Source organism: Prochlorococcus marinus str. MIT 9107 (genome assembly GCF_000759855.1).
Lineage (GTDB): Bacteria > Cyanobacteriota > Cyanobacteriia > PCC-6307 > Cyanobiaceae > Prochlorococcus_A > Prochlorococcus_A marinus_N.
Genome location: NZ_JNAI01000004.1, coordinates 1 through 57,310 on the forward strand (window position 1 = coordinate 1; position 57,310 = coordinate 57,310).

The window sequence follows — 57,310 nt, forward strand, 5'->3', positions numbered from 1 at the left end:
TATCAAACAAACCTGATCAAAATACGAACAAGCCTAAAACAAAAAATTTCAATAATAGATCAAATACCCCTGAGCTCGTAGGAGCTCCGATAAGAAGAGAAGATCCTAGAAAGCAAAGTAATAATAAGCAAAATATTTCTTATAAACAAACTTCCCCCAACAGACCTGGTGCTCCTAATAGACCTGGCATACCTAATAGGCCGGGATTAAGAAATATGCCATCAGATCAAGGCAGACCTGGCTCATTTAATAGGCAAGTTAATCCCAATAGAGCTGGTGCTTCCAGCAGGCCTGGCATCCCCAATAGGCCGGGATTAAGAAATAAGCCATCAGATCAAGGCAGACCTGGCTCATTTAATAGGCAAGTTAATCCTAATAGAGCTGGTGCTTCCAACAGGCCTGGTTCTAAATTCAATGGCCAAAAGTCATCTGGGATCAGGAAACCAGTATCACCTAATGAACTTTTACAACTTCAAAAAACTAATAAATCTGAAAAAGACAAACTAATTTCAAATAACAAAAAAAAACAAAATGTTGAGTCACCTAAGCATAAGGTTAAAGCTCCGAATAGTCGTCCAAATACTGTCCCGAGTTCCAAAAAACCACCTCATAGACCATTTTCAAATAGTTCCAAAAAAACAGGAAGAACAGATTGGGATGATAGCGCAAAATTAGATGCATTAAGAAATAAAAGTCCCCAAAAACAAAGACAGAAGGTTCACATTATTGGTGATAATGAGGATTCATTAACATCTGAAACCAGTGGATACTCAGGAGAGAAAATTTCAATATTATCAGCTAGTTTGGCGCGTCCAAAAAAAGAAAAGTCTGATGAGGCTAAATCTCAAAAATCTATAAAACAATTTAAGAAGAAGAAAAAAGAGACCACAAGACAAAGACAAAAAAGAAGAGCTTTGGAATTAAAGGCTGCTAAAGAAGCCAAGCAAGTAAGACCTGAGATGATAATAGTTCCCGAAGATAATTTAACAGTTCAAGAATTAGCTGATAAATTAAGTCTTGAAAGTTCTGAAATAATCAAATCTCTTTTCTTTAAAGGAATAACGGCGACTGTAACTCAATCACTTGACTTGACAACTATCGAGACAGTAGCAGAAGAATTTGGAGTACCTGTTTTGCAAGATGATATCCAAGAAGCCGCTGAAAAAACTGTAGATATGATTGAATCTGAGGATATTGATAATTTAATAAAAAGGCCCCCTGTCATTACAGTAATGGGTCATGTAGATCATGGTAAAACAAGTCTTTTAGATTCCATTAGAAAATCAAGAGTAGCTTCAGGAGAGGCAGGAGGTATAACTCAACATATAGGAGCTTATCAAGTTGAATTTGAACATGAATCTAAAAAGAAAAAATTAACTTTTCTTGATACCCCCGGTCATGAAGCTTTTACAGCAATGAGAGCAAGGGGTACAAAAGTTACTGATGTAGCTGTTCTTGTTGTGGCGGCAGATGATGGTTGCAGACCCCAAACACTTGAAGCCATTAGTCATGCAAGAGCTGCAAAAGTACCAATTGTGGTTGCAATAAACAAAATTGATAAAGAAGGGGCCTCTCCAGAAAGAGTTAAGCAAGAACTATCAGAAAAAGATTTAATTGCTGAAGATTGGGGCGGAGATACTGTGATGGTTCCAGTTAGTGCAATTAAAAAAGAAAATATTGATAAATTGCTCGAAATGATTGTATTAGTTTCAGAAGTTGAAGATCTACAAGCCAATCCTGACAGAGCTGCCAAAGGAACTGTCATTGAAGCTCACCTTGATAAAGCTAAAGGTCCCGTAGCCACTTTATTAGTACAAAATGGTACCTTGAAATCTGGAGATGTTTTAGCTGCAGGTTCAGTTCTTGGAAAAATTAGAGCAATGGTTGATGAACATGGCAATAGAATCAAAGAAGCAGGACCATCCTTCCCCGTAGAAGCACTAGGATTCAGTGAAGTCCCAACAGCAGGTGATGAATTTGAAGTCTACCCTGATGAAAAAACTGCCAGAGCTATTGTAGGAGATAGAGCTACTGATGCTCGAGCGACAAAATTAGCTCAACAAATGGCCTCTAGGAGAGTTAGCTTATCATCTTTATCAACTCAAGCAAATGATGGAGAACTAAAAGAATTAAATTTAATTCTTAAAGCTGATGTTCAAGGTAGTGTTGAAGCAATATTGGGATCTCTAGAACAATTACCAAAAAATGAAGTGCAAGTCAGAGTGCTGCTTTCTGCTCCAGGAGAAATAACTGAAACAGATATAGATCTCGCAGCTGCATCCGGGTCAGTGATCATTGGGTTCAACACTTCATTAGCGTCTGGAGCAAAGAAAGCGGCTGATGCTAATGATGTTGATATAAGAGAATATGAAGTAATCTATAAGCTCTTAGAAGATATTCAGTTAGCTATGGAAGGTTTACTCGAACCCGATCTTGTCGAAGAATCATTAGGCCAAGCTGAAGTTCGAGCGACTTTCGCAGTCGGTAAAGGAGCTATCGCTGGATGTTATATACAGACTGGTAAATTACAAAGGAATTGTTCTCTTAGAGTTATTAGATCAGACAAAGTAATTTTTGAAGGTAATTTAGACTCTTTAAAAAGGTCTAAAGATGATGTAAAAGAGGTAAATACAGGATTTGAATGTGGAGTTGGATGCGATAAATTCTCTTCCTGGAATGAAGGTGACATAATCGAAGCATTCAAATTTGTTACTAAAAAAAGGACTTTAAAACAATAATTAAATATTTAACTTCTTAATCTTTATTCCTATCAAAAAATAATAAAGTGGGAAATATTACACAGGCTCCCAACTGTATTAGAAGGCTATTTTGCTGTAATTCAGTTCCGCTCGCAATTCTGGAAAGCATTATTATTAGTCCAAAAAATGCAGAACTACTAAAGGCTATCCACAATATTCTCCTTAAGCCCTTGAAAGGAGCTTGGGATTCCTTTAATAACTTCTTTTTTAATTCAGGATCTACTTTTGACATAAATTCTTTCAATTATAAAATTAAGTCTATATGAAAATATCAATATTTTGATATTGCCGATATAGCTCAGCGGTAGAGCAACTGTCTCGTAAACAGTAGGTCATTGGTTCAATTCCAATTATCGGCATTTCAAGAGCAAATTTAAATCAAGAATGATTAATAAAATTTCAAAGTTTAAACATCTTTTAAAACTACTTATTTTTATACCTCTTATATTTTCTTTGGGAAAAAGAAGTTATATTGCTTTTGATGAAGGATTTTATGCACTACAAGCTAGATGGATATTGGATAAAGGTAACTGGACAATTCCTCTTTGGTGGGATGAATATGTTTTAGATAGAACAATAGGAATACAGTTCCTAATTGCAAAGTCACAAGAAATCTTAGGTAAAAATATGTTTTCCGCATACCTACCCACAACAGTTGCTGCAATATTGATGATATTAATAACTTATAAATTACATGAAGAATTTTTTAGTAAAAAATATGCAATTGTATCTCCACTAATACTCTCTACTACATATCTATGGTTTGACTACTCACACTTAGCGACTCAAGATATTATTTTTTCATGTTTAGTAAGTATTGGAATATTTTCTTTAGTCAAAATAAAAAGTAAAGATAACAAACTATATATTCTGCTTTTTGGAATTTGGATTGGTTTAGCTTTTATGATGAAAACTTTTTTAGTATTTGTACCTTTATTTTCACTTTTACCATATTTTTTTATAAAAAAGAAAATTTTATCCAGCAAATTCTTTTGGCTTGGACTATTAGTTGGATTTATTCCTTATATATTATGGTCGTTATCTATTAACCCATATCTAGAGAAAAATATTATTTTTTACTTGGTTGAAAAGTTTAACTCTCTATCTAATAAAAATACTTTTACAAATCCTTTCTATTATTATTTGTGGAATATTCCCGCAACTTTTCTGCCTTGGAGTTTTTTCGCGATTATTGGCACAATATGCAACATATCTCAAAGTAAAGAAAATAAATATATACTTACTTATTTCCCCATAATAGTAATAGCAACTCTGAGTATTTTCTCTACGAAAACGCCCTACTATACTCTTCAAATCTCATCTATTTTTTCATTAAATGCTTATGTAGGAATAAAATTATTGTTTAATTCTAAAAGATATAGTCAAATTATCATATTTATCACTTCAAAAATAATTCCATTATTTATATTCTCTCTAACTTTCACATATTATTTTTTCTTTAAAGATACAATTAACTTTAATTCTACGGAAAATACATTTCTAATTCTTGGATTTGTATTTTTTGGGCTATCTTGGTCATTCATAAAGCAAAAAAACTCATTCAAAGAAATACTAATAATACTCATAATTGGGCCTTACTTATTAACTTCATTTGTTTTGCAATCAGGATTATTCACTGATAGATCAAGAGAACTAAGAGAAAAAATGGAATACGTATCATCTCTTAATATCGTAAAAAATAAACCGATAAACGTCGATAAAAGTGGAATAACAAATTCTAAATCTCAATCAAAAATCATAAGAATTTCGTTATTAACTCCTAAACTAGGTAAAGGGTTAGAAAGTATTGATGAGTTAAACAAATCAGAATTAGCATGGTCGACTGGATTTAAAAAAATAAAAAATAATAATTATGCTTATGAAGTTATATACGAAAATGATATTTTAAAACCATGGAAATTAGTATTAAAAAAGTAGATAATCCATATATAATAAGATGTCTTTTGTAATCTTTATAAATTAATGAAATCTTTTAATAGTTGGAATTTAACTAATAATAACCTTCATCAATTATTCAAAGATAATAATGAATTTATTTCCATTAAAGTCAGAGGTAATACTTGGGAACCAATCACTAGATGGCTAAGATTAGATTCAAGAATTTTTAGAGAAACTACTAGCAAAGCAAGAATAACTTTATGCGATATTGAATCTCTAGCAGAAATTTATAACTATAGATCAATTAGATGGAAAGCAAAAAAATTAACTCCTTTGCCTACTAAGGTGATTCCACAATCTTTAAAAAATATTTTTCGCAAAATACCAATCATAAAACAACTTGCCTACGAACTAGAAATAGTTTTTTATAAATATAGTGAAAATATCTCTGAACATTTAATATCAATTCTTATTCCTGCAAGAAATGAGGCTGGTAATAAAGAACTTTTAATTAACGCATTAAATAAATTCAAAAATATCCCCAATCAATTAGAAATCATATTTGTTGAAGGAAATAGCGATGATAATACATATGATATGTTGAGAGAGTTAAAAGAAAATTTCTCAAATTTCTTCAAGATATCTCTTTTAAAACAAACCTCTAAAGGAAAAAAAAATGCAGTTGTAGAGGGATTTAATATTTCTTCAGGTGAAACCCTCGCCATAATTGATAGCGATTTTACTGTAGATATTGATGACAGTATTGCAGCAATTATGGAATCAACCAAAAATAAAAATATCCTAATTAATTGCGCCCGTACAACTTTCCCAATGGAAAAAGATGCAATGAGATGGGCAAATTATATAGGAAATAGACTATTTGCAATATTTTTATCAATTCTCATAAATAAACCTATATCAGATTCACTTTGCGGAACAAAAGTTTTTTCAAGAAAGTTCTTTAAACTTATGAAACAAAACGGAAGTTGGGATTCCAAGTCTGACCCATTTGGAGACTTTACAATAATATTTGAAGCGGCAAACAATAATATTAAAATACTTAATTATCCTGTTAGATATTATGCTAGAAAGTCTGGTGCGCCAAATATATCTAGATGGATAGATGGATTAAAACTACTCAGAGTATGCTGGATTTATATGATTTCTGATATTTAAATTTAACAAAATTTTCATTATTATTTTTTAAGGATTTTTAATTTCTCCAAATTAGTAATAAAGTAGTTAGATTCTTAAGGAAATAAATTCATTAAAATTTCATGGCATGAATTTTAATTTCGAATTCAAAAAATTAAATAAAAAAATTTACCAAAGAAATCATTATGAGAAAGTTCTTACTGTAAGACTTCCATGTAATCCAATATTTCCAATAGGACCTGTTTACTTAGCAGACCATCTTCATAAATGTTTTCCAAATATAGAACAACAATTTATTGATCTCGCAATAGTTCCATCTAATAAAGTTTCAAAATATTTAGCTAGAAAAATTGATCAATTTAGGCCTCATCTAATTATTTTTTCATGGAGAGATATTCAAATTTATGCACCTGTCGATGGAAGAAGTGGGAATCCCCTACAAAACTCTTTTGAAGTTTTCTATTCAAGAAATATCCTTAAAAAAATTAGAGGTTCATGGGGAGGATTACAATTAATTGCATCTCACTATGGAGAAATATATAGAAATACTTCCTTAGTGAAAATGGGACTAAAAAGAGCACAAAAATACAACAAAGATATAAGAGTAATTTTAGGAGGTGGAGCTGTTAGTGTCTTCTATGAACAATTAGGAAATCTATTACCAAAAGGAACCGTTATTTCTGTTGGAGAAGGGGAAAATCTTATAGAGAAAATTATTAGAGGAGACTCTATTGAGCAAGAAAGATGTTATCTTGCTGGACAAAAACCCCGGGAAAAATTAATACACGAACAACCTTTAGGCACTATCAAAACTGCCTGCAACTATAAATATATTAAATCCATATGGCCAGAATTCGATTGGTATATAGAAGGTGGGGATTACTATGTAGGGGTACAAACAAAAAGAGGTTGTCCTCATAATTGCTGTTTTTGTGTTTATACAGTTGTAGAAGGCAAACAGGTTCGTGTTAATCCTATAAACGAAGTAATTAAAGAAATGAAGCAATTATATGATCTTGGAGTCAGGGGATTTTGGTTTACAGATGCTCAGTTTATTCCAGCCAAAAAAAATATTGAAGATGCCAAAACACTTTTGCGAGCTATTAAAGACCAAGGTTGGAATGATATTAATTGGGCTGCATATATCAGAGCGGATAATATTGACGATGAGTTAGCTCAGCTTATGGTTGATACAGGTATGAGCTATTTTGAAATAGGCATTACTTCAGGATCTCAAGAACTTGTTAGAAAAATGAGATTAGCATATGACCTTGAAACAGTATTAAATAATTGCAGAATGCTAGTTAAATCAGGTTTCAAGAAGCATGTTTCAGTAAATTATTCATTTAATGTTTTTGATGAAACTCCAAGCACCATAAGACAAACAATTGCTTACCATAGAGAATTAGAAAATATTTTTGGTAAAGGCTTAGTTGACCCAGCTATATTCTTTATAGGTTTACAACCTCATACTCTTCTTGAGAAATACGCCTTAGATCATAAAATCTTAAAGCCGAATTATAATCCAATGAGCATGATGCCTTGGACTGCGAGAAAACTCCTATGGAATCCAGGCTCCTTAGGTAAAAAACTTGGTCAAGTTTGCTTAGAAGCTTTTGATAATCCAGAAGATGAATTTGGTAAAACAGTTATAAACATTCTTGAGAGAGAATATGGAAAGTCTTCCTTAGGAGAATCTTTAAGAGTCCGTCCCTTATTAGAGAGAAAAATAGCTCATTCGAAATAATAAATTCAAGCTTTATTAATCCTCTTTCTCAATTGAACTAGAAATTCCTTTGGATTTTAATGATTCTGAATAGAATTCTGCGGGCTCTAGATCACATACAATGACCAAACCAATACCTGTATTGTGGGCCTCTAACATTATGGAAATAGCATCTTGCTCACTTAATTGAGGAACAACTTCCCTTAGTGTAATAGTTACATACTCCATAGAATTGACTGGATCATTATGAAGTAAAACCTTATATTTTGGAGATTTATTTTTTAACTCAGCAGGTTTTTTTTCAATCACTGCTGAATTATTACTTACGCTTTGTTCTAACTTTATAGATAGCATTAAATTTTTAGGAATCTAAATAGTAATTATAATTATATATTAATTATTCTTTCCATTGCATCAATGACATTTAAGCGTGAATTAAATGCTGACAAACGAAAATAACCCTCTCCTGATAATCCAAATCCACTCCCAGGAGTTCCTACGACGCTAACTTTTTGAAGAAGAAAATCAAAAAAATCCCAAGATGTCATTTGATCAGGAACTTTGATCCAAATGTAGGGTGCATCATCACCACCGTAAACTTTATATCCTGCAGTCTTAAGTTTATTTTTCATAATTTTTGCATTTTCCATATAAAAATCAATTAAATTTCTCACCTGTTGCTTCCCCTCAAGAGAATAAACTGCCTCTGCTCCTCTCTGAACAATGTAACTTACTCCATTGAACTTTGTGGATTGTCGCCTATTCCAAAGAGCCCATAAATCTATTTCGTCATTTGTTGAACTGAAACCTGAAAGGTTCTTTGGTATTACTGTATAAGCACATCTTACTCCGGTAAAGCCTGCATTCTTTGAAAAAGATCTAAATTCAATAGCACAATCCTTTGCTCCTTCAATCTCATATATTGAATGAGGTATATCCTTATCTTGAATAAATGCTTCATAAGCTGCATCAAAAAGTATTAAAGATTTGTTTTGCAGAGCATAGTCAACCCACTTTTTCAATTCTTCTTTAGTAATTGTCGCCCCTGTAGGATTATTTGGAAAACAAAGATATAAAATATCAACTTTATTTTTAGGAAGTTCTGGCAGAAAATTATTATCCTCATTTATTGCAAGATAGGTCAACCCTTGATAAGTGCCATTTTCAAGAGCATTTCCAGTTCTTCCAGTCATCACATTACTATCTACATAAACAGGGTAAACAGGATCAGTTACAGCAATGGAATTATCTTTGCCAAGAATATCTAAAATATTGCTACTGTCGCATTTCGAACCATCTGAAACAAATATTTCTTCTGGTGAAATTTTACATCCTCTTGCAATAAAATCATTTTCAGATATTTTTTCTCTTAGCCAAGAATAACCTTGTTCTGGTCCGTAACCCTTAAAACCTTCAATTGTTCCCATATCATTTAAAGCTTTACCCATAGCATCTCTGCATGCTTTAGGTAATGGCTCTGTCACATCTCCTATACCAAGCTTAATGATCTCAGAACTATTATTTGATTGAGAATATATTTTTACCCTTTTAGCAATTTCAGGAAATAAATAGCCCGCTTTGAGTTTTAAATAATTTTCGTTTACTTGAACCACTTTAAAAAAAATTTACCCATATATAAGGATAATGGATCAACGTGCTTAAGTGATGATTAGATGTTAATATTAATTTAGTTATGATTAAATTAAGAGATGATCATAGCTATGAATTCAATTTCGAATTATTTGAACGTCGTCTAAATTTTTATAGATAGCACTATCAAACTGCTATTAATTTTAATTGAAAAAGTAACTAATACTAACTATAAAAATTGCTTTCTTAAAAGATAAAAATTTAAATCTTTACTTTAGATGATTTTTAAAATACAAACCATCCAGAATCAATTATATGTCTCAGCAAATTATCATCGCTGAGCAGGCTCGAATTGCAGCACTACTCACAGATGATCGAGTTGATGAATTAATCGTCGCACAAGGCCAATACCAAATTGGTGATATTTTTTTAGGAACAGTCGAAAATGTTCTTCCAGGGATTGACGCTGCTTTTATAGATATTGGCGAAAGTGATAAAAATGGATTCATCCATGTATCAGATCTCGGTCCATTAAGACTCCAAAAAGGAATATTGGGCATCACAGAATTACTAGAACCAAAACAAAAAGTTCTAGTACAGGTAATGAAGGAACCCACAGGATCTAAAGGACCTAGACTTACAGGGAATCTTTCAATACCTGGAAAATATTTGATATTACAGCCATATGGTCAAGGAGTAAATATTTCCAGAAAAATAAATACAGAAACAGAAAGAAACCGTTTAAAAGCACTTGGAGTTTTAATAAAACCACCTAGCACAAGTTTACTTTTTAGAACAGAGGCAGAAAAGATAAAAGAAGAACTACTTATTGAAGATTTAGAAAATTTAATTCAACAATGGGAAAATATTTTGAAAGTCTCCGAGACTTCCAATCCACCAAATTTAATAAAGAGAGATGATGATTTTTCTCTTAAAATTTTGAGAGATCATATTAAATCATCAACTAAAAGCATAATTATAGACAGTCAGTTTTCAGTTGAAAGGGCAAAAGATTTTTTAATAAATTATGAATCTAAAATAGATATTGAATTTCATGATAACGATTTAAAACAACACATTTTAGAGAAGTACGAAATCAAGAAAACAATTCAAAAAGCTCTTCAACCGAGAGTAGACCTCCCTTCAGGAGGTTATATAATTATTGAACCAACTGAAGCTCTAACAGTAGTTGATGTAAACTCTGGATCATTTACAAGATCAGCCAACTCAAGACAAACTGTTTTGTGGACGAATTGCGAGGCTGCAGTTGAGATCTCCAGACAAATGAAATTAAGAAATATTGGTGGAGTTATCGTAGTAGATTTTATTGATATGGAATCCAGAAGAGATCAATTTCAGTTACTTGAGCATTTTACTTCAGCAATAAAAGATGATGCTGCTAGGCCTCAGATAGCTCAGCTTACTGAATTAGGTTTAGTTGAATTAACAAGAAAAAGACAAGGTCAAAATATATATGAATTATTTGGTAAACAATGTTCTTCATGCAATGGTACAGGTCATATAGAAAATCAATTTAATTATGAAATTTCTAATCTACAAATTAAAAATATTGGATTCCAATCTAATAAATCAAACGTTATAAACTCTATAGATATAGATACCCCCCAATCAACTGCTAAGCAGGGAAAAATAATAGAAAAGGAATTACTTAACATCAAGAGCATTAATAAGGAGGATCCTACTAGTAAGAAGGAGAAAGATAATGATGATTTGAATAAATTAAATACAAAAGAAAAAAATATAATAACTGTTGATCTTACTAATGATGAAAAATTTATCTTCAGTCAATTAGGTATTAATCCACTAATAAAACTTGGTAAAGAATATCTCACAAGCAATAATTTTGTGCGTTTAAAAGACAATAGTAAGAATAAGGAAACAACTCTAGATAATAAGAAAATGGCATCAAAACAAGCAAAAAATAACTCAAAATCTAAAGAATCAAAAGAGATTGTCATTAATATTGAGAAAGATGCCAATTCTAAAGATTTGTCTACAAAAAAAACTAATGAGAATGAAAAAGTTGAACTTTTAGATAAGGATAATGAAATTGAACTCAAAGATGAGATAAACAATGCAAGAAAAAAAAGAAGAAGATCTTCAGCAAGTATTGAATAAAATATCCGAGGTTGGAATTGATGAAGTTGGAAGAGGAGCAGTTTTTGGTCCAGTTTTCTCAGCAGTTGTTGTATTAACTGAAAAAAATAAAATTATCCTAAAACAATTTGGCGTAAAAGATAGTAAAAAATTGACTCCAAAAAAAAGAAAATTACTTTTTCCGAAAATTTTATTACTTTCTTCAGATTATGGAATTGGACAATCCTCAGTTAGAGAGATAGAAAATCTTGGCATCAGAACAGCGACTGAACTTTCAATGATAAGAGCTTTAAAAAAATTAAAAAAAAAACCTTCTGAACTAATAATTGATGGACCTTTATTATTAAGGCCATGGAATGGGATTCAAAAAAACGTAGTTTCAGGGGACTCAAGATTTATTTCAATAGCTGCAGCAAGCATAATTGCAAAAGTATCCCGAGATAATCTAATGGAAAGGTTAGAAAAAAAATGCTCAGGATACTTAATATTTAAAAATAAAGGTTATGGCACTAAAGAGCACCTTTCAATTATTAAAAAAAATGGGATAACGCATCTTCATAGAAAAAGTTTTTTAAAAAAATCAAATCTTATTTAATTCACACCAATCTAAAAAATCTTTAACTAATTGCTGTTGAACTCTGGACTTTATACCCAACAAAATTCCATTTAATACAGAATGGCCAGTAGATTCCAAAATTTTCTTTGGTACCAGCTTCAATAAAGGAGGTTGGCTTACAGAGACCCCTAAAAGTGCCTCGCCTTCTAACCCACTAGAAGTTGCTTCTAAATTTGCTTTCAAAATAAGATTAAAGTCATCTATCATTCCCAATCCGTACAATTTACTTTCAAGGGCACTCATCATTAAAGTTCCATCTTTATTCTCTACCGCAATTGATACAACAGGGTTAATATCTAATTGAAAAACCTTAAAACTTGTTACTGTATACTTGTATCTACCTTTTCCTTCAGATAATAATTTTTTGGAGTCCAGCATTGCTCCAACAACTCTTTCTTCTTCCAAAAGATATTTAGAAAGATATTCTTTATTTCGTGTTATGGAAAGCTTTAGTTTCTGTTTAGCATCAAAAGATAACAGCATTTTCTATATCCCTCCAATGCTTATTTGATCTCTTTTTTTAAAATTAATCATGCGCAAACAAGTTGCATATTTAGGTCCTAAAGGAACATATGCAGAAAAAGCAGCTCATATACTATCAAAGCTTGCCAATTTTCAGACACCTATATTTGTACCATGTAATGGGTTACATGCGGTCATTAAATCAATAGCCTACAACAATTGTGATGCTGCGGTAGTACCTATTGAAAATTCTGTAGAGGGGGGAGTTACAGCCACTCTAGATGCCCTTTGGAAGTTTCCTGATATCTTTATCAACAAAGCAATAGTATTACCTATAAAACATGCATTAATCAGTGATGGAGAACTTTCAATCATTTCAGAAGTATTATCACATCCTCAGGCATTAGCTCAATGTTCAGAATGGTTATCCGAAAATCTTCCAAACGCAATCCCTCTCCCAACAAATTCAACATCAGAAGCTGTTAATATGGTCAAAGGGAGCAAATTTAGAGCAGCTATCGGTTCAAAATCATTAATTCAAATTGAAGGACTTAAAGAATTAGCCTATCCTATTAATGATGTACCTGGGAACTGTACTAGATTTGTCTTATTAAGCAAAGAATTAAATTCTAATTCAGCTAATATTGCAAGTTTCGCTTTCTCATTAATCTCTAATAAACCTGGCGCTTTACTTAAAGCTATAAACTATATTGCAGAATTTGGATATAATATGAGCAAAATAGAGTCTAGACCATCTAAAAGAGAGTTAGGCGAATATATAATTTATATAGATCTAGAAATAAATAATCAAAATAATATTGGAAATCTTTTTGAATTAAAAAATAATTTAAAGCCGCTATGCAAAACCTTTGTGGATTTTGGAAATTATTTTTCTGAAAATATTGAATTAGACTAATTTTTTATCCTCTACATTTATAAACTCCAAACTCCATTAGTCCTTTTCTAAATGCCCAATTCATGAGAAGTATTGTAGGTATTTCTCTAATAGACTTTACTATCCCCAAAGGTCCAAGAGATAAAATTGTAAAGGGTCTTCTAATCCCTTCAATAATAGAGTCATACCACGAAGGATTTGTATAAAAATTCCAATTTTCAGAGAGGACACTTCCCGCACTATTTTTATTAATTCTGAGAATAGTACAGAATTCGTTAATGCTAATAAAATTTGGATGTACCCATTGTTCAAGTAATTGTTTAAGAACCAAATTCTCAAAAAATGATGGGGGATATTTCCTGAGATCTCTTGAGTTCCAATCAGCTAATGCCAAATAACCCCCAGGCCTTAAAGTTCTCAGAATTTCATCTGCGAACTTAGTTTTATCATTCATATGTGCTCCAGCCTCAACACTCCAAACTCCATCAAATGATCCATCTTCAAATTCTAAATCCATAGCATCCATAACTTGGAAGTTGCAATTGATTCCAAAAGGAGTAAGTTCTCTTGCTCTCTTTACTTGTGCAGGGCTAATTGTAATTCCAGTAACATTGAACCCATAATATTTTGCAAGAATCCTAGAACTTCCTCCTATTCCGCAACCCACATCAAGTATTCTTGAACCTTTTGGGAGTTTATCTAAACCACTCCACTTGACTAACTCATGAACGAACTGGACTTTAGCTTTCCTAAAATCTAGATTTTTTTTGCCTGAAGGATAAAAGCCCAAATGTATATGTTCACCCCACAATCTCTCGAGTAGTTTATCCTCAGTCCAGGCATCATAAGCGGATGCAACCGTACCGGAAGAAATATATTTTCTAGCATTAATTCTCCAGATGATAGATAAAGCTAAAAGGAATAAAACCAGTAAAAAAAAAGGTAATAATAAATCAAACATTTAGTTTTCTTTTATATCAGGAAGACTTTCTTTCAAGGCTGTTCTTGCTGCAAGTTGTTTTCTTGTATGATCAAGCATTTCATATTCCCTTTGTAAACGAGTATAAGTATTTCTTTCTTCTAGAAGTCTTTGCTGTTCATGTGCAACTTGACCACCTAAATGGGAACCTATCCAAAATGATAAATCCATTGGATTGTTAGGCAATTTATCGGGTATATTTTTCTTGGTATTTGTAAGTTTACTTGTTAGATTAATGACATCACTTAGTGCTTCTTTAACTAAGTCTTTTAAAGAATCTAATTTCTGAAGGTTGTCAGTATTATCATCACTAATCCAACTTACCATCGCTGAACAATATGGCGTTGAACGAACAATTTCTAAGACTTGAAATCTTTGCTGTCCTAAAGTAATAATTGTACTTCTACCATCCTCTGCAGTTTGATGTTTAATTATTTGGGCACAACATCCAACATTAGCCAAACTTTTAGTATTTGGATCTAACTTTATAACTCCAAACATAGAATCTGTTTCCAGAACAGACTGAAGCATAATTCTGTATCTTGATTCAAAAATATGTAAAGGCAAAACCTCTTGAGGGAAAAGGACTACCTCTGGCAAAGGAAATAAAGGTAATTCCCTTACTGAGAGTTCTCCCATTTGTACCTCATTTATGCTTTTTTATATTAATCAATTTAAGTCGTTTTCGGGATTACTTAAAGTTTAACTTCTATATCTACACCACTAGGAAGATCTAACTTCATTAGAGCATCAATAGTCTTTGCAGAAGGACTATAAATATCAATTATTCTTCTATGAGTTCTTGTTTCAAAATGTTCTCTAGAGTCTTTATCAACATGAGGTGACCTTAGGACACAATAAATTTTCCTTTTTGTTGGTAAAGGGATTGGACCTATTGCTGAAGCGGAAGTAGTATCGGCAGTTTGGATTATTTTATCGCAAGACAAATCCAACATTCTTCTATCAAATGCTTTTAGTCTTATTCTTATTTTTTGTTGTGCGATTGATGCAGTCATAATTTCAAATAAACTTCTGGTTGGGGGCCATTGTTTAAAATGACCCTAATCCATTGACCTATATTAAGTGATTGAGGTTAAATTCTTAAAATTCAAAATATATTATTTGATAATTTTAGAAACAACTCCAGCACCAATAGTTCGTCCACCTTCACGGATTGCAAATCGCATACCTTGTTCGATAGCTACTGGACAAATTAATTCTCCAGTCATCTTAATTCTGTCCCCTGGCATAACCATTTCAACATTCGAACCATCATCAGAAGTAAATGCTGTGATTTGACCAGTAACATCAGTTGTTCTGATATAAAACTGCGGTCTATATCCTGCAAAGAAAGGAGTATGTCTGCCGCCTTCTTCTTTTTTTAGAACGTAGACTTCACCTTCAAATTGAGTATGAGGAGTGATAGATCCTTTCTTAACGAGTACCATTCCTCTCTCAATATCTTCTTTCTGCAGACCACGTAAGAGTAAACCAACATTATCGCCAGCCATACCTTCATCAAGTAGTTTACGGAACATTTCAACTCCAGTAACAGTTGTTAATCTGGTGTCTCTAATTCCAACAATTTCCACTTCTTCTCCAACCGTAACTTTACCTCTTTCAATTCTTCCAGTAGCTACAGTTCCTCTACCAGTAATTGAGAAAACATCTTCAACTGCCATCAAGAATGGTTTATCAACTTCTCTCTCTGGTTCAGGAATACTAGCATCAACTGCTTTCATTAATTCTTCAATTTTTGATTCCCAAGTAGAATCACCTTCGAGAGCTTTTAAACCAGAAACTTGTACTATAGGAATATCATCTCCAGGGAAGTCATAACTATCTAATAGTTCTCTGATTTCCATTTCGACGAGCTCAATAATTTCTTCATCATCGACCATATCGCATTTGTTTAGAGCTACTACAAGAGCAGGGACTCCAACCTGTTTAGCTAATAGAATATGCTCTTTTGTTTGCGCCATAGGTCCATCTGTAGCAGCGCAAACTAGTATAGCTCCATCCATTTGAGCAGCACCTGTAATCATGTTTTTCACATAATCAGCATGTCCAGGGCAATCTACATGAGCATAATGTCTGCCTTCAGTTTCATATTCGACATGAGCTGTATTAATGGTAATGCCACGCTCTCTTTCTTCAGGAGCACCATCAATGTCTCCATAGTCTTGAGCTTGAGCTTGACCTTTTTTTGCTAATACATTTGTAATAGCAGCAGTTAGTGTTGTTTTTCCATGATCAACATGGCCAATAGTACCTATGTTGACATGTGGTTTGTTTCTTTCGAACTTCTCGCGAGCCATTTTGAATTAAAGAATCGAGGGTTTAAGAGTGTTTTAGTTTAGAGATCAGGAGTTGCCCTGATTCTTGGAAATGATAGCTTCAGCAACGTTACGAGGAACTTCCTCATAATTTGCGAACTCCATTGAAAATATACCCCGACCTTGAGTCATTGATCGGAGTTGAGTAGCATAACCGAACATTTCGGCTAAGGGTACTTTGGCCTGTACCTTAGACAATCCATCATCAACAGATTGTCCTTCTACTTGACCTCTTCTAGAAGAGAGATCACCAATTACGGATCCAAGAAAGTCGTCAGGACTTTCGACCTCAACTTTCATCATAGGCTCTAACAGGACAGGATTGCATTTTTTAACCCCATCTTTGAAAGCCATGGAACCCGCAATTTTGAAAGCCATTTCAGATGAGTCTACATCGTGGAATGAACCATCGACTAGTGTTACTTTTACATCAATGAGTGGGTAACCCGCAAGAACACCAGATTCGCAGGTTTCTTTCATTCCATTAGATGCAGGACCAATGTACTCTTTGGGTACTGCTCCACCTACAATTTTGTTGACAAATTCAAAACCTTTACCAACTTCAGCAGGCTCCATTTCAATTATTACATGCCCATATTGACCTTTTCCTCCAGTTTGCCTTGCATATTTACCTTCACCAGTAGAGCTAGATCTGATAGTTTCTCTGTATGAGACCTGAGGAGCTCCAATATTTGCTTCAACTTTAAATTCCCTTAACATTCTGTCAACAAGAATCTCTAGGTGCAATTCACCCATTCCAGCAATTACAGTTTGATTTGTCTCCGGATCTGTACTGACCCTAAAGGTTGGATCCTCTTCAGACAGAGCTGTTAAAGCTTTCGATAATTTTTCCATATCCCCTTTAGTTTTTGGCTCAACCGCCACTGAAATAACTGGTTCGGGAATAAATAATGTCTCCAGGACTATAGGATCATCTGTATTGCATAAAGTATCACCAGTTGTTGTGTTCTTAAGACCTAGTACAGCCCCTAAATCCCCAGCTCGCAATTCATCAACCTCCTCTCTTTCATCAGCTTTTAGAATTACTAATCTAGAAATTCTCTCTTTAGCATCTTTAGTGGAATTCATGACATAACTACCCTTCGAAAGAACACCAGAATACATTCTGACAAAAGTTAACTTCCCATAGGGATCAGACATGACTTTGAAAGCTAATGCGCTGAAAGGAGCATTATCATCTGAGGGCCTAACATCTTCTTTACCGCTTGGTAAAACTCCTTGAATTGGTTTTACATCAACTGGCGCTGGCAAGTAATCAACAACAGCATCTAAAACAAGTTGGACTCCTTTATTTTTAAAAGCTGAACCACATAATACTGGAACCAATCCATGTTTTAAAACTCCCTCCCTAATTCCTTTTTTAAGTTGCTGTTCAGATAGTTCTCCTGTTTCAAGGAATACTTCTATTAACTCTTCATCATTTTCTGCAACACTCTCCATCAACTTATTTCTCCACTCAGCAGCTTCCTCCTCCATTTCAGGTGGAATTGGTGCTTCTTCGATATCAGTTCCTAAGTCATTTTTGTATAGATATGCTTTGTTAGATACTAAATCAATAATGCCTGTGAGATCACCTTCAGCTCCAATAGGTAGCTGGATTGGAAATGCATTTGCCTTTAGTCGATCTTTAATTTGCTTATTAACCTTTAAAAAATCTGCACCAGTTCTGTCCATTTTATTAACAAAAACCATTCTTGGGACAGAGTACCTATCTGCTTGACGCCAAACTGTTTCTGATTGAGGCTGAACTCCACCAACTGCACAAAATACAGCTATAACTCCATCCAAGACGCGCATTGATCTTTCCACCTCAATAGTAAAGTCAACGTGTCCAGGTGTATCAATAATATTAATTCTATGATCTTGCCAACTAGTAGATATAGCAGCAGCAGTAATAGTTATTCCTCTTTCTCTTTCTTGAGCCATCCAGTCTGTTACAGCAGCACCATCATGAACCTCTCCAATCTTGTGGACAACACCTGAATAAAACAAAATTCTTTCAGTTGTTGTTGTTTTCCCTGCATCAATATGAGCGGCTATACCTATGTTCCTTACTCGTTCTAGGGGAAAGTCGCGTGCCAATTTTAAAGCTCCAAATAAAATAGTTTTTGATAAGTATAGTTCACCCTAAAAGCAAACTTTTATAATAATAAACTACTTAAGTACCTTTTTGATGAAATTAATATCTGTAATGTGCAAAAGCTTTATTAGCCTCAGCCATTTTATGAGTGTCTTCTCTTTTTTTAACTGCACTACCAGTTTCATTTGCTGCATCCATCAACTCACCAGCAAGTTTTTGGGACATACTTTTGCCATTTCTTGCACGTGAAAATGTAACAAGCCATCTTAATGCCATAGCTGTACCCCTCTCTTGGCGAACTTCCATGGGTACTTGATATGTTGCACCACCAACTCTTCTAGCTCTTACCTCGACAAGAGGAGTAGCATTTTTTACAGCTGTTTCAAATAATTCGACTGCATCCCCACCAGTTCTCTCACTTATTAAAGAAAAAGCATCAGATAAAATTTTTTGAGCTGTGGACTTTTTACCATGTTTCATTAATCTTGAGATCATCATTGAAGCAAGACGACTATTAAATTGAGGATCTGGGAGAACTGGTCTTTTTACTGCTGCATTACGACGTGACATTTTTTTAGAAAGAGATGTTTAAAATTAATCTTTTGGAGCTTTTGCTCCATACTTAGATCTGGATTGACGTCTATCTTTGACTCCAGCCGTATCTAAAGTTCCTCTTATTATATGATATCTAACTCCTGGTAAATCCTTAACTCTTCCACCCCTAAGTAGAACTACAGAGTGTTCTTGAAGGTTATGTCCAATACCGGGTATATAAGCCGTTACTTCAAAACCAGAAGTTAATCTCACTCTTGCGACTTTTCTTAAAGCAGAATTAGGTTTTTTTGGTGTTGATGTATAAACTCTCGTACATACCCCTCTTCTTTCAGGGCAAGCTTTTAATGCAGGAGATTTTGTTTTCTTAGTCAGACGTTTTCTTTCTGAACCTATTAATTGTGAGATGGTGGGCATCTATTATATTTTGATAAAAATAAAGATTTAACTATCATAACCTTTTACGAGCACCAACTTAAAGTTTTTAATCATATTTTTTTAAAAATTTGTGAAATTAAAATTCTTTGGTAAATATTCATTATTTTTAGATTTATTTTCCCATTTATTTTTATAATAGAAATACATAAATAACTAAATAAGATTAAATAATCTATGGGTGATAGTATCAAAAGAATCGTTGAGCCATATCAAGATAGTTATTCCCCAAATGGAATAATTGGTGAAAAAGATGCGTGTGGAGTTGGTTTCATAGCAAATATTAAAGGGGTAGAAAGCAACTGGATACTTAAACAATCTCTGAAGGGGCTTAACTGCATGGAGCATAGAGGAGGTTGTGGGGGAGATAGCGATTCAGGAGATGGGGCAGGCATTCTATGTTCAATTCCATGGGGTTATTTAGATAAAGAAATGAATCTAATAAATAATCAAAAATTGGACAGAGGTCTAGGTATGGTTTTTATGCCTAATAAAAAAGAGAAAATTGAAGAATGCAAATCAATATGTGAGGAGGAAGCAGGAAAATTAAGATTCAAAGAAACATCTTGGAGAACAGTTCCTGTAAATAATGAAATATTAGGAACTTTAGCTAAAGCAAATGCCCCATTCATATGTCAGTGGATTTTATACATAGATACAAAAGATAATCAGAATATTGAAAGGCTTTTGTTCCAGTTAAGGAAAAGAATTGAAAAAAAAATAAGAGAAAACTTTAAAAACGATGTTGGGGATTGTGAATTTTATTTTGCCTCACTTAGTTCTAAAACAGTTGTATACAAAGGTATGGTTAGGTCTGAAATATTATCTGAGTTTTATCAAGATCTAAAAAAAGAGAATTTTAAGGTCTCATTTTCCGTTTACCACAGGAGATTTAGTACAAATACTCTCCCAAAATGGCCACTTGCTCAGCCTATGAGATTTTTAGGGCATAACGGGGAAATCAATACTCTTTTAGGAAATATTAATTGGGCTAAAGCGTCAGAAGCACACATAGATGAATATTGGGGAGAATCAGCTTCTGACCTTAAACCTATTGTAGATGTGAATAAAAGTGATTCATCCAATCTTGATGCAACTCTTGAGATAAATATTCGATCAGGCCAGCCAATAACTGATTCATTATTAAAACTTGTTCCTGAAGCTTTTAGAGATCAACCAGAACTGGATAATAGAGAAGAGATCAAAGCATTTTATGAATACTCCGCTAGTCTCCAGGAAGCATGGGATGGTCCCGCTCTACTAGTATTTGCAGATGGTAATTTTGTTGGAGCAACACTTGATAGAAATGGTCTAAGACCCTCAAGATATTCAATTACAAATGATGGATTTGTAGTAATGGGCTCCGAAACAGGCGTGGTAGATCTTGAAGAAGAAAGAGTTATTGAAAAAGGTAGATTAGGTCCTGGACAAATGTTAGCAGTTGATTTTCATCAAAATAGAATCCTAAGAAATTGGGAAGTAAAATCTGAAGCAGCCCAAAGACATAATTATAAAAATTTGCTCGAAAATAGAACTGTAAAAATCGAAAATAATAACTGGTTTAAAGAATGCCAATTAAAAGACCTTGATTTATTACAACAACAAACTGCATATGGTTTTTCTGCTGAAGATAATGACATGATCTTAGACTCAATGGCTTCACTAGCCAAAGAGCCAACCTACTGTATGGGAGATGATATCCCTCTCGCCGTTCTCTCATCAAAACCACATATCTTATATGACTATTTCAAGCAAAGATTTGCCCAGGTAACTAATCCTCCCATAGATCCTCTTCGTGAAAAACTTGTGATGAGTCTAGAAATGCATCTTGGAGAAAGATGTTCACCATTTATGTTAAAAGATGCTAAGCCCTTTATTCATCTCCATAGTCCAATCCTCAACGAAGAAGAATTAATTTCTATAAAAGAATCAAAAATTAAATCTCAAACAATTTCAACCTTATTTGAAATCAAAGAAGGAACCAAAGGATTTGAAGGCAAGTTAAATGATATTTGCAAGCAAAGCGAAAAAGCAGTTAATGATGGATGTGCTCTAATTATTATTTCCGATAAAGGAGTTAGCTCAAGAAAAAGTTTTATCCCCCCTCTATTAGCTGTTGGTGCAATTCATCATTACCTTCTTAAAAAAGAAATAAGATTAAAAGCCTCGCTAATTATTGAGACTGGTCAATGTTGGAGTACTCATCATTTAGCATGCCTGATTGGATATGGAGTGAGTGCTATTTGTCCTTGGCTAATTTTTGAATCAGGAAGACATTGGTTAAAACACCCTAAGACTCAAAAACTGATAGAGAGTAAAAAAATAGATTCATTATCAACAGATCAGGTTCAGAGCAATACTAAAAAAGCTTTAGAAGATGGCCTGAGGAAAATACTTTCTAAGATAGGCATCTCACTGCTTTCTAGTTATCACGGGGCTCAGATTTTTGAAGCTGTAGGATTAGGCTCTGATTTAATTAAACTTGGTTTCAATGGAACAACAAGTCGAATTGCTGGAATCACGCTAAAAGAGTTAGCTAATGAATCAATATCAATTCACACAAAAGCTTATCCAGAAATAGATCTGAAAAAACTCGAATTTCTAGGATTTGTTCAATTTAGAAATTATGGAGAATATCACTCAAATAATCCTGAAATGTCAAAGGCACTTCATTCAGCTGTAAAACAAGGACCAGATTATGACCACTTCAAGTTATATCAAGAACTTATTAGTAAAAGACCAATAACTGCTCTAAGAGACTTACTGACAATAGACTCAAAGAGGAAAAGAATACCAATAAATGAAGTTGAGAGTGTTGAATCAATCTGTAAAAGATTTTGTACTGGAGGGATGAGTTTAGGGGCTTTATCAAGAGAAGCTCATGAGGTATTGGCTGTCGCGATGAATAGAATAGGTGGGAAAAGTAATAGTGGGGAGGGTGGTGAAGATCCAGCACGTTTTAATGCATTAAACGATATTGATGAAAATACTCAATCAGAAACTTTACCTTTCATCAAAGGTCTTAAAAATGGAGATACGGCTTGCTCTGCTATAAAGCAAATAGCCTCTGGAAGATTCGGAGTGACACCTGAATATCTTAGAAGTGGAAAACAACTTGAAATTAAAATGGCCCAAGGTGCAAAGCCTGGAGAAGGAGGTCAACTTCCTGGACCGAAAGTCGATTCCTACATAGCAAAACTAAGAAATAGTAAACCTGGCGTAGCTTTAATTTCACCACCGCCGCATCATGATATTTACTCTATTGAAGATTTAGCACAACTGATTCATGACCTTCATCAGGTTCACCCTAAAGCAAAAGTAAGTGTGAAACTTGTTTCTGAAATTGGTATTGGAACTATAGCAGCTGGTGTAAGTAAAGCGAACGCAGATGTAATACAAATCTCTGGGCATGATGGAGGGACTGGTGCTTCTCCATTAAGCTCCATTAAGCACGCTGGATTACCTTGGGAACTTGGTTTGGCAGAGGTACATAAATCACTTCTTGAAAATAATTTACGCGACAGAGTACTTCTGAGAACTGACGGTGGCCTTAAAACAGGTTGGGATGTGGTTATTGCTGCTCTTTTAGGAGCAGAAGAATATGGATTTGGATCAGTAGCAATGATTGCTGAGGGATGCGTTATGGCACGTGTTTGTCATAAAAATACTTGTCCTGTTGGCGTAGCCACTCAAAAAGAAGAATTAAGAAAGAGGTTTAAAGGTTTACCAGATAATGTTGTTAACTTTTTTATCTATATCGCTGAAGAAATAAGACAAATATTGAGTAACATTGGTGTGAAAACAATTGAAGAAATAATTGGTAACAAAGAATTTTTGACTACAAGAAATATTAGTCTACCTAAAACGGAAAATATAGATCTAACTTCTCTTGTAAATAATGAAATCATCTATAAAGATAGATCATGGATAAAGCATTCGAAAAATGCACATACTAATGGAACTGTATTGGAAGACAATATTTTAACTAATGCTCAATTCATAAATGCGCTCACTCATCATGGAGAATTCACTAAAAAGATTGAAATCAAAAATACTGATAGAAGTGTTTGTGCAAAAATTTCAGGAGAGCTTGCTCAGCATTATGGTAATAAAGGCTTTGGAGGCGCAATTAATCTAATTTTTCATGGTCATGCAGGTCAAAGCTTTGGAGCTTTCTTATTAAAAGGAATGATTATTAAATTAATTGGAGAGGCCAATGATTATGTATGCAAAGGGATGAATGGAGGAATACTTACCATTATCCCCCCTAGGATAGATAATAACTCTTCGGAGCAAGTAATTTTGGGAAATACTTGTCTTTATGGTGCTACAGGAGGAAAGTTATATGCATTGGGTAAATCCGGTGAAAGATTTGCAGTAAGAAATAGTGGTGCAGTTGCTGTAACTGAAGGTGCAGGAGATCATTGCTGCGAATATATGACTGGTGGCAAAATTGTAATTCTTGGTTCTACAGGAAGAAATATTGGAGCAGGCATGACTGGGGGAGTAGCATTTATACTTGATGAAAAAGATGATGTAGAAAAAAAGGTAAATAAAGAAATAGTAAGTATCTACGAGATAAAGACGCCACAACAAGAAAAGATTTTATTAGAAATAATTAATGATTATCATCACAAAACCCTGAGTCCTAAAGCAGCTAATATTCTTAAAGAATGGACTAATTTTAAATCTTTGTTCAAAGTCATCGTTCCGCCCAGCGAAGAAACAATGCTTGGATTAAAAACTCAATAAATGCCAATTTTTGTCAAAACAGAAATCATTAAAAAGGAATTTATAACTGATAACAAACTTAAAAAGAAATTTGTAGATAAGCACATATTGTGGATAAAAGAATTAAAAAAAGCTGGAGTTAATGTAAAAAGTGGATTCCTAGTAAATGAAATTAAGGAACCTGGAGCCGGTGGTCTTTTGACACTAGAGGTGAAAAATTATCAAGAAGCACTAAAAATAGTTAAAGAGGATCCGATGATAAAAAATAAAATTGTTGATTGGAAATTAAGTGAATGGATCGATATTTCAAAATAATAATGCGCTTATCTTGGATATTTTTTCATTAATTTTTGAATCTCTTCAGCATGATAACTACTTCGTGTTAAAGGAGAACTTACTACTTGCATAAAACCAAGATTATCTTCTCCAAACAATTTGAAGAAATTAAATTTTGAAGGACTTACAAATCTTTGAACAGGCAAGTGTTTTAGGCCAGGAGATAAATATTGACCAATAGTAACTATATCTACGAAATGATTTTTTAAATCAGAAAGAAGATTTAAAACATCATCATCACTTTCTCCTAATCCCAACATAAATCCGGATTTTGTATAAACACTCGGAAAATATTCTCTTGTGCGTTTCAGCAAATCTAAAGTTCTTTGATAATTACCTTGAGGCCTTACTTTCCTATATAAACCTTTTACAGTTTCAATATTATGATTCAAGACATTTGGTTTTGAATCTAAAACCAATTCAAGCGCTTGCCAATTGCCACAAAAATCAGGGATTAAAAGTTCAATTGTTGTCTCTGGAGATTTTTTTCTCACTTCCAAAACGCATTGATAAAACTGTGATGCACCACCATCATCAAGATCATCTCTATTAACTGATGTAATAACTACGTGTTTAAGATTCAGCCTAGAAACTGCCTCTGCTAAACGATGAGGTTCAGTTGGATCTAAATCTCTTTTAGATCTATCAAAATTAATATCACAATATGGGCAAGCTCTAGTGCAACCGGGTCCCATGATTAAAAAAGTCGCAGTACCACTTGCAAAACATTCACCAATATTTGGACAGCTTGCCTCCTGACAAACTGTATTTAATTTTAAATCACTTAATAAATTTGCTGTGTTGCCTATCCTCTCAAATTGAGGAGCCTTTACTCTTAACCACTCTGGTTTTATTGCTGCATTTTTGGAAATAATAGTCAAATTACTTTGATCAGCTTTATCTGATTTGATTTTAATCAAAATTGTGAAATTTTACTATTTAAATTCATCTGTAGTGAAAAGAAATATTGCCAATTCACCTAAGACTACAAAGTAAACTTAAAAAAATATATGTTCTATAGAAATATATAGAACAGTTTTTAGAACGTAATTTTTAATACAGTAAAAAAACTTATTAATTAAAGTAGAGAATTTTCTTTTACAACTATTAACTTACTTATTTTGTTCTATTTAGTGTTTTTTTTTATAGAATTTGATACAGTAAAAAATATATCTTTAAAAAATTTGACTTTTCAATTCAAAAGGAAAAGATCTCTTCTATCTGAGAAGAATAAAAAGAAAAAATCTATAGGATATGCTAGAGCAATAGATAGTGAAATTTCTTACTTAGATGAACAAATAAAATATTTAAAAGATGAAGGTTGCAATATAATATTTACTGAACTCTTAAGTCTTGATGCAGAAATAAAGCCAGAATTCAACAAAGCTTTAAAAGCGTTGTCCAAAGGAGATGAATTAGTCATAACTAAACTTGACCGGGCTTTTTCTAGTAGAAATGAATGTATAAGAATAATAAATAAACTTTTAAATCAAGATGTTCAGTTACGAACTTTGTCTGGATTTTTTACCTCTAAAAATTCACCAAATCCATCATCTTTAATTTTTAATATTCTATGTGAATTAGATAATTTAGATAATGAGTGCCTAAGAGAAAGGAAAAAAGAAAACGTTTTAAAAAGAAGATTAACTGGAAATAATTTAGGAGGGAGGCCTAAGATTAGTCCCTTAAAGGAATCTCTTGTAATCAGATTGCGTGATGAGGGTCATTCATATCGATCAATTAGAACACAAACAGGAATAGCATTATCAACTATCAGAAGAGTAATTTTAGAAGGAGAGGGTAAATAATATGAATAAAAACGAACTTGAAAATCTTATCAAAGAAAATTTTAAAGATACAGCATTACGTATTTATGAATTAGATAATGAAGATAGAAAAAGTTTATTAGCAGAATATAGAGAATGGATTATTCATGATTTAGATTTTGAAGAAGTGATGATGTTACCTTATGAAGCCTACACTGACAAATTAGATTCTAATTTTTTAGACGATTTAATTTAGTCTCTAATAATATGTCTCTTGTTAAATTCATATATTTCTTTTGCGATTAGGGGTAGTAAAGAAGTATCTATGGAATATTTTTCTCCATTACAAAAAACAACTAATAAAGTTTGTAGTGATTGGCTATTAATCCACCAAGCAGAATCATGTCTTACTTCAGACATTAAGCCTGCTTTACTCCAGAGATTAATGTTTTCTGGTAACCCTTCACCTAAAAAACCATCTATTTGATTAAGAGAATCGTTTTTAAGAACAACTTTATTTAAACTTCTTTTTAAAAAAGTTCTTAAATTTAAGTCATTTGTTTGGTAATCAATATGAATCATAATTTCCTCGAAAACCCTTGCAGCTGAATCAGTAGTCATTACATTTCTATTGTTATTTTCATAGCCATAAAATTCTTTTTCGCGGCCAAATGGACCATCATCCCATGTCTTCTGACAGCAATTGATATCAATCAATTCCTTCCAATCTAAATCATGTAGCCAATCATTTATTATACTTCTTTGATATTTCCAATTTTCCCATAATTCTCCCTCAATACAGGGTCCACTGGTGGTTCCAGTAAGTAAATCAATTAAAAAACTTGTCGCATTATTACTTGAGAAAGACAACATTTTTCTTACAGCATCAATGATTTCATCTGATAATAATAAACTTCCTTTTTTAATCCAATAATATGCCGCGAGGCCATAAACCAACTTAACTACGCTAGCAGGATAAACCTTTTTTTTATTATTAAAACCAAATCCAAAACCTTTAAATACTCTTTTATTTTCACATTTGTAGTTAATCCAAGTTATGGCAATATCTTCTCTTGAAAAATCTTTATTATAAGAGCATACTCTCCCTAAAATATCATTTAAGGCTAGACCCATCTCTTTACTTAAATAGTAGAAGGACATTTTATGGATAATTATAAAGACACTATTTCACTATTTAAACAAACTAATTTTTCAAAAACTATTTGGTGGAAATTAAAAGTTAATATTTCTGGATATCAAAATGAATCAGAAAATAAATTAGTGACCGAAATTTTTAAAAATAGAATTTTTAAATTGCTTTATCCAAATATTCATCAATATAACCAAGAATTTTCGAGGATTCTAGTTCAACTATATGAAGATGGTTACGTCTGTTGGATAAATTTAGATGGATTGATTATTGAGAAATTCGAATTAAGCAAAACAAAGAGTTTTAAAAGTGAACAATCCTTTATCAAGGATAAAATTCCCTCAATTTTGAAATGGATTAAAGATCAATCTGAGTTAAATAATATATACCTTTGGGGAGGCACTTTAGGACCAAATTTTGATTGTTCAGGGTTAATTCAGACTGCTTTTTTCAAGCACAATATTTATTTACCTCGAGACTCTTATCAAATAAAAAGTTTTTGTAAACATCTTTTTTATTTCAAAGAATCTTATGGAGTGCTTGATCCAGGGGATCTTTTATTTTTTGGAAATAAAGAAAAATGCGATCATATTGGAATCTACAAAGGGAATGGCTTATATTACCATTGCTCTGGTAGGGAGTTTGGAAGAAATGGAATAGGATTAGATAGCTTGAATGAATCTAATAATAAAATCTCATTGCATTATAAATCCAAACTAATTTCAGCAGGAAGAGTAGTAAGAAGTTATAGATGGGATAGAACTATAAGATAGCAATAAAATTAAATTTTTAAATATTGCTTATTCTTTTTTTTAGGAATTAACCCACAGTCCAAATATTTTTAATGATTGGCATAAGGGTATCTAAATGTAGAGTACCAACAAGTAGCCAAGCAAAAACAGCTCCGCCACAGCCTCCTAGCCAAAATCCACTTGTAAAATCAGCCCAACCAGCTCTTGTAAATAAATCTTTTGGGGGGTTATTAACCGTAGCATCTGAAGGTTGAACATTAGGTGCTTTGCCAGGTGCATTATATAGAACTAAAAGTGCTGTCATAATATGCACCGCTCCTATAGCTGCTAGTAGCCCTACAGTTAGTGCAAATTCAGAATTTCTTAGTGGGCCAGTCATAGTAAAAGGACCATATAAGAGATAACCAAAAGCAGCTCCAGTTTCTAAACCTCTGAAATTTGGAGAAATACCTTCTCTATAAAAAGGCAAATTATTAATAAAAGCTTTTGTAAAATAGCCGCTATTAACTGGTGTAGCTAAATTTCCAACACATGGGTCATCAACCGTTTTTACTGCCCATTGATCTGCAACACCAATGTCGTGTGGCTGTACAGAATTATCTATGTATTTTTCATCAAACTTGATAGAACTTGTTGATTCTGAGAATGATTTTTGAAAGTCGCTCATTTTTTTTTAATAGTTTAGTGTTTAATAATTTATTCAGTAGCTGTGATAAATCTTCCAATCAATACAATAAAAACAGCCGGCATTGCAATACCAATTAATGGAACAAAAATTGAAGGTAAAAGACTTGTTAAATCAGATGGCATAGTTATTTTAAACATCTTTAAATACTCTAGTATTTTTATAAGAAATAGTGTTACTTTTATTACTAGATGATATAAATATTATTAACTGTTTACATGTTAAAATTTTTCTCAATACTTCTTATTATTTTTATTGGACTATTAATCTTAATTTTTAAAAAACAAAAGCTTAAAAATGCGATAAATATAAAAAAATTTTATCCTAAGAAAGTTAAAAGAGATAGAAAAAATAATAATAAATTTTTATCTAATAAAAAAAGTTTTTCTTACGAGCATGAAGAAAAATATTATTCATTATTTTATAAAAAGTCTCAAAGAAATAAAATGTTCACTCTTTTTCAAGGAAATGCAGAAGATAAATTAAAAGCATTAAAAATTGCCGAAGAATTAGCTGATAAATCAACACTACCAATTTTGCGAAAAGGCTTAAGAGATATTTCTCCTGAGGTTATTGAGATTTCAGCTTTTCTAATAAGAAAATTCAAGTAAAAATTCAATTATTAGTTGGTATTACTTATAGATCTAATTCTGTAAATTGGTCGATTTTGACTTTCATGATATGTCCTAATTAAAAGTTCGCTTAATAAACCAAAGCTGAATAATTGAACACCAGCAATTCCTAATATTAATGAAAACATTAACATCGGACGATTTCCGATATCCTCACCCATAATTTTTAGAACTATCAAATAAGAACTCATGGCAAAGCTTACAAGTATACTTATGATTCCAACAAAACCAAATCCATACATAGGTCTTGTTAAAAATTTTGTCATAAACCAAACAGTTAGTAAATCCATTAAAACTCTAAATGTTCTATCAATTCCATATTTACTAGACCCATATTTCCGGCTTCTATGATTGACTTTAATTTCTTTAATTCTTGCACCTTCAATATTTGCTAAAACTGGCAGAAACCTGTGAAGCTCACCATATAGCTTAATATCATCTATTATCTCTTTTTTAAAAGCTTTTAAAGAGCATCCATAATCATGCAACTTCAAACCTGTTACTTGAGCTATTAATTTATTTGCTATTTTTGATGGGATCTTCCTATTAATTAATTTATCTTTTCTATCAAACCTCCATCCACAGATCAAATCATAGCCATTATTAATTTCTGATATTAATTTAGGAATATCGTTTGGGTCATTCTGTAAATCGCCGTCTAAAGTAATTACAATATCGCCTTTAGAATTATCAAAGCCAGCTGCCATTGCTGCGGTTTGTCCATAATTTTTACGAAGACAAATTACTGAAAGTTCTTGAATTTTAAGAGTTAGTTGTTTTAATACTCGATGAGTATCATCTTTAGAACCATCATTTACGACAATCAATTCGAAATTAAATTTATTAGCTGCCATTACACTTATAACTTCATCTATTAAAAAAACAATACTCTCACTTTCGTTGAAAACAGGAATAATAATAGAGATTAATTGGTTTATATCTGACATTTTTATTTGATAAAAACAATATAATTTTAACTTAACTTAGAACAATAAAATTAAACAAAAAAAATCACCACCAATGTGGTGATTTTTATTATTAAAAGAGATTTTAACCAAACTTACCTGATGTTGATGCAATTACAAAAGCACCAAATGTAAGTATGTTTCCAATTGTGAAATGTGATAACCCAACTAATCTAGCTTGAACAATTGAAAGTGCAACTGGCTTATCTCTCCAGCCTACAAGATTAGCTATTGGTGTCCTCTGATGAGCCCAAACTAATGTTTCAATTAATTCTTGCCAATAACCGCGCCATGATATTAGGAACATGAAACCAGTAGCCCAAACTAGGTGACCGAATAGGAACATCCAAGCCCAAGGAGATAAGGAGTTTACTCCGAAAGGATTGTACCCGTTAATAAGTTGAGCAGAGTTTAACCAAAGGTAATCTCTAAACCAACCCATTAGATAAGTTGCTGATTCATTAAATTGTGCTACGTTACCCTGCCATATTGCTAGATGTTTCCAATGCCAATAGAAGGTTACCCATGCTATTAAATTTAATGCCCAGAACATTGATAAGTAAATGGCATCCCAAGATGAACTATCACAAGTACCTCCTCGACCTGGCCCATCACAAGGGAAAGCATAACCTAAATCTTTTTTATCAGGAATCAATTTTGTTCCTCTAGCATCAAGCGCACCTTTAATAAGAATCAAGGCTGTTGTATGAAGACCTAGAGCAATAGCATGATGTACTAGGAAATCAGCAGGACCAATAGGTAAAAAAGCACTTAATGCATCTTGCCTATTGATTAAATCCATCCAGTAATGATTGCCTGGTAAAGAATTTGCTGCAACGCTAGCAGCACTTGTAGGATCAGATAGTAAAGCATTAAAGCCATACATCATTTTTCCTTGAGCAGCTTGAACAAACTGAGCAAATACAGGCTCAATTAAAATTTGTTTTTCAGGATTTCCAAAAGCTACAACTACATCGTTGTGAACATAGATGCCTAAGGTATGAAAACCTAAAAGCATTGTTACCCAACTAAGGTGACTGATTAAAGCTTCTTTAGTACCTAATACCCTTGCTAGAACGTTATCTCGATTTAGTTCAGGGTCGTAATCCCTTACAAAAAATATTGCTCCATGAGCAAATGCTCCAACCATCAAAAACATAGCTATATATTGATGATGAGTATATAAAGCAGATTGTGTAGTATAGTCTCTTGCAATAAATGCATATGATGGAAGAGCACCCATATGCTGGGCAACTAATGAAGTAGCTACTCCAAGAGCTGCCAATGCTAAACCAAGTTGAAAGTGAAGTGAATTAGTAACTGTTTCATAAAGTCCATCGTGGTTTATACCAAAGCTTCCTTTGTGAGGATCTAAGGGATGTCTAGTATTGTGAGCTTCTGTAATTTCTTTAAGACTATGACCAATACCAAAAGTATTTCTATACATATGTCCAGCGATTATAAAAACTGTACCTATAGCTATATGATGATGCGCTATGTCTGTTAACCATAAAGCTTCACTTTGTGGATGAAGACCTCCTAGAAATGTAAAGATGGCTGTTCCAGCTCCTTCTGCTGTTCCAAAAACTTGTTCTAAGGAGTCAGGATTTTGTGCATATGCACCCCAGTTAAGTGAGAAGAAAGGAGCTAGACCGGCAGGATGAGGAAGAACTGTTAACCAATTATCCCAACCTACATGAATACCTCTAGACTCAGGAATTGCAACGTGAACTAAATGACCTGTCCAAGCAATACTGCTAAATCCAAATAATACTGAAAGATGATGATTTAATCTAGATTCGTTATTCTTGAACCAAGCTAGTGATGGTCTAAACTTTGGTTGTAAATGTAACCAGCCTGCAAACAAAGTCCAACAAGCCAAAATACTCATAAATATAGAAGCTTGAAATAGTTGTTCATTAGTCCTCATACCAATTGTGTACCACCAGTGGTATAGACCTGAATAAGCTATATTGACTGGTCCGTCAGCTCCTGCTTGAGTCATTGCTTCAGTAATTCCGGATCCGAAGTGAGGATCCCAAATAGCATGAGCAATTGGACGAACATGAGTTGGATCTAGAACAAATTGCTCAAAGTTACCCTGCCAAGCAATATGAAATAAGTTACCAGCTACCCAGAGTGCAATTATTGCTAGATGACCAAAATGTGTAGAGAAAAGCTTCTGATAAAGCTTTTCTTCTGTCATACCATCATGACTTTCAAAGTCATGAGCAGTAGCTATTCCGTACCATATTCGTCGAGTTGTTGGGTCCTGAGCTAGACCCTGGTTAAATGATGGAAATTTTGTTGCCATTGAATTAAAAAGGTAAAGTTCAGGTAATTAGCCCAGCCCGAAAAGGCGAGCATGAAAGAAGGCCCAAGTGGTAGCAATACCGCCAACAAGGAAGTGTGTAACGCCTACTGCGCGTCCCTGAGTAATAGATAGGGCTCTTGGTTGAATGGTGGGAGCCACTTTTAGTTTGTTATGAGCCCAAACAATTGATTCGAACAATTCTTGCCAATATCCTCTTCCACTGAAGAGGAACATTAAACTGAATGCCCAAATGAAGTGTGCACCTAAGAACATCAAACCGTACATGCTGATTGATTGTCCATAGCTAGTTAAAACCTGCGAAGCTTGAGCCCACAAGAAATCCCTTAACCAACCATTTATGGTGATGGAACTTTGTGCAAAATTTCCACCTGTGAGTCCCCAAACATCACTCTGCATTTTCCAAGAGAAATGGAATATAACTATTGAAATACAGTTATACATCCAAAATAAACCAAGGAATACATGGTCCCAAGCAGAAACTTGGCAAGTACCTCCTCTTCCTGGACCATCGCAAGGAAATCTAAAGCCTAGAGAAGCTTTATCAGGAATTAGACGAGAATTTCTAGAATATAAAACGCCTTTTAGAAGAATTAGTACACAAACATGGATTTGAAATGCATGTATGTGATGGATCATTAAGTCAGCTGTACCAAGGGGGATTGCCTTCATAGCAATTTTTCCACCAATAGTAATAGTTTCTCCATTAAATACTTGACTTACTCCATTACCTTCAAGGAGAGTTGTACCAATTCCAGAAGATTGTATATTTTGTATCCACTGAGCAAAAACAGGTTGTAATTGAATTGCTTTATCACTAAACATATCTTGAGGTCTTCCTAAAGCTCTCATAGTATCGTTGTGGATATATAGACCAAAACTATGAAAACCTAACCACATACAAACCCAGTTTAGATGACTTATTAGAGCATCTCTGGCTTTGAGGATTCTATCTAAAACGTTACCAATATTTTTAGCAGGGTCATAATCTCTAACCATAGCAATAGCAGCATGTGCTCCTGCCCCAACTATGAACAAGGCGCCTATCCACATATGGTGAGTAAAAGTTCCTAAAACAGTCATATAATCAATTGCCATGTATGGATAAGGAGGCATCGCATACATATGATGAGAGATTATTATTGATAAAGAACCAAGCATTGCTAGGTTGACAGCCAATTGAGCATGTCTACTCTCTGCCATAAATTCGAATAGACCTTGATGACCTTGAGGAGCAGGAAATAAAATTGGATCTCCCTGATGAGCATCTAATATTTCCTTCATGCTATGACCAATACCATAATTAGTTCTATACATATGACCAGCAATAATAAATAGAACTGCTATTGCAACATGATGATGAGCGATATCTGTCATCCATAAACTTCCAGTTACGGGGTTTAATCCACCTTTAAATGTAAGAAAATCAGAGAATGCCCACCAGTTACCTGTAAAGAAGTTTTCAGCTGACCTGGCGGCTAAACCAGGAAATATTTGACTTACTACCGCTGGATTACATAATTCATGAGGCATAGGTAAATCAGCAACAGATGCGATTTCCTTCCCATTTAAAATTAGAGGTGACCCCGCATCAATCGCATCTAAGAGAGCAGCTGTTGGTGCGCCTATGTGAATTATGTGCCCAGCCCAAGCTAAAGAACCTAATCCTAAAAGACCAGCTAAGTGATGGTTCATCATAGACTCAACGTCTTGAAACCACTCCATTTTCGGGGCTGCTTTATGATAGTGGAAGATGCCCGCATGAAGCATCAATGCAGCCATAACTACAGCTCCAATAGCCAAAGCCATTAGTTCTGATTCATTTGTTATGCCCCAAGCTCTCCACATTTGAAATATTCCTGAGCTTATTTGAATTCCGTTATAGTTTGCTCCAAGATCGCCATTTAGCATTTCTTGACCAACAATTGCCCATACTTGCTGAGCACCAGGTTTAACATGTATGGGATCAGCTAACCAACCTGTGTAATTTGAAAATCTAGCTCCATGGAAAAATGCAGCACTCATCCATATAAAAATTACGGCAAGATGTCCAAAGTGAGCTGAAAATATTTTACGTGTAGCTTCTTCAGCATCGCCAGTATGTACATCAAAATCATGTGCATCTGCATGCAAATTCCAGATCCATGTTGTAGTTTTTGGACCTTTAGATAATTTACTTGACCAGAAACCTGGTTTATCTAATTTGGCAAAATCAATTGGTTTTGGATCAGCCTTTACTGGTGATTCCAAAATTTTCTTGTTTTTTTCTCCACTTTCTGGTGGGCTGATGGTCATCTAGCACCTCTAAGTAATAAGTCTTTAAGCAGATTTTCTGAACATAAAGCCTACATTTATTAATAGTAAACTTTTTAGGTTCAAACCAATCAATATAAAGAATTTGGTTACCAAAAATAATAAGCGAAAGATTCTTTGATCATGTGACAAAGTAACAAATGTTTCACTGTTTGTTACTTTTCTCTTTTTTTTGTAAGATCTATTAATATGACTGGGCTTTGAGTATATATACTCATTTTAATAGTAGAATATCTTAAATATTTTTTTATATTTGACGAAAAAATTTTTTCTTTACACTTACAAGATATAATTTCAACATAACAAAAAAAAGAAGTTTTAATTTGAAAGGCATCGCGATAGGTTTATCTAATACGTCGAAAGTAATTTTAAAAAGGCTAAAGAAAACCGAATTTATTGATGAAATTTATATTGCTTGCTCAATTAATGAGAGAAAAATGAAAGATAATGGAATACCTCTCATTAAGCCTAAAGAAGTTTTCAAAAAAAAATGGGAAAATTTAGATTTAATTATCTTTATTGGCTCAATTGGAGCCTCTATTAGATTAATTAATTCTTTTTTAACCACTAAGGATAAGGATCCTGGTGTAATAGTAATTGATAAAAAAGGCTCTAAAATCATACCTATAATTGGTTCACATCAATCAAATACACAAAATATTGCATTTCAGATTTCTAATTTATTTGGTGGCAAAATAATAGAAACTAATAATTCAAATGATCAAAACAATCTGAATATTGATTCTTTTGGAAAACAGTGGGGGTGGAAAAGATCTGGCGAATCAAAAGATTGGTCAAAGCTTGTAATACAACAAGCTAATAACGAAGAAATATTTTGCAAACAATTATCGGGTAATATTTTATGGAGAAATTCTGAATCATCTAGGCATATTAAATATTTAGTTGAGACAGATCCTTATTTAGAAAGCTCGACTTTTGATATCAGCGTATATACTCATCACAAGAAAACATGGCATCCTTCTACATTATGGGTTGGCATAGGTTGCGAGAGAAATACCAGCAAAGAATTAATAGCAAATTCTTTAAATAAATTTTTCAAGTCAAGTTACTTATCACAGCATTCAATTGCGGGCTTTGCAACTATTGATATTAAAAAAGACGAGAAGGGGATTTTAGAACTTGCTGAAGAAAATAACGTGCCTGTAAAGTTTTTCAGTAAAGAAGATCTTTCAAAAGTGATTGTTCCAAATCCATCAAATGTAGTGCAAAAGGAAATTGGCACATCTTCAGTAGCAGAAGCTTCTTGCTTACTCGCAGCAGGAGAAGAATCAAAATTATTACAAGAAAAGAGAATTTTTAAAAATGAAGATTTGTCGACAATTAAATCTGGTGCAGTAACTATCGCCATAGCAGAATCAAAAAATCAATATTATCCGGCCAATGGCGAAATACATATTATTGGAAGTGGGCCTGGAGATATCTCTTTCCTAACCAATAACGCAAGAAAAGCACTTTCAAAATGTACTGTTTGGATCGGATACAAAATGTATTTAGATTTAATTGAGCCATTAAAAAGGAGTGACCAGGTTTTAATTGAAAGTAAACTTACTGAGGAAAAAAAAAGATGCAACAAAGCAATAAAACTAGCCGAACAAGGAATAAAAGTGGCTTTAATTTCGTCAGGTGAATCTGGATTTTATGGTATGGCTGGTTTACTTTTAGAACTACTTCAAAAAATCAAAAAAGAATATAGGCCTTACTTTGAAGTGCATCCTGGGATAAGTAGCGTACAATTGGCTGCTGCTCTCAGTGGGGCACCATTAATTAATGACTTTTGTTCAATAAGCTTAAGTAATAAGTTAACACCTTGGTCTTTAATAGAAAAAAGAATTGAAGGAGCTCTATTAGGTGACTTTGTAATAGTTTTTTTTAATCCTCAATCAACTGAAAGAAATTGGCAGTTAAAAAGTGCAACTGATCTATGTTTAAAATTTAGACAAGGAGATACTCCTGTTTTAATAGCTAGGCAAGTCGGGAGAGAAAATCAATCCAAAAAATTCTTTACTTTAAAAACCATTCCTTTTAAAGAAATTGATATGTTATCAATAATCATTATTGGTAATTCTCAAACCACTTTAATGGATGAAATATTTCTTACGTCCAGAGGCTATTTACAAAAATAAATTAAGATAATTAATTATTAATCAAGAATATTCCTTTGCTTTTTTCTAATAATAATATTAATCTCTTATAGAAAGTATTAAATAATTCATTGAACAATATTGGTTTAATTTTATTTGACATAGATGGTGTAATACGTAGCGTAGAGAATAGTTACAGGCTTTCATTAATAAAAACAGTTTACAAATTTTCAGGCTGGGAGCCAACCTATATAGATATTGATAGTGCAAAAAATGAAGGAATCTGGAATAATGATTGGGATTTAAGTTTAGAACTCATAAAAAGATGGATAAAAAAAAAGAACTTAAATATTGAAATACCTTCAAGAAAAGAAATCGTTAAATCTTTTGGAGAATTTTATTTTGGAGGAAATCCCAATAAAAATAGTAAGAATTGGTCTGGATTCATAAAAAACGAAAAATTATTAGTTGATAAAAAGTTTTTTGAATCATTACAAAGCAATGGAATAATTTGGGGTTTTGTGAGCGGTGCAGAGTCTGTTTCTGCAAAATTTATTTTAGAAAATAGGCTTGGCCTAAAATCACCTCCATTAGTATCAATGGAAGATGCCCCAGACAAGCCTGATCCAAAAGGGTTTATTAACTTATCAAAAAAGCTTCTTGGAGATAAATTTGGCCCATCAAATTTGCCCATTGCATATGTAGGAGATACTATTGCAGATATAAAAACAGTTATCAATGCTAGAAAGGAAATACCATCTCAGAAATTTATAAGTATTGGTATAGCTCCCCCTCATTTACATTTAAAGTCTAGATTAAAAGAACGTCATGAATATGAAATAAATTTAAAAAAAGTAGGTGCTGACTTGATTCTAAATTCTATTAATGACCTAACAGATATTAATCTTAACTTATTTTAAAAATAACAATTAAAAAATTTTTAAACAGAATCTCTATAAAAGCAATCAGGGAAGTAAATTTAAAGATTAAGGAAAATTTTATTAGCTACAAAATTACAAAAAACTTTTCTCACATAGAAAAGATTAATCTTTATATCTGATTAAATGCTAGTTAAAAACAAAATTTATCACTAATGTAAAAAAATTCAGAACTAATAAAAACGGTGGAGGAGCTCCGTTGACGATCAAAAAATAGTACTTAAGCCAACTTATAGGAATTTATACGAACTAACTTAATTTCTAAAAAGGGTCTTGGCCAAACATTCGCCACAACTTTTTTAATTTTCAGCAATACTTATACTGAAGAACAAAGCCTTAAAATGATCTATATCAAAGCTATATCCTAAATTCTCGGATTCATAACTACTTACACTTACCTGAAAACCACGGAGAGAGAGGGATTCGAACCCTCGACAAAAGTTACCTCCTGTAACTCCTTAGCAGGGAGCCGCTTTCAACCACTCAGCCACCTCTCCAGTTCTTATACATTATCAATATTTTTGCAAACATTCAAAATTTTTTATTTAATCGAAATGTCTAATCAACTTGAACTCTAGGTAATCTATTTTTAAAAGAGCAAAGAATTTCCCACGGAATAGTATTAGATTCTCTGGCCCAATCAATAGGAGAAATTGTTTTGTCTCCATCAGATCCTAGTAAAACCATAGTACTTCCAATTTTAATTTCATTTGATCCTGTTATGTCCACCATCATTTGATCCATAGTTATTGATCCAACTTGTGGGTAAAATTTATTATTATGAATAACGTTCATCTTTCCTGAAAGATTTCTTGGTACTCCATCTGCATAACCAATACTTAATACAGCCAACTTAGTTTTTCTACTACTTACAAATTTGCCTCCATAACTTACGCCTACACCTTTATCAATAATTCTTATAAAAGCTACTTTGACCTTCAAAAATAAAGCTGGTTTAAGCGATAAATTTTTATCTATTTTTAGAAGAGGACTATATCCATACATAGATAGCCCAACACGTACCATTTGATGATGAAAATCTTTATTGAGAAGCATGCCCGCGGAATTAGCCAAATGAATCTTGATATTTTGATTTTTCTCAACGTTAATTTGCTTTAATAATTCCTGAAACTTCTTTTTTTGCAATTGCGCACTGCTTGAAGGATCTAATGCGTTCTGTTTATCTGCAGATGATAAATGACTATAAATTCCTTTTATAGAAATATTTTCAAAAGATTTTATTTTTTCAAATTGCTGAACAAATTTATTACATTCAAATCCTAATCTTGACATTCCAGTATCAACTTTAAGATGTAAAGAAAATTTCGACCCAAATTGCTTTCCAATATTATTGCAAATTAAACAATCTCTTATACTGCTGATAGTTGGCATAAGATCATTTTTAAAAGAGATTATTAAATCCCTTTTGGTATGCAAATTGCCTAGTATAAGAATTGGTATTTTAACTCCATAAGAACGAAGCTTAATCCCTTCTTTTAAAGTGGCAACTCCTAATTGCGAAGCTCCACCTTTGATAGCATATTTAGATACTACTTTTGCATCATGTCCATATCCATCAGCTTTAACAACTGCCATAAATTGACAGCTTTTACTTAATTTCGATCTTAACTCCCTTACATTTGTTTCTAGTGCCTTTCCTCTAACTTCAATCCATGCTCTTTGTTTTGGATCTATATCTTTTTCAGAAGTTGGATAGGTGTCAAAATTTAATTCCTGGTTTGTTTGCCGAATTTGCATTAACTTTGCACAATTAGATGCGCTAATCGAAATATACAGTTAGCATGACATGTAAATTGTATTTTGGCATGAGCCAGACTCTAGTATTAAATGCATCTTATGAACCTTTAAACATTACTTCTTGGCGAAGAGCTGTAATCTTGATGATCAAAGGTAAAGCAGAAAGCTTAGAGGAAGATAAATCTTGCTCAATACATTGCGACAAAAAATTACCTACAGTTATAAGACTTCGTTACTACGTAAAGATACCTTTCAGGGAAGTTTCTTTAACAAGGAAAAATATTCTTCTAAGAGATAATAATGCTTGCCAATACTGTAACTATAGAGGGAGTGATTTATCAATAGATCATGTTTTACCAAGAAGCCGAGGTGGAACAGATAATTGGGAAAATGTTACTACGGCATGTCTAAGATGTAATGTACAAAAAGGTAACCGTACGCCAGAAGAGGCAAACATGCCTTTAAAACGAAAGCCATACCGTCCACTAAGTAATCTTAATTTTGAGGCTACAAGACAAATTGACTCTGGCAGGCATAAAGAATGGAGTAAATACGTAATAGGGGGGAAATAATAAAATAAATTCTTAATTTACTGGGTTATTAAAATCTTCCATCATTCTCTTTTGTTCTTGAGCGATACACTCATCAATTACTTCATCCAATTGACCAGCAAGAATTGGTTCAAGAGAAAAATTAGAACACAATCTATGATCAGTTGTTCTGTTATCTTTAAAATTATAAGTTCTAATTTTTTCACTCCTATCGCCAGTTCCTACCTGTGAAAGCCTTTGTGATCTTTCTTTAGCATTTGCTTCTTTTAATTGAATTTCATATAGTTTGGCTCTTAAAATTTCCATTGCTCGTTCACGATTTTGCAATTGCGATCTTTCTTGAGTACAAAAGACTCTTATACCTGTTGGCTTATGAAGAAGATCAATAGCAGTCTCTACCTTATTAACATTTTGTCCCCCTGCCCCTCCTGATCTTGCTGTACCAACCTCTAAATCGGTTGGATCAATCTTAACCTCAACAGGATCAGCTTCAGGCATTACAGCGACTGTAGCCGTAGAAGTGTGAACTCTACCTTGAGATTCAGTGGCTGGAACTCTTTGTACTCTATGTACACCAGCCTCGAACTTAAGTTGACTATATACTGAATCTCCCTTAACAGAGATCACTAACTCTTTGAATCCTCCCATATCAGACTCAGACGCACTAACAGGTTTTACTGACCATCCAACTTTTTGCCCATATCTTTCATACATTCTTGCTAAATCTCCTGCCCATATACATGCTTCATTACCTCCAGCACCTGCTCTGATTTCCAACATTACACTTCTCTCATCTCTTGGATCTTTTGGTAATAAAGCGATTGTGGTTTTTTGAATAAGTTCATTCTTACATTCCTCTAAGTTAGTTAACTCCTCATTTATTAAGGATTCCATCTCTTTATCATTTCTATTCTCTTTAAGTAGGTTTTTCGAATCTTCAATTTCCTTGTCAGTATCAAGCAACTTCTTAAAATCAACCACCAAAGGTTCCAATTTTGACCTTTCTCTTGCTATTGATTCTAATTTTTTAGGATCATTAGCTATATCAGGATCTGCAAGCTGTATCTCCAAACTTTCAAAACTTTCTGAAGCAGCTTTCAACCTTGCAATTAGTGTTGAGTATTCCAATTAAAATAGAGATTAATTTTTGAAAATTCTATTTATTAGAATCGTTTTCTTCTTTTTGATCTTTTGATGTAGCTGAATTTGCTGAACCCATTCCATATTTTTTCATAAACCTATCAACTCTTCCTTCTGTATCAAGAATTTTTTGAGTTCCAGTGAAGAAAGGATGATTACCACTCCATACATCAACATGTAGTTCAGGCTGAGTTGAGCCTGTCGTCATTACAACTTCACCATTACAAATAACTTTTGCATCTGGATACCATTTTGGGTGGATTTCTGATTTTGGCATAATTAAATTTCCTTTAGCGTTTAGAGAATTGTGGAGCTTTTCTTGCTTTTTTAAGACCATATTTTCTTCTTTCCTTAGCTCTAGGATCTCTACTTAGATGACCTTCAGTTTTTAGGGGTTTCCGGTTGTCGGGAGACAATTCGCAAAGTGCCCTGGCGGCACCTTGCTTAATAGCATCTGCCTGGCCTGTCAATCCACCACCAAAAACATTAACAAAAATATCATAAGAATTTTCTAGACCTAACGTTTGCAAAGGAGCTTTTACAGAATTCAAGTGAAGCGGATTAAAGTTTAAATAATCATCTCCTGCACGACCATTAATTTTAATTTGTCCAGTTCCTGGGATCAAACGAACTCTAGCAACTGAAGTTTTTCTTCTTCCAGTTCCCCAATAAACAGCTTTGTTTTTTATTTGACTATTCATATTAATGAGTTAACTATTTAATAATACAGGATTCTGGGCAGCATGAGGATGATCAGCACCTTTATAAACCTTTAGTTTTTTAAATTGCTGTCTTCCTAAAGAATTATGTGGAAGCATGCCCTTAACAGCTTGCTCTATAATTCTTTCAGGAATTCTTGCTTGAAGAGACTCAAATTTTTCAATTTTCATTCCTCCTGGTCTACCAGAATGTCTCCTATATAACTTTTGTGATGATTTTTTACCTGTAACTTCAATCTTTTCGGCATTGACAACAATGACAAAGTCACCTGTATCTAAATGAGGAGTAAATGTTGGTTTATTTTTTCCTCTTAAAACAGTTGCGATTTCTGTGGCAAGTCTTCCAAGTGTCTTATCCTTTGCGTCAACTAAAAACCAATCTCTTTCAATGGTTTCTATAGACGGAGTAATTGTTTTATTCATTTACCAAGTTTATGCAAATAAATTTAAATTAAGTCTTAAATTCTACCTTATTGAAGGAGTTTTAAACAATAATTTTGGATAATTTACACAAATAAATTGCTAAAACCAAATTCAGTTAAGAAAAACCCTTAATCAAGAATACTGGAAAAAAATCTTTTTTATTGATCTTTTTAAAAACATTTTCGGCATAAACGGCATTTACAAAACATAATCCCTTAGCTGGTGCAGATTCTTTAACATCATTTTTCTTTTTATTTACCCATCTATCTGTAAAAATTTCTGGCGATATTTTTTTTTCTCCAACTAACACTAGTTGACCAACAATTAAACGGACCATTCCATAGAGAAATCCAGTAGCTTTAATATCAACCAATATCAAATCCTCTACTCTTTTAATATCTATATTTTTTATCTTTGTAATAGAAGTTGTCCTGTTGCTACCACTTTTCTGAAAAGCAAAAAAATCGTGTTCTCCTTCCATACTCTTTGATGCATTTAACATTAAAACTTCATCTAGTACTTTTTGATACCGATGCCATGACCAATTGTTTATGAACAAATTAGGAAATTTACTGTTATTAATGACATATCGATAATGTCTATACATTGCTGAATAGCATGCATGCCAACTATCTTCAATCTCAACCGATTCCAAGATTCTAATTGTAGAGGGTAAAAGACTATTTAGTAAGCTTGAATAACGATTACCTGGGATAATGCAATCAATATCAAAGTGTACTACTTGACCTGATGCATGAACCCCTGCATCGGTTCTACCTGCAGCAAAAGTCTTCACTACCTGACATGTAACTTTAAAAAGAGCTTTTTCTATAATTTGCTGAACTGTAGTTGCATTTTTTTGCCTTTGCCAGCCTGAATAGTTAGATCCATCATATTGAACTAGTAAAGCTACCCTTTTCAAAAATTAAATTTATAAAAAACTTTAATTAACTAACTTAAACAAGCTCGATTATAGCCATTTGAGCGTTATCACCTTTTCTAGATACGGTTCTAACTATTCGAGTATAACCACCTTTTCTATCTCCATATCTTTCTTTTGCTTTTTCAAATAATGAATGAACTAATTTCTTATCATAAATATATCCAATAGCCCTTCTCCTAGAAGCCAAGCTACCATCTTTAGCAAGAGAAATCATTCTTTCTGCTTGATTTCTTAAAGCTTTTGCTCTAGCTTTTGTTGTTGTTACTCTACCTTCCCTAATTAATTGTGTAGTCAAACCTCTTAAAAGTGCTTTCCTCTGGTCAGCAGGTTTACTTAATAATGGAATTCTAAGTTGGTGTCTCATGATCTTTAAAAATTGTTAAACGGAGGTTCTACTTTGAGGGATAGAAATTCCTATGCGCTCAAGAGCTTCAATAACCTCATCTGCAGATTTAGAGCCAAAGTTCTTAATTTCTAGAAGATCTTCATAGCTAAAACCCATTAAATCTGAAACTGAGTTAACTTGAGCTCTTTTTAAACAATTATATGCTCTAACGGACAAGTTTAGTTCCTCAAGAGGAATTTGAGCTTCAGGAGATGGTTCAGGTTCTTCAGGGATCTCCTCCACCATTGTAACAGTGGCAAGAGGTTGAAAGAGTTCTATTAACTGGTTTGCAGCTTCGGCAATAGCATCATCAGGACTAGTTGAACCATCTGTTACTACTTCCATTTTTAGTCTTTCTCTGCCGGTTCCGCCTTCTGCTACAGCAGTTTCATCAATCGTAAAATTAACTCTTTTCACTGGCATAAATACAGCATCTATTTGAAGTAAATCAATAGCAGTTGTCTCTTCATCTCTACGATCGACGGGTCTATATCCCACGCCTCTTTCAACATGAATTTCTAACTCTAAATTATGACCTTCCTGAATAGTTGCAATCGGTTTTTCGCCATCAACTATTTCAACTTGAGATGAGAATTGAATATCATTCGCCTTCACCTCCATTGGACCACTTGCTACTAACCTACCTATTTCAAGTTCTGGGTTAGAACTATTAATTGATAACTGCTTACAATTGAGAAGAATATCTAAAACGTCTTCCCTAACTCCAGGAATTGTTGCATATTCATGGTTAATTCCTGCTATTCTTACTGCAGTAACTGCACTTCCTTCAAGCCCTCCCATAAGGACTCTTCTAAGCGAATTACCTAAAGTTGTAGCTTGTCCCCTCTCTAAAGGGCCAATTAAAAAAGTTCCTGTTTGGGAGCGATCATCTGATACTTGATGGTCGATTCTGTCAATCTGGTATTGCAACACGGAAGAAAATAAGGTTAAAGTTTTTTTTGGGGGGGGGTTGGTGAATGGTTTTAGACCTAAACGCGTCTTCGTTTAGGTCTTCTACATCCATTATGAGGTAATGGAGTTACATCTCTTATTAGAGTTATTTCTAAACCGGCCACTTGTAAAGCTCTTATGGCCGTTTCCCTACCTGAGCCAGGTCCTCTAACTAATACTTCTATTTGTCTCATGCCTTGGTCAAGTGCTCTTCTAGCTGCAGCTTCAGCTGCTGTTTGAGCCGCAAATGGAGTACCTTTCCGAGCGCCTTTAAATCCACTAGCTCCTGCAGAAGACCAAGAAATTACGTGTCCAGAAGTATCACTAATTGAGACGATAGTGTTATTAAATGTGCTTTGAATATGCACAACGCCATTAGGTACATTGCGCTTGGATTTCTTTGAACCGGTTTTTTTTACTGTTGCTGCCATAATGTTTTAGTTTAATACTAGAATTTGTGAATAGATTTAGTTAATTATTTTTTTCTTCCAGCAACTGTTTTTCTTGAACCCCGTCTTGTTCTTGCATTGGTTCTAGTTCTTTGGCCTCTTACTGGAAGACTCATTCTATGCCTTCTTCCTCTAACGCATCCTATATCTTGTAAACGTTTTAAGGCCATTCCTTCTTTTCTTCTCAAATCACCTTCTAAAGTAAATTCCTCCGTAGCGCCTCTAAGTTTTTGCACATCAGAATCTGAAAGATCTTTGACACGAATATCTGGGTTTACGCCTGTATTAGCAAGAATTAGCTGTGATCTTGTTAAACCAATTCCATAGACGTATGTAAGTGCAATTTCAACTCGCTTTTCGCGAGGTATGTCAATTCCTGCAATCCTGGCCACGTGTTTTTAGTAAATAAAAGTTTGAATAAAGGGTTTAAATTTAACCCTGACGCTGTTTATTGCGAGGTCTTTTCTTGTTTATAACATAGATTTTACCTCTTCTCCTCACGATCTGATCGTCAGGACTAATTTTTTTGACTGAAGATCTGACCTTCATGGGGTTTTACAAATAAAACGTTAATACTATATTCTACATCATCGTCAAGCCATTTTTTGTTTGATATCAGAGGAAATAGTTTTTAAATCTCTATCAGCATCAATATATTCTAATAATGAAAGATCTTTGAAATATTTAATCAATGGTTCTGTAGTTTTCTTGTAAATGTCAACTCTTGTTCTAATCGTCTCTTCAGTATCATCTTTTCTCCCTCTTAAAAGTAAACGCTTAATTAAAACTTCTTCTGGAATATCTAAGTAAAAAACTAATTCTAAGGGTTGATTTATTTCAATCAATACCTCGTTCAATGAATTTGCTTGAGATAAATTTCTTGGATAGCCATCTAGAATCCAACCTTTATTATCCTTATCTAAATTTTGCTTTACTATTTTTAAGACAAGTTCGTCACTTACAAGTTCCCCACGGTTAATAATATCCTTTACCTGTCTACCTAGAGTAGAATTCATTTCAATTTCTTTTCTTAATAATTCCCCTGTAGAAAGATGCAAATAAGAATTGGTTTGACTTAATAATGCAGCCTGAGTCCCTTTCCCTGCTCCAGGTGGTCCTAAAAATAGTAAATGTTTTTTCATTAATTGTTTATTAGTCCCTCATACCTCTGAGAAATAACATAAGTTTGAATTTGCTTAGCCGTATCAATAGCCACTCCCACAAGAATAAGCAATGAAGTTGCTCCTAAACCTTGGAAAGTCTGGACATTCGTAGCTCTTTCAACTGCAGCTGGAATTATAGCTACTGATCCCAGAAATAATCCTCCTAATAATGTCAACCTATTTTGTATCCCTGATAAGTAGTTTGCTGTATTAGTTCCAGGTCTAACTCCTGGGATAGCTACTCCTCCTTTCTTTAAATTTGAAGCCACATCAACTGGATTAATTGTTAGAGATGCGTAAAAATAAGAAAATCCTAAAATCAAGGAGAAAAATGTAAGAGCATATGGCCATGGATTTGACGATCCGGGATTTAAACTACTCGCTAATTTGATTAAGACTGGATTCCCTGTGACATTTGCAATAGTTATAGGTAGAAAAATTAAAGCAGATGCAAAAATGATGGGCATTACTCCTCCAGCATTTAATTTTAAAGGCAAATAACTTTGCCTTGTAGGGAGTAAAGTGGTATTTCCTATTTGCCTTTTTGCACTAACGATAGGAATACGTCTAGCTCCCTCCTGAACAAAAATTATCCCAACAATTGTCAGTAAAAATACACCCAGTAAAACAACTATCCCTAAAACATCTCCTCGATCACCAGTTTGAGCTTTTTCGATGGTTGAACTTAGAGCCTTTGGTAAAGTTGAGACAATATTCAAAAAAATTACCAATGAAGCTCCTTGCCCTATTCCTTTCTCTGTAATAATTTCACTAAACCACATAACTAACATTGAGCCAGTAACAAGAGCTAAAGAGGTTTGCAAAACAAATGTAGTTTCACTTATCCCTTGAATTGCGTATTGTCTTAGAATTAAAGAAAAAATAATACTCTGTAAAAAACCCCATCCCAAGGCAACATATCTGGTTATTTGAGCAATTTTTCTTCTACCCGCTTCTCCTTCATTTTTTTGTAAATCTTCAAGGACAGGCAATGAAGCTGTTAGCAGCTGAATAATAATTGATGCGTTGATAAAAGGAAGTATGCCTAATGCAAATATTCCTAGTGTTGAAATTCCTCCACCAGTAAAAATATCTAAAAAACCTATTAATTGGCCTCCTTGATCTATAAAACTTTTAAAAGCAACCCTATCAATACCGGGCATGGGAATATAGATACCAAGTCTTACTAAAAGAAGCAAACCTAAAGTTGTTAAAACCCTACTCCTTAACTCTTTATTTAAAAATAATTGGGAGAGTATTTCAGAAGCGCTAGGATTTCTACTTTTGTTGACAAACATTTTGAAGCTTACCTAAATCTTAGTAAATTTATTTATTATTTATAAGCTCACAGGATCCACCAGCGTCCTCAATTTTTTGTTTTGCAACTTTTGTGAATGCATGAGCTTGGACTATTAATTTGACTTTGACTTCTCCATGGCCAAGAATTTTTAAAGGAAATTTTGGCTTAAAGATCAATCCTCTCTTGACTAGTGAATCTAAGTTAACAGTATCGTTATCTTTGAAATCATTTAATTTATCTAGATTTATTATAGAAAAGTTTTTTTGATTAATTATTTCAAAGTGCTTTAATTTTGGAACTCTTCTGTACAAAGGCATTTGTCCACCTTCAAAACCTGGACGTGTGGGTCTTCCAGAACGTGACTTTTGTCCTCTCATTCCAAAACCACATGAAGCACCCTGACCGGCAGCAATACCTCTACCCTTTCTTAACTTTTTCTTTCTAGAGCCAGAGTTTGATTTAAGTGTATTTAATTTTGAAGTCATAATTTTCAAGAATAAAGCTGTTCGAGTGAGATCCCTCTTTCCCTTGAGGCGGATTTATGTGTTCTTAATTGAGAAAGAGCCACCATAGCAGCTCTTGCATTATTTAAGGGTGTTTTACTACCCAATCTTTTTGCTAAGACATTTTTTATGCCCGCCAATTCTAGAACTGTTCTAATTGAACCACCAGCAATTACACCTGTTCCTGGAGCAGCTGGCCTAATTAGTACATTAGCAGCACCATCTCTACCTTTAGATAAAGTTGGTATTGAATTGTTTGGAGTTAAAGGAACCCTAACAAGATTCTTTTTGCCATCTGAGACTCCCTTTCTTACCGCACCAATAACATCTCCAGCTTTTCCAACTCCAACGCCAACCTGACCTTTCTCATTACCAACTACAACTATTGCTCTAAAACTCATTTTTTTTCCGCCTTTAACAGTTTTAGAAACGCGTCTTATTTGAACAACCCGTTCTTGCCAATCAGAATCTCTCTCTAGATTTTTTGAATCACCCCTTCTATGTCTTTTGCGATCGTTATTACGATTATTCTTTTTTTGTTCGCCAGGGATGGCTCCAGGAATGTTATCAGTCTTGGTTTGAGTTTCTTGTTTTGTTGGAGTGTCAGTCATAGTAAAAATTAAAAGTTAGAATTCAAGGCCAGCTTCTCGAGCAGCATCCGCAAGAGCCTTTACTCTTCCGTGATATAAATTTCCTCCACGATCAAAAATTACTTGCTTAATGCCTTTTTTCATCGCTCTATTTGCTAATAATTTTCCAACAATGGAAGAGGAATTACAATCAGCAGGTAATTTCTCGGATTTTTCTCTGAGTTCTTTATCAACAGTTGAAGCCGAACAAATAGTTTTTTGAGCGCTATCATCTATAACCTGAGCATAAATATGGTTATTAGAGCGAAAAACAGACAATCTTGGACGCGTTGCATCTCCAATTAAGAATCTTCTTAATCTTCTATGTCTTTTTTGGGTTTGTAATTTTCTGGAAAGTTTGGTCATTTTTTTAAATGGAATTATTTTTTGCCAGATTTACCAGCTTTTCTGAGAATTCTCTCATCATGGTATTTAATTCCTTTACCTTTATATGGCTCTGGAGGTCTAATTGATCTGATTTTTGCTGCTTCATTGCCAACAATTTCCTTATCAATTCCAGATACGGTAACGTTTGTATTACTCTCAACTTTGTATGTTATACCATCAGGGGGGATCATTTCTACTGGATGACTATATCCTGCACTTACAACAAGATTTTTTCCTTTTACTTGAGCTCTGGATCCAACGCCTACAATTTCAAGTTTCTTTGAAAAACCTTGACTAACCCCTTCAACCATATTTGCAATTAATGCCCTACATAAACCATGTCTTTGCCTTGAATATATTTTGGTTGTAGTAGGACTTACGACAACAGTATTATCTTTTTTATCAAAACTAACTCCCTCAGGCATTAATCGTTTCAATTCACCCTTGGGGCCTTTAACTGTAACTGTTAATCCATCAAAATCAACTGTAACTTTTTCTGGAATCAGTACTGGTGTTTTTCCTATTCTTGACATGATTAATTCTCCTTAATAAACATAGCAAAGGACTTCGCCACCTATACCTTGCTTCCTAGCATCACGATCACTCATGACTCCTTTAGAAGTTGAGATGATGGCTACTCCAAGACCTCCAAGAACTTTTGGCAAGCCTCTAGTATTCTTATAAATTCTCAAACCAGGTTTACTAACTCTTTGCATAGATCGAATAGTAGGGAATTTATTTTTACCACTATATTTGAGGCCGAGTATGATTTGTGATTTATAACCTTCACCTTCCTCATTAATATCAGAAATGAAACCCTCTTTTTGAAGCACTTTAGCAATACTTAAGGACATTTTTGAACCTGGGATTGTTGTAGTTGTATGCTTTTTTTGACTCGCATTTCTAATTCGAGTAAGCATATCTGAAATAGGATCGTGATTTGACATAGTTTTAATTTAATTCTTACTGAAAGGCATTCCTAACTCTTGCAAAAGAGCTTTACCTTCTTGATCTGATCTTGCACTAGTTACAATTGTTATATCCATACCTCTTATTGAATCTATTTTATCAAAAGAGATTTCGGGAAAAATCAATTGTTCTTTCACTCCAACGGTGTAATTCCCTCTCCCATCAAAACTTTTTGGATTAACTCCTCTAAAGTCTCTAATTCTTGGTAAAGCTAGATTTATAAATCTTTCTAAAAAGGAATACATCCTGTCCCCTCTTAAAGTTACAGTACAACCAATAGGCATACCTTCACGAATTTTAAAACCCGCGATAGCTTTTTTGGCCCTAGTCACTAAGGCCTTTTGTCCGGTAATTGTTGCCATTTCGTTTAAGGAGGCTTCTAGAGCTTTTGAATTTGAAGCTGCTTCACCAAGTCCTCTGTTAACGTTGACTTTGACAACTTTAGGAACTTGATGAATATTTTTAAGACCAAGATCCTTTAATAGTTTTGGTCTAATTGATTCTTTGTAGCGATTTTTTAGAGTCATAATTTTTTGTTAATTCTGGTCTTTGTCAGAATTGAGAAATTAGAAAAAGTTGAAATCTGGTTTCTGATGAAAAATTAATCAATTACTTCACCAGTTTTCTTTAATCTTCTTTTCTTAACTCCCTCCTTATCAATAAAGTATTCGATCTTACTTGTAAGATTTTTATCCTTTGAGAAGAACATTACATTTGATGCATGCAAAGAGGCTTCTTCTGTAAGTATTCTTCCAGTTTCTCCTTCCTGAGTTGGCTTAACATGTTTTGTCCTAAGGTTAATTCCCTTAACTACTACTCTATTTTCAATAGGGATAGTTTTTAAAACCTCACCAGTTTTTCCTTTGTCTTTACCATTAATTACTTTTACTAAATCTCCAGTTTTGATTCTCATTTTTATTCTTTGGAAATTTTTCTTTTGTTTTAATGAATCCAACATTTAAATAACCTCCGGAGCGAGAGAAACAATCTTAGTATAATTTTTGTCCCGCAGTTCTCTTGCTACAGGACCAAAAACTCTAGTACCTTTTGGATTCTTATCTTCATTAAGCAACACTGCAGCATTATCATCAAATCTAATTGAATTACCAGTATTTCTTCTTAATGTTGCTTTAGTTCTAACGATGACGGCTTTAACAATTTCAGATTTCTTAACTCCCATATTCGGAAGAGCATCTTTTACAGTTGCTACAATTACATCTCCAACATGTGCGTATCTTCTATTAGAGCCTAAAACTCTAATACATTGAAGTCTTTTGGCACCACTATTATCAGCGACTGTTAAATAAGTTTCTTGTTGTATCATTTTTTAACCTCCTTATTCTGACTTGTTTTATTGAGTATCTCTTCTATTGCCCACCTTTTATGAGCGCTAAGCGGTCTAGTTTCTCTAATTTTAACTCGATCACCTAAAACACATGTATTTTCAGGATCATGTGCCTTATATCGCGTAGTTCTACTTACAATTTTTTTATAAGTGGGATGTGGATATCTGTTAATAACGGCAACAACAACTGTTTTGTCCATTTTGTCGCTGACCACAGTACCAATTCTTTCTTTAAGTGCCATAACTAATAATTAATCAGAAGTTGTTTGAGAAACAGATTGACTCTTACTGAGTGTTAGTAATTGAGCAACTTGTTTCTTAATGACTTTAAATTTATGAGTTTCATTAAGCTGTCTAGTAGCTTGCTTGAATCTCAAATCAAAAAGATCTTTTCGTAATTGATCAATCTTTTCAGTAATTTGCGCAGAATTTAATTTTTTAAATTCTTTAAGAGACTCTGAGTTTTTCATTGTTTAACCTCCTTTTGCGATTTTTTACTATTTTTTGTCTCTTCTTTGGAGGATGCTTCTAGATCTTTATCAATCGAGATAAATTTTGTTTTTACAGGAAGTTTGTATTGAGCCAGACGCATAGCTTCCTTTGCTGTTTCTTCAGTAATATCCTCACCACCCATTTCAAAAAGTATCCTTCCAGGTTTTACAACTGCAACCCAAAACTCTGGATTACCTTTACCAGAGCCCATTCTAGTTTCAGCAGGTCTCATGGTTACAGGTTTATCAGGAAATATTCTTATCCAGATTTGACCTCCACGTTTGATATATCGTGTCATAGCTCTTCTGCTGGCTTCAATCTGACGTGCAGTTACCCATCCACAGTCTTGAGCTTGGAGAGCAAATTGACCGAAAGCAATAGTATTACCTTTTGAGGCCACCCCCCTCATTCTGCCTCTATGTTGTTTACGGAATTTAGTGCGTTTTGGACTAAGCATTTTTATACCTCCTATGAATTCTCATTTGAACGATCCTCAAATTGTTGAGGTCTTCGGTTAGCTTTCCTCTTGGGGCTAGAACCCACTGGTATTGTTTGCTCTTCTTTAGGAAGAACTTCCCCTTTGAAAACCCAAACTTTAATTCCTAGAACACCGTATGTAGTATTAGCTTCGCGTGTTGCATAGTCAATTTCAGCTCTCAAAGTATGTAAAGGAACTCTACCTTCTCTAGTCCATTCTGTTCTCGCAATTTCAGCGCCATTTAACCTTCCACCAACTTGTATTTTTAAACCTAAAACTCCAGCCCTTTGAGCCCTTTGTAAAGCCATCCTTATAGTTCTTCTGAAGGCAACTCTTTTTTCCAATTGTTGAGCAATATATTCAGCCAGTAAAAAAGCATCAGCGTCAACTCGCTCAACTTCAACAACATTTATCCTAACTTGCCTTGTCCTATCACCAATAGTTTTTTGAATTCCAGCTCTTAATTCTTCAATGCCACTTCCTTGTCTTCCAACTATAACTCCTGGTCTTGCTGTTTTTAATTCAAGTTCCAGTTGATCAGCTTTTCTAGCTATTAGTACATCACTTATTCCAGCTGCCCCATATTTTTTCTGTATGAAAGTACGAATTTTAAAATCTTCTTGGAGAAGAATTGGATATGTCTTTGATGTGGCAAACCATTTGGAGCGATGCTCTTGTGTAATACCTAATCTGAGTCCAGAAGGATGTATTTTATGTCCCATTAGTTTTGTACCTCCGCATTGGTTTGAGTAGGAGCAGATTCAACAGAAATACTTATATGGCAAGTCTGTTTTTTAATAGAAAAAGCTCTACCTTGAGCTCTAGGTCTATACCTCTTCATTACAGGGCCATTATTAGCCCAAGCAGAGGAAATGACTAGAGTGGAGGGATCCATTCCAAGATTATGCTCAGCATTTGCAACTGCAGATCTTAGAACTTTAGTAATAGGGTCAGTAGATCTGTAAGGCATAAATTCCAACATAATCAATGCATCTCTATATGAACGACCCCTTATTTGATCCAAAACTCTTCTAACTTTAGAGGCTGATCCGCGAACATAGTTTCCATGAGCAATAGCTTTTTTTGTTGTTTCAGGTGTTTTTGTCATGATTTAGCTCCTTTCTTATCTCTTAAGTGACCACGGTAAGTACGTGTAGGAGCAAATTCACCGAGTTTATGACCGATCATTTGTTCGGTTATAAATACAGGAATGTGAGTCTTACCATTATGTACTGCGATTGTGTGGCCAATCATGACAGGTAAAATCGTAGATGCTCTAGACCAAGTTTTAATAACAGACTTGTCATTATCAGTATTTTGTTTTTCTACCTTTTTGAGCAAACTATCTGCTATAAAAGGTCCTTTTTTTAGTGAACGTCCCATGTTTATAAAATAGAAATTAAAGAAATAAATAAAGTAATCAAGAGTCTCTTCCTCCTCTACTCCTCTTAGAAATGCGACGACGTCTTCGAACTACTAATTTATTACTTGGTTTGTTCTTTTTACGTGTCTTTAAACCAAGAGCTGGTTTACCCCATGGAGTAACAGGGCCTGCTCTACCAATTGGTGCTTTCCCCTCTCCTCCTCCATGTGGATGATCACATGGGTTCATTACACTTCCTCTCACTTGAGGCCTTCTTCCAAGCCATCTTCTCCTTCCTGCTTTACCTAAGCTAGTATTTCTTATTTCTGAGTTACCAACTTCTCCAAGAGTTGCATAGCATTCTTTTCTGACAAGTCTTACCTCAGTAGATGGGAGTTTTAAAGCAACATAATCCCCCTCTTTTGCCATAACTTGGGCACTAGCTCCAGCGGATCTAACCATCTGAGCACCTCTACCTGCATATAACTCAACACAATGAACGCTAGATCCTAATGGCATGACAGAAAGTGGCATTGCATTCCCATCTTCTATTGGAACATTTTCTCCGGATATGACATTTTGGCCAACTTTCACTCCAGCTGGAGCTATAATATATCTTTTCTCTCCATCTTCATAGAATAAAAGTGCAAGCCTTGCATTTCTATGAGGATCATAGTGAATAGCAGCAACTTTAGCGTTAATGTTTCTTTTGTCTCTTCTAAAGTCGACTAATCTGTATTGCCTTTTGTGACCACCTCCACGATGTCGACAAGTAATAACTCCACGATTATTCCTACCTTTGACTCTATGTTTTGAAACTATTAGTGATCTTTCAGGTTTTGCACTTGTTATTTCACTAAAATCAGTAACTACTCTCTGTCTAGTTCCAGGTGTATAAGGTTTAAATTTACGAATTGCCATGATTAAAACTCCTTAAGATTCTGGAAATAGTTGGATTTTGTCTCCTTCAGCAAGGCGAACAATTGCCTTTTTGACCTGAGAACGTTTACCGGAAAATTTACCGACTCTTCTAGTTCTCCTGGGAGGATTCATAGTGTTAACTCCTATGACTTTGACACTGAACAAAGTTTCTACAGCGGCCTTTATTTGTGGTTTTGCCGCTCTATGATCAACTTCAAAAGTATATTGGTTAAGATCTAGTGCGTTTGTGGCTTTCTCAGTAATAACTGGCTTTCGTATTACGTCGGCCAAACGAGAGTCGAATAATTTACTCATGATGCATACACCTCCTGAATTTTACTTATTGCTGATTGACCTATGACCAACTTATTAGCGTTGAGAATATCAAATACATTCAATTGATCAGCGGCTATTAATTTTACTTTTTCAATATTATTAATGGATTTTTTTATTACATCTGAGGGATTATGAAGAATAACCAAGACTTTTTCAGTTTTTTGTATTCCTAATCGAGCAAGGCCATTGATGATATCACTTGTTTTAGGCTGCTTTAAGGTAGATCCAAAATCTTCAACAGCCTTAATATCAGAGACTCTGGACATAAGTGCAGTTCTAAGAGCTAATCTGCGCTCCTTACGATTCATATCAAGATTGTAAGAACGTGGCTTTGGACCAAAAATAATTCCACCACCAGGTCTTAAGGGTGTTCTTATTGATCCTTGACGAGCTCTTCCTGTCCCTTTCTGTTTGTATGGCTTTCTGCCACCCCCTCGTACTTCAGATCTTGTCAAAGTTGATGCAGTCCCTTGTCTTTTGTTTGCTAATTGTCTAAGAACTGCTCTGTGAATTAAGTCTGCCGAAGAAGTTTCCTTAGCAACTGCTAAGTCAAGTGATACTTTGCCTGATTTTTTACCATCCCACTTAAGAGTTTCGAGTGTTGTCATGATTTTTCACCTCCCTTTTTACCTACAACGTTATTTGGCTTTATATTTACAATTGAGCCAGGCTTTCCTGGGACAGAACCTTTGACTACAAGTAAGTTTTTCTGGTTATCAATTTTTAAAACTAACAAACCCTTAGTGGTTATCTGTTTACCTCCATATCTTCCTGCCATTCTTTTCCCAGGATAAATTCTACCTGGAGTTGTTCCTGCTCCTGTAGAACCTGGAGCTCTATGATTTTTTGAGCCATGACTCATAGGTCCTCTGCTAAAACCATGTCTTTTTTGGTAACCAGCAAAACCTCTACCCATTGATTTACCACTGATATCAACTTTCTGGCCGACCTCAAAATTTTTTACAGTTATTTGATTCCCAATTTCGTAAGATGAAGTTTCTTCAACCCTATATTCTTTTAAATGCTTAAGAAGTTCTTCGCCTGATTTTAATAGATGGCCTTTTTCAGGCTTGCTTATATGCTTATCTTTTGACAAGCCATAACCTATCTGAACGGCAGTATAACCATCCAAAGCTGAAGTTTTCAATTGAGTGACACGGCATGGGCCAGCCTCAATGAGAGTAACTGGTACTGAATTACCTTTGTCGTCGAAAAGTTGGGACATGCCCAATTTCTTTCCTAAAATTCCGATAGACATAAGACTAATTATGCTAGCTCGTAATGATTTTTTAATTATCTAGACCTTTCTTAATTTGAAAGATGAAGTTAACAAAAAACTATTAATTAAGGTTGAGACTTATCTGAAAATTTAGATAGTTTCTCTTGGGTTAAACCCTCCTGAGTTTTTTAACGAAACGCTAAAAATGTGAAATTTTGTAGAGGCTCGGCTAGCTTACGAGCTTAAAAATTCACTGAATTACAATTGTACATCATCAGGTACCATAAAATAAAATAAAATGAAAATAAAGGGAGTTTTATGCCATTACTGCTCACAGGAAAAAAATTTCATAACGATTTAAAAACAAATAAATGTCTTGCAATCTTTGCTCCTCTTGAGGGTGGATATGAAACTCGTCTGTTGAGAAGAATGAGGGCTAAGGGTTTTAAAACTTTTATAACCTCAGCACGAGGTCTTGGAGATCCAGAAGTCTTCTTACTAAAATTGCATGGCGTTAGGCCGCCTCACCTTGGTCATCAAAGCGTAGGGAGAAACGGAGCG

The 57,310-nt window shown here is 33.9% G+C and carries 66 protein-coding genes and 2 tRNA genes (1 of these 68 cut by a window edge); 18 read left to right on the forward strand and 50 right to left on the reverse strand.

All coding sequences use genetic code 11. The features are described from left to right. Window positions 1-2,738 (forward strand): translation initiation factor IF-2 (gene infB / locus EU92_RS06610; RefSeq protein ID WP_032523529.1); only part of this gene is annotated, 2,738 nt, incomplete at its 5' end. Between the two features lie 16 nt (window positions 2,739-2,754). Here the strand turns inward: infB and EU92_RS06605 are convergent. Then, on the reverse strand, window positions 2,755-2,991 hold the full coding sequence (locus EU92_RS06605) for a DUF3493 domain-containing protein (RefSeq protein WP_032513811.1): 237 nt from the start codon (window positions 2,989-2,991) through the stop codon (window positions 2,755-2,757). A gap of 55 nt (window positions 2,992-3,046) precedes the next feature. On the opposite strand from EU92_RS06605, the gene EU92_RS06600 reads away from it, so the two are divergent. The 4 genes from EU92_RS06600 to EU92_RS06585 all read left to right on the forward strand — a co-directional run bounded on the left by EU92_RS06600 (window position 3,047) and on the right by EU92_RS06585 (window position 7,560). Further along, window positions 3,047-3,118: transfer RNA gene (locus tag EU92_RS06600), tRNA-Thr, on the forward strand. Between the two features lie 25 nt (window positions 3,119-3,143). Continuing rightward, window positions 3,144-4,697 carry an ArnT family glycosyltransferase gene (locus EU92_RS06595; protein WP_032513810.1) on the forward strand — a complete coding sequence of 518 codons (1,554 nt, stop codon included), beginning with the start codon at window positions 3,144-3,146 and terminating at the stop codon, window positions 4,695-4,697. A gap of 45 nt (window positions 4,698-4,742) precedes the next feature. After that, window positions 4,743-5,834 carry a glycosyltransferase family 2 protein gene (locus EU92_RS06590; protein WP_032513809.1) on the forward strand — a complete coding sequence of 364 codons (1,092 nt, stop codon included), beginning with the start codon at window positions 4,743-4,745 and terminating at the stop codon, window positions 5,832-5,834. Between the two features lie 106 nt (window positions 5,835-5,940). Beyond that, a complete protein-coding gene (locus EU92_RS06585; RefSeq protein WP_032513808.1) occupies window positions 5,941-7,560 on the forward strand; it encodes a photosystem II high light acclimation radical SAM protein in 1,620 nt (539 codons plus the stop codon). 15 nt (window positions 7,561-7,575) lie between these two features. Here the strand turns inward: EU92_RS06585 and clpS are convergent, their stop codons facing one another. After that, complete coding sequence (gene clpS, locus EU92_RS06580; protein WP_032513807.1) at window positions 7,576-7,893, reverse strand: ATP-dependent Clp protease adapter ClpS; 318 nt, start codon at window positions 7,891-7,893, stop codon at window positions 7,576-7,578. A gap of 32 nt (window positions 7,894-7,925) precedes the next feature. Beyond that, the gene (locus EU92_RS06575) at window positions 7,926-9,152 is read right to left on the reverse strand and encodes an LL-diaminopimelate aminotransferase (protein WP_032513806.1); all 1,227 of its coding nucleotides are present in this window, start codon (window positions 9,150-9,152) and stop codon (window positions 7,926-7,928) included. Window positions 9,153-9,444: 292 nt separating this feature from the next. Between EU92_RS06575 and EU92_RS06570 the strand changes: the two genes are divergently transcribed. Together EU92_RS06570 and EU92_RS06565 are read left to right on the forward strand one after the other, a co-directional pair. After that, window positions 9,445-11,268 (forward strand): Rne/Rng family ribonuclease, encoded by a 1,824-nt coding sequence (locus tag EU92_RS06570; protein WP_032513804.1) that lies wholly within the window; start codon window positions 9,445-9,447, stop codon window positions 11,266-11,268. Continuing rightward, window positions 11,225-11,842 carry a ribonuclease HII gene (locus EU92_RS06565; RefSeq protein ID WP_032513803.1) on the forward strand — a complete coding sequence of 206 codons (618 nt, stop codon included), beginning with the start codon at window positions 11,225-11,227 and terminating at the stop codon, window positions 11,840-11,842. The genes EU92_RS06570 and EU92_RS06565 overlap by 44 nt, the downstream gene beginning before the upstream one ends. On the opposite strand, the gene EU92_RS06560 is transcribed toward EU92_RS06565, so the two are convergent. Further along, entirely contained in the window at window positions 11,828-12,346 is a 519-nt protein-coding gene (locus tag EU92_RS06560; RefSeq protein ID WP_032513802.1) for a DUF1997 domain-containing protein, read from the reverse strand. The two genes, EU92_RS06565 and EU92_RS06560, sit on opposite strands and share 15 nt — an antisense overlap. 49 nt (window positions 12,347-12,395) lie before the next feature. On the opposite strand from EU92_RS06560, the gene pheA reads away from it, so the two are divergent. Then, window positions 12,396-13,241: a prephenate dehydratase gene (gene pheA, locus EU92_RS06555; protein WP_032513801.1), complete on the forward strand. Its 846-nt coding sequence runs from the start codon at window positions 12,396-12,398 to the stop codon at window positions 13,239-13,241. A 4-nt stretch (window positions 13,242-13,245) separates the two neighbouring features. On the opposite strand, the gene EU92_RS06550 is transcribed toward pheA, so the two are convergent. The 7 genes from EU92_RS06550 to rpsL all read right to left on the reverse strand — a co-directional run bounded on the left by EU92_RS06550 (window position 13,246) and on the right by rpsL (window position 19,605). Next, window positions 13,246-14,181 carry a methyltransferase domain-containing protein gene (locus tag EU92_RS06550; protein WP_032513800.1) on the reverse strand — a complete coding sequence of 312 codons (936 nt, stop codon included), beginning with the start codon at window positions 14,179-14,181 and terminating at the stop codon, window positions 13,246-13,248. After that, window positions 14,182-14,838, reverse strand: a complete 657-nt coding sequence (locus tag EU92_RS06545) for an LON peptidase substrate-binding domain-containing protein (RefSeq protein WP_032513799.1) — start codon at window positions 14,836-14,838, stop codon at window positions 14,182-14,184. A gap of 56 nt (window positions 14,839-14,894) precedes the next feature. Continuing rightward, window positions 14,895-15,215: a 30S ribosomal protein S10 gene (rpsJ, locus tag EU92_RS06540; protein ID WP_002807536.1), complete on the reverse strand. Its 321-nt coding sequence runs from the start codon at window positions 15,213-15,215 to the stop codon at window positions 14,895-14,897. A gap of 102 nt (window positions 15,216-15,317) precedes the next feature. Further along, window positions 15,318-16,517 (reverse strand): elongation factor Tu, encoded by a 1,200-nt coding sequence (gene tuf / locus EU92_RS06535; protein ID WP_032513798.1) that lies wholly within the window; start codon window positions 16,515-16,517, stop codon window positions 15,318-15,320. A 45-nt stretch (window positions 16,518-16,562) separates the two neighbouring features. Continuing rightward, a complete protein-coding gene (fusA, locus tag EU92_RS06530; protein WP_032513797.1) occupies window positions 16,563-18,638 on the reverse strand; it encodes an elongation factor G in 2,076 nt (691 codons plus the stop codon). Between the two features lie 97 nt (window positions 18,639-18,735). Further along, window positions 18,736-19,206 (reverse strand): 30S ribosomal protein S7, encoded by a 471-nt coding sequence (gene rpsG, locus EU92_RS06525; protein ID WP_032513796.1) that lies wholly within the window; start codon window positions 19,204-19,206, stop codon window positions 18,736-18,738. A gap of 24 nt (window positions 19,207-19,230) precedes the next feature. After that, window positions 19,231-19,605 (reverse strand): 30S ribosomal protein S12, encoded by a 375-nt coding sequence (gene rpsL / locus EU92_RS06520; RefSeq protein ID WP_032513795.1) that lies wholly within the window; start codon window positions 19,603-19,605, stop codon window positions 19,231-19,233. A 195-nt stretch (window positions 19,606-19,800) separates the two neighbouring features. Here rpsL and gltB point away from each other — a divergent pair, with 195 nt between their 5' ends. Continuing rightward, the gene (gltB, locus tag EU92_RS06515) at window positions 19,801-24,375 is read left to right on the forward strand and encodes a glutamate synthase large subunit (protein ID WP_032513794.1); all 4,575 of its coding nucleotides are present in this window, start codon (window positions 19,801-19,803) and stop codon (window positions 24,373-24,375) included. Next, window positions 24,376-24,669, forward strand: coding sequence for a YciI family protein (locus EU92_RS06510; RefSeq protein WP_032513793.1), 294 nt, complete (start codon window positions 24,376-24,378; stop codon window positions 24,667-24,669). A gap of 8 nt (window positions 24,670-24,677) precedes the next feature. Here the strand turns inward: EU92_RS06510 and lipA are convergent, their stop codons facing one another. Continuing rightward, window positions 24,678-25,571 carry a lipoyl synthase gene (gene lipA / locus EU92_RS06505; protein ID WP_193741746.1) on the reverse strand — a complete coding sequence of 298 codons (894 nt, stop codon included), beginning with the start codon at window positions 25,569-25,571 and terminating at the stop codon, window positions 24,678-24,680. Window positions 25,572-25,874: 303 nt separating this feature from the next. Here lipA and EU92_RS06500 point away from each other — a divergent pair, with 303 nt between their 5' ends. Both EU92_RS06500 and EU92_RS06495 read left to right on the forward strand, forming a co-directional pair. Beyond that, entirely contained in the window at window positions 25,875-26,498 is a 624-nt protein-coding gene (locus EU92_RS06500) for a recombinase family protein (protein WP_241432555.1), read from the forward strand. Between the two features lies 1 nt (window position 26,499). Beyond that, complete coding sequence (locus EU92_RS06495; protein WP_032513790.1) at window positions 26,500-26,712, forward strand: hypothetical protein; 213 nt, start codon at window positions 26,500-26,502, stop codon at window positions 26,710-26,712. Here the strand turns inward: EU92_RS06495 and EU92_RS06490 are convergent. Continuing rightward, window positions 26,709-27,617, reverse strand: a complete 909-nt coding sequence (locus EU92_RS06490) for a serine hydrolase (RefSeq protein ID WP_032513789.1) — start codon at window positions 27,615-27,617, stop codon at window positions 26,709-26,711. The genes EU92_RS06495 and EU92_RS06490 overlap by 4 nt on opposite strands. 3 nt (window positions 27,618-27,620) lie before the next feature. On the opposite strand from EU92_RS06490, the gene EU92_RS06485 reads away from it, so the two are divergent. Next, the gene (locus EU92_RS06485) at window positions 27,621-28,379 is read left to right on the forward strand and encodes a C40 family peptidase (protein WP_032513788.1); all 759 of its coding nucleotides are present in this window, start codon (window positions 27,621-27,623) and stop codon (window positions 28,377-28,379) included. 46 nt (window positions 28,380-28,425) lie between these two features. Here EU92_RS06485 and EU92_RS06480 read toward each other — a convergent pair whose 3' ends face one another. Beyond that, the gene (locus EU92_RS06480; protein WP_032513787.1) at window positions 28,426-29,025 is read right to left on the reverse strand and encodes a photosystem I reaction center protein subunit XI; all 600 of its coding nucleotides are present in this window, start codon (window positions 29,023-29,025) and stop codon (window positions 28,426-28,428) included. Window positions 29,026-29,054: 29 nt separating this feature from the next. Next, window positions 29,055-29,168, reverse strand: a complete 114-nt coding sequence (locus tag EU92_RS06475) for a photosystem I reaction center subunit VIII (protein WP_032513820.1) — start codon at window positions 29,166-29,168, stop codon at window positions 29,055-29,057. Between the two features lie 93 nt (window positions 29,169-29,261). Between EU92_RS06475 and EU92_RS06470 the strand changes: the two genes are divergently transcribed. Continuing rightward, window positions 29,262-29,654 carry a hypothetical protein gene (locus EU92_RS06470; RefSeq protein ID WP_032513786.1) on the forward strand — a complete coding sequence of 131 codons (393 nt, stop codon included), beginning with the start codon at window positions 29,262-29,264 and terminating at the stop codon, window positions 29,652-29,654. Window positions 29,655-29,665: 11 nt separating this feature from the next. Here EU92_RS06470 and EU92_RS06465 read toward each other — a convergent pair whose 3' ends face one another. The 3 genes from EU92_RS06465 to psaA form a co-directional block, all read right to left on the reverse strand. After that, the gene (locus EU92_RS06465; protein WP_032513785.1) at window positions 29,666-30,622 is read right to left on the reverse strand and encodes a glycosyltransferase family 2 protein; all 957 of its coding nucleotides are present in this window, start codon (window positions 30,620-30,622) and stop codon (window positions 29,666-29,668) included. A 103-nt stretch (window positions 30,623-30,725) separates the two neighbouring features. Then, window positions 30,726-32,954: a photosystem I core protein PsaB gene (gene psaB / locus EU92_RS06460; protein WP_032513784.1), complete on the reverse strand. Its 2,229-nt coding sequence runs from the start codon at window positions 32,952-32,954 to the stop codon at window positions 30,726-30,728. A 27-nt stretch (window positions 32,955-32,981) separates the two neighbouring features. Continuing rightward, a complete protein-coding gene (psaA, locus tag EU92_RS06455; protein WP_032513783.1) occupies window positions 32,982-35,267 on the reverse strand; it encodes a photosystem I core protein PsaA in 2,286 nt (761 codons plus the stop codon). A 341-nt stretch (window positions 35,268-35,608) separates the two neighbouring features. On the opposite strand from psaA, the gene cobJ reads away from it, so the two are divergent. Then, window positions 35,609-37,429 (forward strand): precorrin-3B C(17)-methyltransferase, encoded by a 1,821-nt coding sequence (cobJ, locus tag EU92_RS06450; protein ID WP_032513781.1) that lies wholly within the window; start codon window positions 35,609-35,611, stop codon window positions 37,427-37,429. Between the two features lie 89 nt (window positions 37,430-37,518). Further along, a complete protein-coding gene (locus tag EU92_RS06445; RefSeq protein ID WP_032513780.1) occupies window positions 37,519-38,307 on the forward strand; it encodes a TIGR01548 family HAD-type hydrolase in 789 nt (262 codons plus the stop codon). Window positions 38,308-38,733: 426 nt separating this feature from the next. Here EU92_RS06445 and EU92_RS06440 read toward each other — a convergent pair. Then, a tRNA-Ser gene (locus EU92_RS06440) sits at window positions 38,734-38,822 on the reverse strand. Between the two features lie 61 nt (window positions 38,823-38,883). Continuing rightward, the gene (gene alr, locus EU92_RS06435; RefSeq protein ID WP_032513779.1) at window positions 38,884-40,083 is read right to left on the reverse strand and encodes an alanine racemase; all 1,200 of its coding nucleotides are present in this window, start codon (window positions 40,081-40,083) and stop codon (window positions 38,884-38,886) included. Between the two features lie 68 nt (window positions 40,084-40,151). On the opposite strand from alr, the gene EU92_RS06430 reads away from it, so the two are divergent. Then, window positions 40,152-40,655: an HNH endonuclease gene (locus EU92_RS06430; RefSeq protein ID WP_193741745.1), complete on the forward strand. Its 504-nt coding sequence runs from the start codon at window positions 40,152-40,154 to the stop codon at window positions 40,653-40,655. 12 nt (window positions 40,656-40,667) lie between these two features. Here the strand turns inward: EU92_RS06430 and prfA are convergent, their stop codons facing one another. From prfA to rplC, 30 genes are all read right to left on the reverse strand, one after another. Continuing rightward, window positions 40,668-41,762, reverse strand: a complete 1,095-nt coding sequence (gene prfA / locus EU92_RS06425) for a peptide chain release factor 1 (RefSeq protein ID WP_032513777.1) — start codon at window positions 41,760-41,762, stop codon at window positions 40,668-40,670. Window positions 41,763-41,790: 28 nt separating this feature from the next. Next, on the reverse strand, window positions 41,791-42,051 hold the full coding sequence (gene rpmE, locus EU92_RS06420) for a 50S ribosomal protein L31 (protein WP_032513776.1): 261 nt from the start codon (window positions 42,049-42,051) through the stop codon (window positions 41,791-41,793). Window positions 42,052-42,064: 13 nt separating this feature from the next. Beyond that, window positions 42,065-42,475 (reverse strand): 30S ribosomal protein S9, encoded by a 411-nt coding sequence (rpsI, locus tag EU92_RS06415; protein ID WP_032513774.1) that lies wholly within the window; start codon window positions 42,473-42,475, stop codon window positions 42,065-42,067. Between the two features lie 9 nt (window positions 42,476-42,484). After that, window positions 42,485-42,916 carry a 50S ribosomal protein L13 gene (gene rplM / locus EU92_RS06410; RefSeq protein ID WP_032513773.1) on the reverse strand — a complete coding sequence of 144 codons (432 nt, stop codon included), beginning with the start codon at window positions 42,914-42,916 and terminating at the stop codon, window positions 42,485-42,487. A gap of 115 nt (window positions 42,917-43,031) precedes the next feature. Further along, a complete protein-coding gene (truA, locus tag EU92_RS06405; RefSeq protein ID WP_032513772.1) occupies window positions 43,032-43,838 on the reverse strand; it encodes a tRNA pseudouridine(38-40) synthase TruA in 807 nt (268 codons plus the stop codon). A gap of 34 nt (window positions 43,839-43,872) precedes the next feature. Then, on the reverse strand, window positions 43,873-44,223 hold the full coding sequence (gene rplQ, locus EU92_RS06400; RefSeq protein WP_032513770.1) for a 50S ribosomal protein L17: 351 nt from the start codon (window positions 44,221-44,223) through the stop codon (window positions 43,873-43,875). 15 nt (window positions 44,224-44,238) lie between these two features. Continuing rightward, entirely contained in the window at window positions 44,239-45,177 is a 939-nt protein-coding gene (locus tag EU92_RS06395) for a DNA-directed RNA polymerase subunit alpha (RefSeq protein WP_032513769.1), read from the reverse strand. Between the two features lie 56 nt (window positions 45,178-45,233). Next, window positions 45,234-45,626 (reverse strand): 30S ribosomal protein S11, encoded by a 393-nt coding sequence (gene rpsK / locus EU92_RS06390; RefSeq protein WP_032513768.1) that lies wholly within the window; start codon window positions 45,624-45,626, stop codon window positions 45,234-45,236. Between the two features lie 44 nt (window positions 45,627-45,670). Then, window positions 45,671-46,036, reverse strand: coding sequence for a 30S ribosomal protein S13 (rpsM, locus tag EU92_RS06385; protein WP_032513767.1), 366 nt, complete (start codon window positions 46,034-46,036; stop codon window positions 45,671-45,673). Window positions 46,037-46,076: 40 nt separating this feature from the next. After that, window positions 46,077-46,193 carry a 50S ribosomal protein L36 gene (gene rpmJ / locus EU92_RS09470; protein ID WP_011377173.1) on the reverse strand — a complete coding sequence of 39 codons (117 nt, stop codon included), beginning with the start codon at window positions 46,191-46,193 and terminating at the stop codon, window positions 46,077-46,079. 44 nt (window positions 46,194-46,237) lie between these two features. Beyond that, complete coding sequence (locus EU92_RS06380) at window positions 46,238-46,786, reverse strand: adenylate kinase (protein WP_032513766.1); 549 nt, start codon at window positions 46,784-46,786, stop codon at window positions 46,238-46,240. Further along, on the reverse strand, window positions 46,786-48,105 hold the full coding sequence (secY, locus tag EU92_RS06375) for a preprotein translocase subunit SecY (RefSeq protein ID WP_032513765.1): 1,320 nt from the start codon (window positions 48,103-48,105) through the stop codon (window positions 46,786-46,788). The genes EU92_RS06380 and secY overlap by 1 nt, the downstream gene beginning before the upstream one ends. Before the next feature lie 28 nt (window positions 48,106-48,133). Beyond that, complete coding sequence (rplO, locus tag EU92_RS06370) at window positions 48,134-48,592, reverse strand: 50S ribosomal protein L15 (protein ID WP_032513819.1); 459 nt, start codon at window positions 48,590-48,592, stop codon at window positions 48,134-48,136. A gap of 5 nt (window positions 48,593-48,597) precedes the next feature. Continuing rightward, window positions 48,598-49,221, reverse strand: a complete 624-nt coding sequence (gene rpsE / locus EU92_RS06365; protein ID WP_032513764.1) for a 30S ribosomal protein S5 — start codon at window positions 49,219-49,221, stop codon at window positions 48,598-48,600. 15 nt (window positions 49,222-49,236) lie between these two features. Next, complete coding sequence (gene rplR, locus EU92_RS06360) at window positions 49,237-49,605, reverse strand: 50S ribosomal protein L18 (protein ID WP_032513762.1); 369 nt, start codon at window positions 49,603-49,605, stop codon at window positions 49,237-49,239. Between the two features lie 14 nt (window positions 49,606-49,619). Continuing rightward, window positions 49,620-50,159, reverse strand: coding sequence for a 50S ribosomal protein L6 (rplF, locus tag EU92_RS06355; protein WP_032513761.1), 540 nt, complete (start codon window positions 50,157-50,159; stop codon window positions 49,620-49,622). Between the two features lie 12 nt (window positions 50,160-50,171). Continuing rightward, window positions 50,172-50,573 (reverse strand): 30S ribosomal protein S8, encoded by a 402-nt coding sequence (gene rpsH / locus EU92_RS09650; RefSeq protein WP_011819159.1) that lies wholly within the window; start codon window positions 50,571-50,573, stop codon window positions 50,172-50,174. A 9-nt stretch (window positions 50,574-50,582) separates the two neighbouring features. Continuing rightward, on the reverse strand, window positions 50,583-51,122 hold the full coding sequence (rplE, locus tag EU92_RS09655) for a 50S ribosomal protein L5 (protein WP_011863652.1): 540 nt from the start codon (window positions 51,120-51,122) through the stop codon (window positions 50,583-50,585). Window positions 51,123-51,196: 74 nt separating this feature from the next. Continuing rightward, window positions 51,197-51,553: a 50S ribosomal protein L24 gene (rplX, locus tag EU92_RS06340; RefSeq protein WP_032513759.1), complete on the reverse strand. Its 357-nt coding sequence runs from the start codon at window positions 51,551-51,553 to the stop codon at window positions 51,197-51,199. After that, complete coding sequence (gene rplN / locus EU92_RS06335) at window positions 51,554-51,919, reverse strand: 50S ribosomal protein L14 (RefSeq protein WP_032513758.1); 366 nt, start codon at window positions 51,917-51,919, stop codon at window positions 51,554-51,556. Beyond that, window positions 51,916-52,182 carry a 30S ribosomal protein S17 gene (rpsQ, locus tag EU92_RS09660; RefSeq protein ID WP_032513756.1) on the reverse strand — a complete coding sequence of 89 codons (267 nt, stop codon included), beginning with the start codon at window positions 52,180-52,182 and terminating at the stop codon, window positions 51,916-51,918. The genes rplN and rpsQ overlap by 4 nt, the downstream gene beginning before the upstream one ends. Window positions 52,183-52,191: 9 nt before the next feature. Continuing rightward, complete coding sequence (gene rpmC, locus EU92_RS09665) at window positions 52,192-52,410, reverse strand: 50S ribosomal protein L29 (protein ID WP_032513755.1); 219 nt, start codon at window positions 52,408-52,410, stop codon at window positions 52,192-52,194. After that, window positions 52,407-52,889, reverse strand: a complete 483-nt coding sequence (gene rplP, locus EU92_RS06320; protein WP_032513754.1) for a 50S ribosomal protein L16 — start codon at window positions 52,887-52,889, stop codon at window positions 52,407-52,409. Before rplP ends, rpmC begins: the two co-directional genes overlap by 4 nt. Window positions 52,890-52,900: 11 nt before the next feature. Beyond that, entirely contained in the window at window positions 52,901-53,632 is a 732-nt protein-coding gene (rpsC, locus tag EU92_RS06315) for a 30S ribosomal protein S3 (protein ID WP_032513753.1), read from the reverse strand. Continuing rightward, entirely contained in the window at window positions 53,632-54,018 is a 387-nt protein-coding gene (gene rplV, locus EU92_RS06310; protein ID WP_032513752.1) for a 50S ribosomal protein L22, read from the reverse strand. Before rplV ends, rpsC begins: the two co-directional genes overlap by 1 nt. Beyond that, a complete protein-coding gene (gene rpsS / locus EU92_RS06305) occupies window positions 54,015-54,293 on the reverse strand; it encodes a 30S ribosomal protein S19 (RefSeq protein ID WP_032513751.1) in 279 nt (92 codons plus the stop codon). Before rpsS ends, rplV begins: the two co-directional genes overlap by 4 nt. 37 nt (window positions 54,294-54,330) lie before the next feature. Then, a complete protein-coding gene (gene rplB, locus EU92_RS06300; RefSeq protein ID WP_032513750.1) occupies window positions 54,331-55,194 on the reverse strand; it encodes a 50S ribosomal protein L2 in 864 nt (287 codons plus the stop codon). 12 nt (window positions 55,195-55,206) lie between these two features. Further along, entirely contained in the window at window positions 55,207-55,509 is a 303-nt protein-coding gene (locus tag EU92_RS06295) for a 50S ribosomal protein L23 (RefSeq protein WP_032513749.1), read from the reverse strand. Then, complete coding sequence (gene rplD, locus EU92_RS06290; protein ID WP_032513747.1) at window positions 55,506-56,138, reverse strand: 50S ribosomal protein L4; 633 nt, start codon at window positions 56,136-56,138, stop codon at window positions 55,506-55,508. Before rplD ends, EU92_RS06295 begins: the two co-directional genes overlap by 4 nt. Beyond that, the gene (gene rplC / locus EU92_RS06285; protein WP_032513746.1) at window positions 56,135-56,788 is read right to left on the reverse strand and encodes a 50S ribosomal protein L3; all 654 of its coding nucleotides are present in this window, start codon (window positions 56,786-56,788) and stop codon (window positions 56,135-56,137) included. Before rplC ends, rplD begins: the two co-directional genes overlap by 4 nt. A 279-nt stretch (window positions 56,789-57,067) precedes the next feature. Between rplC and ndhN the strand changes: the two genes are divergently transcribed. Further along, a protein-coding gene (ndhN, locus tag EU92_RS06280; protein ID WP_032513745.1) for an NAD(P)H-quinone oxidoreductase subunit N crosses the window boundary here: on the forward strand, window positions 57,068-57,310 show its 5' portion. 228 nt of this gene lie beyond the right edge of the window; only the first 243 of its 471 coding nucleotides appear in the window; the start codon lies at window positions 57,068-57,070; its stop codon lies off the right edge, out of view.

Coding starts and splice junctions, on each gene's coding strand:
- EU92_RS06585 (WP_032513808.1), top strand. CDS start 5,941: ATGAATTTTAATTTCGAATTCAAAAAATTAAATAAAAAAATTTACCAA.
- EU92_RS06465 (WP_032513785.1), bottom strand. CDS start 30,622: ATGTCAGATATAAACCAATTAATCTCTATTATTATTCCTGTTTTCAAC.
- rpsQ (WP_032513756.1), bottom strand. CDS start 52,182: ATGGCACTTAAAGAAAGAATTGGTACTGTGGTCAGCGACAAAATGGAC.
- EU92_RS06475 (WP_032513820.1), bottom strand. CDS start 29,168: ATGCCATCTGATTTAACAAGTCTTTTACCTTCAATTTTTGTTCCATTA.
- rplR (WP_032513762.1), bottom strand. CDS start 49,605: ATGACCAAACTTTCCAGAAAATTACAAACCCAAAAAAGACATAGAAGA.
- EU92_RS06550 (WP_032513800.1), bottom strand. CDS start 14,181: ATGTTTGATTTATTATTACCTTTTTTTTTACTGGTTTTATTCCTTTTA.
- EU92_RS06380 (WP_032513766.1), bottom strand. CDS start 46,786: ATGAAAAAACATTTACTATTTTTAGGACCACCTGGAGCAGGGAAAGGG.
- EU92_RS06470 (WP_032513786.1), top strand. CDS start 29,262: ATGTTAAAATTTTTCTCAATACTTCTTATTATTTTTATTGGACTATTA.
- EU92_RS06590 (WP_032513809.1), top strand. CDS start 4,743: ATGAAATCTTTTAATAGTTGGAATTTAACTAATAATAACCTTCATCAA.
- EU92_RS06565 (WP_032513803.1), top strand. CDS start 11,225: ATGCAAGAAAAAAAAGAAGAAGATCTTCAGCAAGTATTGAATAAAATA.
- secY (WP_032513765.1), bottom strand. CDS start 48,105: ATGTTTGTCAACAAAAGTAGAAATCCTAGCGCTTCTGAAATACTCTCC.
- alr (WP_032513779.1), bottom strand. CDS start 40,083: ATGCAAATTCGGCAAACAAACCAGGAATTAAATTTTGACACCTATCCA.
- rplP (WP_032513754.1), bottom strand. CDS start 52,889: ATGCTTAGTCCAAAACGCACTAAATTCCGTAAACAACATAGAGGCAGA.
- EU92_RS06570 (WP_032513804.1), top strand. CDS start 9,445: ATGTCTCAGCAAATTATCATCGCTGAGCAGGCTCGAATTGCAGCACTA.
- rpsH (WP_011819159.1), bottom strand. CDS start 50,573: ATGTCAAATCACGATCCTATTTCAGATATGCTTACTCGAATTAGAAAT.
- EU92_RS06560 (WP_032513802.1), bottom strand. CDS start 12,346: ATGCTGTTATCTTTTGATGCTAAACAGAAACTAAAGCTTTCCATAACA.
- EU92_RS06605 (WP_032513811.1), bottom strand. CDS start 2,991: ATGTCAAAAGTAGATCCTGAATTAAAAAAGAAGTTATTAAAGGAATCC.
- EU92_RS06595 (WP_032513810.1), top strand. CDS start 3,144: ATGATTAATAAAATTTCAAAGTTTAAACATCTTTTAAAACTACTTATT.
- tuf (WP_032513798.1), bottom strand. CDS start 16,517: ATGGCTCGCGAGAAGTTCGAAAGAAACAAACCACATGTCAACATAGGT.
- rplD (WP_032513747.1), bottom strand. CDS start 56,138: ATGACAACACTCGAAACTCTTAAGTGGGATGGTAAAAAATCAGGCAAA.
- rpsI (WP_032513774.1), bottom strand. CDS start 42,475: ATGAATAGTCAAATAAAAAACAAAGCTGTTTATTGGGGAACTGGAAGA.
- rpmJ (WP_011377173.1), bottom strand. CDS start 46,193: ATGAAGGTCAGATCTTCAGTCAAAAAAATTAGTCCTGACGATCAGATC.
- EU92_RS06430 (WP_193741745.1), top strand. CDS start 40,152: ATGAGCCAGACTCTAGTATTAAATGCATCTTATGAACCTTTAAACATT.
- rplX (WP_032513759.1), bottom strand. CDS start 51,553: ATGTTGGATTCATTAAAACAAAAGAAAAATTTCCAAAGAATAAAAATG.
- EU92_RS06495 (WP_032513790.1), top strand. CDS start 26,500: ATGAATAAAAACGAACTTGAAAATCTTATCAAAGAAAATTTTAAAGAT.
- rplM (WP_032513773.1), bottom strand. CDS start 42,916: ATGAATAAAACAATTACTCCGTCTATAGAAACCATTGAAAGAGATTGG.
- rplN (WP_032513758.1), bottom strand. CDS start 51,919: ATGATACAACAAGAAACTTATTTAACAGTCGCTGATAATAGTGGTGCC.
- rpsG (WP_032513796.1), bottom strand. CDS start 19,206: ATGTCACGTCGTAATGCAGCAGTAAAAAGACCAGTTCTCCCAGATCCT.
- rplF (WP_032513761.1), bottom strand. CDS start 50,159: ATGTCAAGAATAGGAAAAACACCAGTACTGATTCCAGAAAAAGTTACA.
- EU92_RS06545 (WP_032513799.1), bottom strand. CDS start 14,838: ATGGGAGAACTCTCAGTAAGGGAATTACCTTTATTTCCTTTGCCAGAG.
- EU92_RS06485 (WP_032513788.1), top strand. CDS start 27,621: ATGGATAATTATAAAGACACTATTTCACTATTTAAACAAACTAATTTT.
- rpsE (WP_032513764.1), bottom strand. CDS start 49,221: ATGACTGACACTCCAACAAAACAAGAAACTCAAACCAAGACTGATAAC.
- psaA (WP_032513783.1), bottom strand. CDS start 35,267: ATGACCATCAGCCCACCAGAAAGTGGAGAAAAAAACAAGAAAATTTTG.
- rpsJ (WP_002807536.1), bottom strand. CDS start 15,215: ATGACTGCATCAATCGCACAACAAAAAATAAGAATAAGACTAAAAGCA.
- rplQ (WP_032513770.1), bottom strand. CDS start 44,223: ATGAGACACCAACTTAGAATTCCATTATTAAGTAAACCTGCTGACCAG.
- EU92_RS06490 (WP_032513789.1), bottom strand. CDS start 27,617: ATGTCCTTCTACTATTTAAGTAAAGAGATGGGTCTAGCCTTAAATGAT.
- psaB (WP_032513784.1), bottom strand. CDS start 32,954: ATGGCAACAAAATTTCCATCATTTAACCAGGGTCTAGCTCAGGACCCA.
- rplE (WP_011863652.1), bottom strand. CDS start 51,122: ATGACTCTAAAAAATCGCTACAAAGAATCAATTAGACCAAAACTATTA.
- rpmC (WP_032513755.1), bottom strand. CDS start 52,410: ATGAAAAACTCAGAGTCTCTTAAAGAATTTAAAAAATTAAATTCTGCG.
- clpS (WP_032513807.1), bottom strand. CDS start 7,893: ATGCTATCTATAAAGTTAGAACAAAGCGTAAGTAATAATTCAGCAGTG.
- rplO (WP_032513819.1), bottom strand. CDS start 48,592: ATGACTTCAAAATTAAATACACTTAAATCAAACTCTGGCTCTAGAAAG.
- EU92_RS06480 (WP_032513787.1), bottom strand. CDS start 29,025: ATGAGCGACTTTCAAAAATCATTCTCAGAATCAACAAGTTCTATCAAG.
- rplV (WP_032513752.1), bottom strand. CDS start 54,018: ATGACAAAAACACCTGAAACAACAAAAAAAGCTATTGCTCATGGAAAC.
- rpsL (WP_032513795.1), bottom strand. CDS start 19,605: ATGCCCACCATCTCACAATTAATAGGTTCAGAAAGAAAACGTCTGACT.
- rplC (WP_032513746.1), bottom strand. CDS start 56,788: ATGTCTATCGGAATTTTAGGAAAGAAATTGGGCATGTCCCAACTTTTC.
- pheA (WP_032513801.1), top strand. CDS start 12,396: ATGCGCAAACAAGTTGCATATTTAGGTCCTAAAGGAACATATGCAGAA.
- rpsK (WP_032513768.1), bottom strand. CDS start 45,626: ATGGCAGCAACAGTAAAAAAAACCGGTTCAAAGAAATCCAAGCGCAAT.
- gltB (WP_032513794.1), top strand. CDS start 19,801: ATGGGTGATAGTATCAAAAGAATCGTTGAGCCATATCAAGATAGTTAT.
- EU92_RS06510 (WP_032513793.1), top strand. CDS start 24,376: ATGCCAATTTTTGTCAAAACAGAAATCATTAAAAAGGAATTTATAACT.
- rpsS (WP_032513751.1), bottom strand. CDS start 54,293: ATGGGACGTTCACTAAAAAAAGGACCTTTTATAGCAGATAGTTTGCTC.
- rplB (WP_032513750.1), bottom strand. CDS start 55,194: ATGGCAATTCGTAAATTTAAACCTTATACACCTGGAACTAGACAGAGA.
- EU92_RS06295 (WP_032513749.1), bottom strand. CDS start 55,509: ATGAGTAAATTATTCGACTCTCGTTTGGCCGACGTAATACGAAAGCCA.
- rpsC (WP_032513753.1), bottom strand. CDS start 53,632: ATGGGACATAAAATACATCCTTCTGGACTCAGATTAGGTATTACACAA.
- rpmE (WP_032513776.1), bottom strand. CDS start 42,051: ATGCCAAAATCAGAAATCCACCCAAAATGGTATCCAGATGCAAAAGTT.